At 66.0% G+C, this 49807-nt stretch carries 41 protein-coding genes; 19 read left to right on the plus strand and 22 right to left on the minus strand.

Translation table 11 applies throughout. The annotated features are described in order from the left end of the window. The first annotated feature begins 159 nt into the window (after nt 1–159). On the plus strand, nt 160–2772 hold the full coding sequence (locus tag DVDV_RS06540; protein ID WP_075353899.1) for a hypothetical protein: 2613 nt from the start codon (nt 160–162) through the stop codon (nt 2770–2772). Nucleotides 2773–2869: 97 nt separating this feature from the next. Next, nucleotides 2870–3943, plus strand: coding sequence for a nicotinate-nucleotide--dimethylbenzimidazole phosphoribosyltransferase (gene cobT, locus DVDV_RS06545; protein WP_075353900.1), 1074 nt, complete (start codon nt 2870–2872; stop codon nt 3941–3943). A 243-nt stretch (nt 3944–4186) separates the two neighbouring features. Here the strand turns inward: cobT and DVDV_RS06550 are convergent, their stop codons facing one another. The 5 genes from DVDV_RS06550 to DVDV_RS06570 all read right to left on the minus strand — a co-directional run bounded on the left by DVDV_RS06550 (nt 4187) and on the right by DVDV_RS06570 (nt 10609). Beyond that, entirely contained in the window at nt 4187–5329 is a 1143-nt protein-coding gene (locus DVDV_RS06550) for an acylneuraminate cytidylyltransferase (RefSeq protein ID WP_075353901.1), read from the minus strand. A 5-nt stretch (nt 5330–5334) separates the two neighbouring features. Beyond that, on the minus strand, nt 5335–7977 hold the full coding sequence (locus DVDV_RS06555) for a glycosyltransferase (protein ID WP_075353902.1): 2643 nt from the start codon (nt 7975–7977) through the stop codon (nt 5335–5337). Beyond that, the gene (locus DVDV_RS06560) at nt 7974–9134 is read right to left on the minus strand and encodes a glycosyltransferase (RefSeq protein ID WP_254845285.1); all 1161 of its coding nucleotides are present in this window, start codon (nt 9132–9134) and stop codon (nt 7974–7976) included. Before DVDV_RS06560 ends, DVDV_RS06555 begins: the two co-directional genes overlap by 4 nt. 629 nt (nt 9135–9763) lie before the next feature. Further along, complete coding sequence (locus DVDV_RS06565) at nt 9764–10072, minus strand: isoamylase early set domain-containing protein (protein ID WP_075353903.1); 309 nt, start codon at nt 10070–10072, stop codon at nt 9764–9766. A 141-nt stretch (nt 10073–10213) separates the two neighbouring features. Beyond that, nucleotides 10214–10609 (minus strand): response regulator, encoded by a 396-nt coding sequence (locus tag DVDV_RS06570; RefSeq protein WP_075353904.1) that lies wholly within the window; start codon nt 10607–10609, stop codon nt 10214–10216. 270 nt (nt 10610–10879) lie between these two features. Here DVDV_RS06570 and DVDV_RS06575 point away from each other — a divergent pair, with 270 nt between their 5' ends. The 8 genes from DVDV_RS06575 (at nt 10880) to uppS (ending at nt 17857) form a co-directional block, all read left to right on the plus strand. Continuing rightward, nucleotides 10880–11536, plus strand: a complete 657-nt coding sequence (locus DVDV_RS06575; protein ID WP_075353905.1) for a lysophospholipid acyltransferase family protein — start codon at nt 10880–10882, stop codon at nt 11534–11536. Next, nucleotides 11533–13188: a ribonuclease J gene (locus tag DVDV_RS06580; protein WP_075353906.1), complete on the plus strand. Its 1656-nt coding sequence runs from the start codon at nt 11533–11535 to the stop codon at nt 13186–13188. The genes DVDV_RS06575 and DVDV_RS06580 overlap by 4 nt, the downstream gene beginning before the upstream one ends. 13 nt (nt 13189–13201) lie before the next feature. After that, nucleotides 13202–13975 (plus strand): fumarylacetoacetate hydrolase family protein, encoded by a 774-nt coding sequence (locus tag DVDV_RS06585; protein ID WP_075353907.1) that lies wholly within the window; start codon nt 13202–13204, stop codon nt 13973–13975. A 141-nt stretch (nt 13976–14116) separates the two neighbouring features. Then, a complete protein-coding gene (gene rpsB, locus DVDV_RS06590) occupies nt 14117–14917 on the plus strand; it encodes a 30S ribosomal protein S2 (protein WP_075353908.1) in 801 nt (266 codons plus the stop codon). Nucleotides 14918–14929: 12 nt separating this feature from the next. After that, nucleotides 14930–15532 (plus strand): translation elongation factor Ts, encoded by a 603-nt coding sequence (tsf, locus tag DVDV_RS06595; RefSeq protein ID WP_075353909.1) that lies wholly within the window; start codon nt 14930–14932, stop codon nt 15530–15532. A gap of 324 nt (nt 15533–15856) precedes the next feature. Next, nucleotides 15857–16579, plus strand: coding sequence for a UMP kinase (gene pyrH, locus DVDV_RS06600; RefSeq protein WP_043632052.1), 723 nt, complete (start codon nt 15857–15859; stop codon nt 16577–16579). A 1-nt stretch (nt 16580) separates the two neighbouring features. Beyond that, a complete protein-coding gene (gene frr, locus DVDV_RS06605; RefSeq protein WP_075353910.1) occupies nt 16581–17135 on the plus strand; it encodes a ribosome recycling factor in 555 nt (184 codons plus the stop codon). Between the two features lie 23 nt (nt 17136–17158). After that, complete coding sequence (uppS, locus tag DVDV_RS06610; RefSeq protein WP_083634678.1) at nt 17159–17857, plus strand: polyprenyl diphosphate synthase; 699 nt, start codon at nt 17159–17161, stop codon at nt 17855–17857. A 52-nt stretch (nt 17858–17909) separates the two neighbouring features. On the opposite strand, the gene DVDV_RS06615 is transcribed toward uppS, so the two are convergent. The 3 genes from DVDV_RS06615 to DVDV_RS06625 all read right to left on the minus strand — a co-directional run bounded on the left by DVDV_RS06615 (nt 17910) and on the right by DVDV_RS06625 (nt 19443). Next, on the minus strand, nt 17910–18221 hold the full coding sequence (locus DVDV_RS06615) for a DUF1330 domain-containing protein (protein WP_075353912.1): 312 nt from the start codon (nt 18219–18221) through the stop codon (nt 17910–17912). 116 nt (nt 18222–18337) lie between these two features. Next, complete coding sequence (locus DVDV_RS06620; protein WP_075353913.1) at nt 18338–19117, minus strand: SDR family oxidoreductase; 780 nt, start codon at nt 19115–19117, stop codon at nt 18338–18340. Then, nucleotides 19108–19443 (minus strand): nuclear transport factor 2 family protein, encoded by a 336-nt coding sequence (locus DVDV_RS06625; RefSeq protein ID WP_075353914.1) that lies wholly within the window; start codon nt 19441–19443, stop codon nt 19108–19110. The genes DVDV_RS06620 and DVDV_RS06625 overlap by 10 nt, the downstream gene beginning before the upstream one ends. A 93-nt stretch (nt 19444–19536) precedes the next feature. On the opposite strand from DVDV_RS06625, the gene DVDV_RS06630 reads away from it, so the two are divergent. After that, nucleotides 19537–19881 carry a helix-turn-helix domain-containing protein gene (locus tag DVDV_RS06630; protein ID WP_075353915.1) on the plus strand — a complete coding sequence of 115 codons (345 nt, stop codon included), beginning with the start codon at nt 19537–19539 and terminating at the stop codon, nt 19879–19881. A gap of 141 nt (nt 19882–20022) precedes the next feature. On the opposite strand, the gene DVDV_RS06635 is transcribed toward DVDV_RS06630, so the two are convergent. The 4 genes from DVDV_RS06635 to DVDV_RS06650 all read right to left on the minus strand — a co-directional run bounded on the left by DVDV_RS06635 (nt 20023) and on the right by DVDV_RS06650 (nt 27389). Continuing rightward, the gene (locus DVDV_RS06635; protein ID WP_075353916.1) at nt 20023–21900 is read right to left on the minus strand and encodes a methyl-accepting chemotaxis protein; all 1878 of its coding nucleotides are present in this window, start codon (nt 21898–21900) and stop codon (nt 20023–20025) included. A 915-nt stretch (nt 21901–22815) separates the two neighbouring features. Beyond that, nucleotides 22816–24195 carry a HAMP domain-containing sensor histidine kinase gene (locus DVDV_RS06640; protein ID WP_075353917.1) on the minus strand — a complete coding sequence of 460 codons (1380 nt, stop codon included), beginning with the start codon at nt 24193–24195 and terminating at the stop codon, nt 22816–22818. After that, nucleotides 24182–24859 (minus strand): response regulator transcription factor, encoded by a 678-nt coding sequence (locus tag DVDV_RS06645; RefSeq protein ID WP_075353918.1) that lies wholly within the window; start codon nt 24857–24859, stop codon nt 24182–24184. The genes DVDV_RS06640 and DVDV_RS06645 overlap by 14 nt, the downstream gene beginning before the upstream one ends. A 49-nt stretch (nt 24860–24908) precedes the next feature. After that, nucleotides 24909–27389, minus strand: a complete 2481-nt coding sequence (locus tag DVDV_RS06650) for a response regulator (RefSeq protein WP_175577074.1) — start codon at nt 27387–27389, stop codon at nt 24909–24911. A gap of 268 nt (nt 27390–27657) precedes the next feature. Between DVDV_RS06650 and DVDV_RS06655 the strand changes: the two genes are divergently transcribed. Beyond that, on the plus strand, nt 27658–28947 hold the full coding sequence (locus DVDV_RS06655; RefSeq protein ID WP_075353933.1) for an ABC transporter substrate-binding protein: 1290 nt from the start codon (nt 27658–27660) through the stop codon (nt 28945–28947). A gap of 65 nt (nt 28948–29012) precedes the next feature. Here the strand turns inward: DVDV_RS06655 and DVDV_RS06660 are convergent, their stop codons facing one another. Genes DVDV_RS06660 through rnr form a run of 4 tightly spaced genes read right to left on the minus strand, consistent with a single transcriptional unit; the run spans nt 29013 to nt 34686 of the window. After that, nucleotides 29013–31199, minus strand: coding sequence for an ATP-binding protein (locus DVDV_RS06660; protein ID WP_075353919.1), 2187 nt, complete (start codon nt 31197–31199; stop codon nt 29013–29015). Then, nucleotides 31199–32041, minus strand: a complete 843-nt coding sequence (locus tag DVDV_RS06665) for a substrate-binding domain-containing protein (protein WP_075353920.1) — start codon at nt 32039–32041, stop codon at nt 31199–31201. The genes DVDV_RS06660 and DVDV_RS06665 overlap by 1 nt, the downstream gene beginning before the upstream one ends. A 12-nt stretch (nt 32042–32053) precedes the next feature. Next, nucleotides 32054–32467 (minus strand): hypothetical protein, encoded by a 414-nt coding sequence (locus DVDV_RS06670; RefSeq protein ID WP_075353921.1) that lies wholly within the window; start codon nt 32465–32467, stop codon nt 32054–32056. Further along, a complete protein-coding gene (rnr, locus tag DVDV_RS06675) occupies nt 32464–34686 on the minus strand; it encodes a ribonuclease R (RefSeq protein ID WP_075353922.1) in 2223 nt (740 codons plus the stop codon). Before rnr ends, DVDV_RS06670 begins: the two co-directional genes overlap by 4 nt. Before the next feature lie 125 nt (nt 34687–34811). Between rnr and DVDV_RS06680 the strand changes: the two genes are divergently transcribed. Further along, nucleotides 34812–35180: a hypothetical protein gene (locus DVDV_RS06680; protein WP_075353923.1), complete on the plus strand. Its 369-nt coding sequence runs from the start codon at nt 34812–34814 to the stop codon at nt 35178–35180. Here DVDV_RS06680 and DVDV_RS06685 read toward each other — a convergent pair. Further along, a complete protein-coding gene (locus DVDV_RS06685) occupies nt 35173–36024 on the minus strand; it encodes a M48 family metallopeptidase (protein WP_075353924.1) in 852 nt (283 codons plus the stop codon). The two genes, DVDV_RS06680 and DVDV_RS06685, sit on opposite strands and share 8 nt — an antisense overlap. 74 nt (nt 36025–36098) lie before the next feature. On the opposite strand from DVDV_RS06685, the gene DVDV_RS06690 reads away from it, so the two are divergent. From DVDV_RS06690 to DVDV_RS06700, 3 genes are all read left to right on the plus strand, one after another. Next, nucleotides 36099–37472, plus strand: a complete 1374-nt coding sequence (locus tag DVDV_RS06690) for an SH3 domain-containing protein (protein WP_075353925.1) — start codon at nt 36099–36101, stop codon at nt 37470–37472. A gap of 39 nt (nt 37473–37511) precedes the next feature. Next, the gene (locus tag DVDV_RS06695; protein ID WP_075353926.1) at nt 37512–37949 is read left to right on the plus strand and encodes a hypothetical protein; all 438 of its coding nucleotides are present in this window, start codon (nt 37512–37514) and stop codon (nt 37947–37949) included. Between the two features lie 142 nt (nt 37950–38091). Continuing rightward, nucleotides 38092–39333 carry a GGDEF domain-containing protein gene (locus DVDV_RS06700; RefSeq protein ID WP_075353927.1) on the plus strand — a complete coding sequence of 414 codons (1242 nt, stop codon included), beginning with the start codon at nt 38092–38094 and terminating at the stop codon, nt 39331–39333. A gap of 52 nt (nt 39334–39385) precedes the next feature. On the opposite strand, the gene DVDV_RS06705 is transcribed toward DVDV_RS06700, so the two are convergent. Both DVDV_RS06705 and DVDV_RS06710 read right to left on the minus strand, forming a co-directional pair. After that, nucleotides 39386–40807 (minus strand): NAD(P)/FAD-dependent oxidoreductase, encoded by a 1422-nt coding sequence (locus DVDV_RS06705; protein ID WP_075353928.1) that lies wholly within the window; start codon nt 40805–40807, stop codon nt 39386–39388. Between the two features lie 98 nt (nt 40808–40905). Further along, nucleotides 40906–41997, minus strand: a complete 1092-nt coding sequence (locus DVDV_RS06710) for a C1 family peptidase (protein WP_075353929.1) — start codon at nt 41995–41997, stop codon at nt 40906–40908. 208 nt (nt 41998–42205) lie between these two features. Here DVDV_RS06710 and DVDV_RS06715 point away from each other — a divergent pair, with 208 nt between their 5' ends. Both DVDV_RS06715 and DVDV_RS06720 read left to right on the plus strand, forming a co-directional pair. Then, the gene (locus DVDV_RS06715) at nt 42206–43429 is read left to right on the plus strand and encodes a response regulator (protein WP_075353934.1); all 1224 of its coding nucleotides are present in this window, start codon (nt 42206–42208) and stop codon (nt 43427–43429) included. Further along, the gene (locus DVDV_RS06720; RefSeq protein WP_075353930.1) at nt 43422–44576 is read left to right on the plus strand and encodes an HD domain-containing phosphohydrolase; all 1155 of its coding nucleotides are present in this window, start codon (nt 43422–43424) and stop codon (nt 44574–44576) included. The genes DVDV_RS06715 and DVDV_RS06720 overlap by 8 nt, the downstream gene beginning before the upstream one ends. 12 nt (nt 44577–44588) lie before the next feature. Here the strand turns inward: DVDV_RS06720 and DVDV_RS06725 are convergent, their stop codons facing one another. Then, a complete protein-coding gene (locus DVDV_RS06725; protein WP_075353931.1) occupies nt 44589–45029 on the minus strand; it encodes a hypothetical protein in 441 nt (146 codons plus the stop codon). Between the two features lie 71 nt (nt 45030–45100). Further along, nucleotides 45101–48019: a PAS domain S-box protein gene (locus DVDV_RS06730; protein WP_254845286.1), complete on the minus strand. Its 2919-nt coding sequence runs from the start codon at nt 48017–48019 to the stop codon at nt 45101–45103. Between the two features lie 407 nt (nt 48020–48426). On the opposite strand from DVDV_RS06730, the gene DVDV_RS06735 reads away from it, so the two are divergent. Beyond that, nucleotides 48427–49227 carry a DUF169 domain-containing protein gene (locus DVDV_RS06735; protein WP_075353932.1) on the plus strand — a complete coding sequence of 267 codons (801 nt, stop codon included), beginning with the start codon at nt 48427–48429 and terminating at the stop codon, nt 49225–49227. A gap of 211 nt (nt 49228–49438) precedes the next feature. Here DVDV_RS06735 and DVDV_RS06740 read toward each other — a convergent pair whose 3' ends face one another. After that, on the minus strand, nt 49439–49603 hold the full coding sequence (locus DVDV_RS06740) for a hypothetical protein (RefSeq protein WP_254845287.1): 165 nt from the start codon (nt 49601–49603) through the stop codon (nt 49439–49441). Between the last annotated feature and the right edge of the window lie 204 nt (nt 49604–49807).

Here is a 49807-nt window from a genome sequence, read left to right on the forward strand (position 1 = left end):
GGCAGAAGAGGCCTCCGGCGGCCGGGGGGGATAATCCCCCCGGACCCCCTTGATGGGGGAAGTGTTTTAAGGGGTTCCTGGCCCGGGGAGAGGGGGAACACGCAGTGCAGTGCAGGCAGCCGACCATACCGGCCAACCCATAGCCCAAGGGGAGACCAGATGTTTAAATACCTCAAGACTGCCGCCGGATTATTGGGCTGTCTAAGCGTCTCCATGCTCCTCGTGTGGGGATGCAGCCAGAGCGAACCGCCGGCCCAGCCTGCCAAACCGGTCGGGGAGGCGGGCGCGCCGACGCCGGCCTTCAAGCCGGGGGTGCCGGAAGGGAAAAAGCTGGCCGCCCTTGATCCCGAGGCCGAAGCGGCCCGAATGAAAAAGATCATGGAGCGCAAACGGGCCAAGCCCAAAAAGAGTTTTGACAAGCCCAGGGAAGCCCAGATCTTTTTTGCCCAGAAACGCGCTCCGGTCGGCGAAACGGCCATCCCGGTCCAGCGCTACATCACGGCCATGGAGGCCATGCGGGACATGCCGCTTTTTTCCACCCGCGACAATGTAATGATTCCGGCTGCGGATCGCCGGGCCTATGACACCCGCGGCGGGGCAGCCCTCGGCAATTGGACCGGCGTCGGTCCCGGCAATGTGGGCGGGCGCATCCGGTCCATGGTGATCGACCCGGCCACACCGGCCACCATGTATATCGGCGGCGTGGCCGGCGGCGTGTGGAAAACCACCAACGCCGGCACTACCTGGACGCCGCTGACCGATCTGCTGGCCAATCTGGCCGTGTGTTCCATGGCCATGGACCCCAAAAACGCCTCGGTCATCTATGCCGGCACCGGCGAAGGCTATTACAACGTCGACGCCGTGCGCGGGGCCGGCATCTTCAAGACCACCAACGCCGGGACAAACTGGACCCAGCTGGCCTCCACCGCCAATGCGGATTTCTATTACGTCAACAAGATCGTGGTCAGCCCCAACGTCTCCAGCCGTCTCTACGCCGCCACCCGCAAAGGCGTTGCCGTCTCCACCGACACCGGCGCAAGCTGGACGCTCAAGCTGGATGCCGAGAACGTCAACGGCTGCACCGATCTGGTCGTTCGCACCGACATCACCAGCGCCGATACGCTCATCGCGTCCTGCGGCACCTACCTGACCGCGCCAACCCAGGCCGCCATCCACCGCTCCGAGGACAACGGCCAGACCTGGACCTCGGTGCATACCCAGACGAACATGGACCGCACCTCCCTGGCCATTGCCAAAAGCGACCAGACCATCCTGTACGCCCTGGTCTCGTCCAACGCGTCCGGCAACTGGAGCAACGGGTTGCTCACCGTGCTCAAGTCCGTCAACGGCGGAGCGAGTTGGGTGGCCGTATACACCAACACCCTCTCCAAAACCCTCGACAACATGCTGCTGACCAACGTCTGCTCGGCCTTCTGCGCCCAGTGTGAAGCCTCGGACACCTACGCCAACCAGGGCTGGTACGACAACGTCATTGCCGTGGACCCGATCAATCCCAACATTGTCTGGACCGGCGGCATCGACCTCTTCCGCTCCAACAACGGCGGCGTCTCCTGGGGACTGGCTTCGGTCTGGTGGGCCAATACCAGCAAGGCCGCCTACAACCATGCCGACCACCATGTGCTGGTCTTTCACCCGAACTATAATGGCGACAGCAACAAGACGCTCTACAGCGGCAACGACGGCGGCCTGTACCGCACCGACGACGCCCGGGCCGACACCACAACCGAAACCTGTTCGGACGCGGCATCCAAGGTCACCTGGGTGAGCCTTAATAATGGCCTGGGCATCACCCAGTACTATTACGGCGCGGTCTACCCCGGCGGCACGTCCTTTTTTGGCGGGGCCCAGGACAACGGCACCACGCGGGGGACCATAGCGGCCGGCACCAACGCCTGGACCACGCTGCTTGGCGGCGACGGCGGCGGGGTGGCCGTCAATCCGCAAAACACCAACACCCTTTACGGCGAATATACCAATCTAAGCCTCCAGCGTTCCATCAACGGTGGCACGGCCTTCACCCAGGCAACCACCGGCATCACCGAAGCCTCGGCCAATTTCGCCTTTATTGCGCCGTTTACCATGGACCCCAACAACCCGGCCAACCTGTGGACCGGCGGCAAGACGCTCTGGCGCACCATAAATGGTGCGGACGCCTGGACCCAGGCCAGCTCCGCTCTTGCCGGCGACGGCACGGTCAGCGCCATCGCCGTGGCTCCGGGCAATTCCAACATCGTCGCCGTGGGCACGAACAAAGGCTCCGTCTTCGTGTCCACCACGGCCCTGTCCACCACCGGCGCAACCGCCTGGACTTCCACCAAGCCCGTTGACGGCAACATCGCCGCCCTGGCCTTTGATCCCGGCAATTCCAACATCCTCTACGCCACCTGCTCCAACTTCGGGCAGCCCCACGTGCTCAAATCCAGCAACCGGGGCGCGACCTGGACCACTATCACCGGCACGGGAGCAACCGCCCTGCCCGACATCCCGACCTTTGGCATCGTCATCGACCCCAATTTCCGAAACCGCCTCTACGTCGGCACCGACCTCGGCATTTTCGCCAGTCTCGACGGCGGCACCACCTGGGCTGTGGAAAATTCCGGCTTTGCCAATGTCATCACCGAATCCCTGGTGGTTGAATCCGTGTCCAAACGGCTGTACGCCTTCACCCACGGCCGGGGCGTCTGGTACGTCCCCCTGCCGGCCAAGGCCGTCTCCGGGCCGGCAACCGATCTGCTGCTGCTTAATCAGTGACGCCGGCCAGCCCCGAATCGGTGCTGCCAAGACGAAAAGGCGGCCGGAAGGATCACCTTCCGGCCGCCCGATGTTTGAAACGTGCAAAGGAGTATCCATGTCCCGCACCCTGTCCGATGTCCTGGCCGCCATCCGGCCCGTCGACCCGGCCCTCGTTCCCGTGGCCAAGGCCCATCTCGACAACCTGACCAAGCCGCGCGGCAGCCTTGGGCGTCTGGAAGAAATGGCCGAGCGCCTGTTTGCCATCCGCGGCGGCCAGACCCCGGTGGCCGATCCGGCCCGCATCTATGTCTGCGCCGGCGACCACGGCGTGGCCGAAGAGGGCGTCAGCCTGTTTCCCCAGGAAGTCACCCGGCAGATGGTGGCCAATTTCCTGACCGGCGGGGCCGGCATCAATGTCCTGGCCGCCACTGCCGGCGTGGACATCCGGGTGGTGGACGCCGGCTGCCTGGGCGACCCCTTTGCCGCCCACCCCCGTTTTGCCGGAGCGCGCGTGGCCTCGGGCACGGCCAATTTCGTCACCGGCCCGGCCATGAGCCGCGCCGTGTGCACCGAGGCCCTGCTCCTTGGCGTGTCCCTGGCCGACGAGGCCGCCGCCGAAGGCTTCATGGCCCTGGGCACCGGCGATATGGGCATTGCCAACACCACACCCTCCACCGCCCTTTTCTGCGCCTACCTGGGCCTGGCCCCGCAGGCCATCACCGGTCCCGGCACCGGCCTTGATCCCCATGGCGTGCGCCGCAAGGCCGAGGTCATCAGCCAGGGTCTGGCCCGCCACAGCGACGTCGTGGCCGCCGGCGATCCGGTAGGCATCCTGGCCGCCCTGGGTGGTCTGGAAATCGCCTGTCTGGCCGGGCTGGTCCTGGGCGCTGCCGCCAACCGCCTGCCCATTGCCGTGGACGGATTCATTTCCACCGCCGCCTACACCGCCGCCCGGGCCATCTGCCCGAGCGTTGCCGACTACGCCTTTTTAAGCCACGCCTCGGCCGAACCCGGCTACGCCGCCATCATGGCCGCCATGGGCCAAAAGCCGCTGCTCGACCTCGGCCTTCGCCTGGGCGAGGGAACCGGCTCGGCCCTGGCCCTGTTCCTGCTCCGGGCCAGCGCCAACATCTACAACGACATGGCCACCTTCGCCGCCGCCGGCGTCAGCAGCGGCCAGGGGGCGTAGCCTGGGGGTAAGAGAGGAGAGGGGAGCGCCTCCGGCGGCCAAAGGGCAGTGCCTTGGATCCCACGTGGGGGTGTTTGATCTGACGGTGCGCGTTGCCAAGTCGGTGCGCGGAAGTAAAGCAGGAAAAGACGGGAAGAGATCGGCAGCCAAAGGGCCGTGGCCTTTGGAAAACCGCGCTTATAAGCGGCCCGGGACCTTGTTGCGGCAAGATTCCGGGCCGCTTTTTTTTGAGGTCGCGCGGCCTTATTCTGTAAGGACGTAGGCCCCTTGGTAAAAGGGCTCTTGCGCCATGTCGGCGGCAAAGCGGACCCGGGAAGCGGCAATCAGGCAGTCAGCGGCGGCCATGGGCCGGCCAAGGCCGCTTCGGTCAACTAGCCGGGGCGCGGCGTGGTCCGGCGCGGTCCGGGCGATGACCCGCCAGCACGGGCTGTGCTGGTAGACAGGCAGGCAGTGGGCGGTATTGGTCGTGGCGACATAGCGCGGCGACCAGGTGTGGGCCTTGGCGTCGGGGTTTAAAAAATGCAGTTCCGGCAGGTCGCTGACCAGACGGGCGGTGAAAAGGGGCGGGGCCGGCTTTTGGAGAACAAGGGGCGGGGCCGCCGGATCGGCCAGGGCCTCGGGGCCGAGCCAGGCCAGGAAGGCCTCTGGATCGGCCCCGGCCGGGGTCTGGACGAACCAGGGGCCAACCACGTGGGTGGTGACGGTGGTCTGGCGGTAGTGCGCGCCGGCCAGGATTTTTTCGGCCAGGGCGAGATCGTCGGCCGTGTCGATGTCCACGGTCTCGGGCAGGGTCACATCCAGCCGGTATTCCCGCTCGCCCAGGCGGTAGCCCAGGTGCATGGCCTGGATGTGCGGGGTTTCGCGCCGCCACAGCATGTAGCTGGTGGAGGAAAAACGCAGCAGGTTGGGAAAACCGGCAAAGACCGGGGCCACGCCGCCAGGGACCGGAAAGAAATAGTCGCGGTCCCAGTGCTGTTCCGGACGCACGGCCTGGACACGCAGGGCATAGCCGGTGTGGATGGCGGCGGCGGCTTCATGGAGGCGCTCGGTGCGGCGAAAGGGGAAGGTCGGCATGAACAGTCCGGCCCAGTCAAGCTCGGGCCGGTTTTCCACATAATGATCGGCCACCTGGGCCAGGGGTGCGTCGTCGCCGGCCAGGGCCTCGGGCCGCATGAGGACCCGGACGTCGCCCCCCGGATAGCGTTGGCCAACCAGGGCGGCCACGGCCCTGCTTTCGGTGGATACGGTCACGTCGCAAAAGACGCCGCTGGCCAGGAGCACGTCCAGGGTGCGGCACACCAGCGGCACACCGCCAAGGTCGATGATGTTCTTGCCGGGCAGACGCCTGGACCCCATTCGGGCCGGCACCAGGGCTCCGATACGCATACGGCTTAGACCTCCTTGGCCGGGAAGAAATGGGGACGATGGCGGCACAGGCTGTGCGTAACCTCGGCCATGTACTGCTCGTGGAGGACCACGGCCCGGTTGCTGCCGTGGCGGCGGTAGCCGCCGATCAGGCGGTCCACGGTCGTGAGCCGGGTGAGCTTGAAAAAACGCAGCCACAGATCGAAGTCGCCGGCCAGGGGAAAGTCAGGGTCAAAGCCGGCCCCGGCGGCCTGCCACAGTTCCCGGCTAAAAAAGGTGCTCTCCTGCTGGATAAAGGCCCGGAAGTCGCCGTCGTAAAAGACCTCCGGGCTCCAGGCCGGCAGGTCCGGGCGCACCCAGGTGACGCACCCGGCAGCGTCAAAGGCCGTGGGCCGGCCGGTGATCCAGCGGACCGCAGGAGCGGACAAAAAGGCGTCGGCCACCTTCAAAAGGGCCTGGGGGTGGAGCAGGTCGTCGGCGTTGAGCCAGCCGCATATGGCCGCGTCGCTGCCGGCCAGCCCCTCGGCCACGGCCGGGTAGTGGCCGGCGTCGGGCCGGCTGCGCCAGGCGGCCAGATGGGGGGCTGCCCGGCGGATGATGGCGGCCGAACCGTCGGTGCTGCCGCCGTCCAGGACCACATAGGACAGGGCCGGATAGTTCTGGGAGAGCACGCTGTCCAGGGCGGCGGCCAGAAAGGGGGCCTGGTTGAGCGAGGGCGTGGCCAGCCGGATGGCCGGCAGGGGCGTGCGCCTGAGGATTTCCGGCAAGGCCAGGGCGGCGACGGCGTCGCGGGCCATGGCCGCTGCCGGGGCGTGGCCCGGGACGGCGTCCGGCTCCGGGGTGAGTTCTTCGGCCGTAAAAGAGAGATTCCAGGAAAAGGCCCGGCCAAAGGCGGCAAAGGGGATGCCGGTGACCGGCAGCCAGTTGCGCTCGTAGGCGGCCCGGGACAGGTGGTGCCAGTCCGGGTCGGCGGCGATGGCGGCAAAGGGGGTCAGTTCGTCCTGCCGGCCGAGCCGGGCCAGCAGGTAGGGCAGGAAACCGCACGTCCAGGGGCCGTCCGGTTTGGCCACCACGTCCAAGAGGTGCAGATGGAGCCCCCCCGGCCGGGCCAGCCGGGCCAGATCGGCAGCCAGGGCGCGCCAGACCTCCGGGTCTTCGGGCACATGCTCCAGGGCCGAGACCGAGACCACGGCGTCAAAGCCGGCGTCCGGCAACTGGCTGGAAAAATCCCCCAGGGCGGCGCGCACCAGCCGGCCGGGATGGTTGGCCGGCAGGCCGGTCGGGCCGTTGCCGGTTCCGGCCAGGGGGTCAAGATTGGTGTAGGCAAAGCGCCCGGCCAAGGCCCGTCCCAGAGGGGAGACGCCGCCGCCGATTTCCAGCACCCTGGCCCCGGCCGGTAACGAGGACGACAGCACATGCCAGGCCAGCAGATGCTGGTAGTGCTTGAGATCGGCCAGCCCGGCGTCGCGAAAGGCCAGCTCCGGGGGCGGGTCCATGGCCGCGAAATGGCTTTTCTGGGAGTAGCGCCAGGGCCGAAAGTCGCGGCCCGTGGCAAAGGGCGGGGACGGGTGGCCGGTTGCCGCCAGATGCGTTTCCCGCCGGGCGGCGTGTATGGCCTCGGGCAGGGCCACGGCGAAAAACCGGGCCGCAGCCCGGTCCAGGGCCAGGGCCGGCTGGCGGCGAAGGCTCGCCGGATCGCGCAGCAGCCGCTCGTAGGCTTCCAGATAATAGGCCACCCGGGTCTTGGCGGAAAAATGGCTGGTCAGCCAGTCGCGTCCGGCCAGTCCCACGGCGTCGGCCGCCTCGGGATCGTCCAGGAGCGCCCGAAGGACCGGGCCGGCGTCTTCCAGCCGGACATTGACAAAGGGGCAGCGCGGCGTGCCGGCAAAGGCGGCCAACAGTTCCAGGCAGCGGCCGTCGAGAAAGGCCAGCACCGGCTTGGCCAGGGCCAGCCCTTCCAGACCGGTTAAGTGGTAGCTGCCGCTGGCCAGATCGTCGATGACGATTCTGGCCCGGCTTTTTCGGGCCAGGGCCTCGGCCAGGGGCAGGCCGGTGACGATGTCGCAGGTAACGCCCCGGGCGCGGCCAAGCTGCCCGAGCAGGGCGGCCGTTTCCGGCGCGGCCTTGGTGTTCCAGCGGTCCTCGAAGGCCCCGACCGTCTTGGTGTGGCTGAAAAAGACGTCCACAGCCGGCGGGCCGTCGGCCGGCAGGTAGCCGGGTTCGTCCTCGGGCACGAAATTGGGCACCACCCAGGCCCGGGGATAGAGGCGCTCGGGATACTGGGCAATGACCAGGGCCGGCAGGGGATCGGCCAGCAATTCGGAGACGGGGATGCCCATGGTCCCGGCCACCAGGGCCGGGGTGCTGTGGAACTGGCGCACCACGGCCGCGCCGCGCCGGGCCAGGGCGGCGAAATCGAGAGGGGCAAAGGCTTTCGAGTCCAGCGCCAGGTAGTTGTGCAGATGGATGACGTCGGCGGTCTCGGCCAGGGCCAGGGCCAGCTTTGGCGTCTCGTCAAAGACCACGTCCTGGCCGAACAGCCCGAACCGGGTGGTGTCCACCAGGCGGGCGTCAAGGCCGGCGTGGCGGGCCAGGGCGGCAACCAGACGCAGCGGCATCCCGGCCAGCGGGGTGGTGGAAAAATGGACCACGCGAAGGGGCCGGCTCACGGGGCGGCCTCCAGGGGCGGCAGGGGCAGGCCCCGGGCGGCCAGTTCGGCCCGCAGCCGTCCGGCCGGATCGCCCAGGGCCAGCCGCCGGGAGAAGCGGGCCAGCTGGCCCTGGCCGGCGGCAGCCAGGGCCGCGGCCATGGCCTCCTCAAGGCCGGGTTCGCGGCGATAGGCGGCCAGATTGGCCTGGGCCAGCTCCAGGCCAAGGGGCCAGTCGTTTCGGCGGTGGAGGGACAGGTTGGACAAAAGCCCCACCTGCTCGGCCTGGGTTCCGGGCAGGCGGCGCAGTATCCCGGCCAGCCGGCGGTCGACCTCCAGGGCGTCCGGGCGCAGCACCTTGGCCGCAAGCAGGCACTCGGCGGCGTTTTCGGGCAGATGGCGGTCCGGGTCGAAGACCATGCCCGGCGCGGCGTCGTATCCTCCGGCTTCGAGGGCGGCGGCGAAAAAGAGCAGATAGTCAAAGGCGTCGTGGAGGCGGACCGCCCGGACCCGGCCGGTTGCGCCCACATAGGCGGCGTAGGCCCGTCTGGCCCCTTCCGGGTCGCCCATCCGCCAGCAGGCGGCGCAGGCCAGGGCCGCCGCCTGGACATTGGCGGCCAGATCGGGCCGGGCCAGGCACACGCCGGCCAGTTGGGGGAGAAGGGTCCGGTCGTCCGTGTCTGCGGCCATGTGGAGCATGGCCATGACCACGGCCGGGCTGGGCGGGGCCGCGGCCAGGCGGTCCCAGACCGCTTGCCGGGGCAGGGAGGTCTGGCCGCTGCGCAAGAGGCGGAAAAAGGTCAGGGCCGTGGCTTCGGCTGCGGCCGGACCGGTGACCGGGCTGCCCGGGGCGTTGCCGGCCTCGGCGGCCAGGGCGAGCAAGGCCGCGGCCCGGTGCTCGGGCAGATGGCGGGCTTCCACGGCGGCGTGGGCGGCCCGGCCCATTTTTTCGGCCAGTCCGGGATGGGCGGCGGCAAAACGGAGATGCTCGTCGAGTTCCAGCACGTCGTCGTAGTACAGGGCCTCGCGGCCCGGCGCGAACAGTTCGGCCACGGCCTCGGGCCTGCGTTCGGAAATGGGCAGGCAGCCGCAGGAGGCGGCTTCGAACAGGCGCTGGTTGACCTCGCCGGCAATGCACTCGTTGGGGGCGACCCGGGCATCGGCGTAGACCGCGGCCATGGGCCACGCCGTAGGCGTCCTGGCAGGGCGTGAGCCCGGCGGCGGCCAGATGGTCGGCAAACCACTGGCGGCGGCGGCGAAGGGCGGTGACGCGTCCGACAAAGGCCATGTCCCGGCTGCGCCCGGCAAAGGGGGCAAAGGGCCGCCTGACCCCGTTCCAGGTGATCCAGGCGGTCCGGGCGGCTCCGGCCGCGGCAAAGGCGTCGAGCAGATGGGGCTGGGTGCTGGCTGTGGCGGAAAACTGCCGGGCGTAGTGGCCCTGCCAGAAAAAATTGAGATGGGGGTCGCGGGCCCAGAAAATGGTGGGGCAGGGGGCGGCCTCGATGTCGGTCAGCACGAACCGTTTGCCGAGATGTTCCTGGTGGATGACGCAGTCGGGCGGCTCGGGCAGATCGGCCAGGAGGCGCGGCAGGCTGGCCGTGCCCGCGGGCGGATCAAGGGCCACGGCAGCCACCCCGAGGCGGGAAAAAGCCCCGGCCAGGGAGGAGTGGATGAGGCAGACGGTTCGTATCCGGGCGGCCATGGGCAGGCTGGGGAAGGGTTATCCCGCGCCCGGGCGGGGAAAGCCGGCGCGAAACGGCCGGGGGCTCCCCGGGGTTGCGCAGGGCCGGTCCGGCCGGCTGCCGACGCTAGACCAGGACCACGGAGTTTTCGCAGTCGCCAAACGGGCTGAAGGCGTATTTGTCCGCCTCGGGGTCGCTGATCCAGATTTCCCCGTCGATCAGGTAGCGGAATTGGTATTCGCGCCCGGTGTCCAGGTCAAGGGTGGCGGTGAAGGAACCGTCTTTTTGCCGGCGCATGGGGGCGGCATGGATGTCCCAGTCGTTGAATTCTCCGACCAGATGCACGGTGCCGGCACCCTTGGCTTGTTCCTTGGACAGGGTGAAGGTGACCTTGCAGACGGGTTTGCTTTTGAGCGGCTTTTTTTTCAGCGACATATTCTCTCCTTGCGGCACTGGCCGGTCGTCGTGGGGGAAACCGGCAGATACGCGGCATATTCCGGAGTCATCTTCAGGAGGTATCCCCTCTCTGTGACGTTGTAAAATCTTTTTTGGGAAATTTGCGGTCTGCCCCGAGCCCTACAACACCGCCTCTTTTTTGAGTGTTGCCACCATGGTCGCCAGGTTGAAGGGCTTGGTGAAGTAGCAGGTGACATTGCCCTTGAAAAAAGAGGTTGCGACATTTTTGACGTCGTCGTGGCAGGTGATCATCACCGCCTTGGCCTCGCTGCCCGGCGCCAGGCCCCGTTCTCGCTCCAGGCTGCGGATGGCGGTCAGGGCGGTGTGCCCGTCCATGATCGGCATCTGGATGTCCATGAACACCACGGAAAACGGCTCGCCGGCGTCCAGGGCCCGGGTATAGAGGTCGAGGCCCTCGCTGCCGTTTTCCGCACACGTGCAGGGAGCGAACTTGGACAGGGTGGCTTCCAGGGTCAGGCGGGAGAGGTGGTCGTCGTCCACGATGAGAATTTTCATGCTGGTCCCCTTTGGGCGTGCCCGGCAAACAGGGCATGTCGGTTTCCGTGTTGCCAAAAAAGGATAATCGATGCAAGGCCGCAGCCGGGGGAATCGACCACCGGGCCGGCCGCGAGACTGGATTTTTTTGGCGGGCGAAACTAGTATGGAAAACGGCCCGGCCATCCCCATCCCCGGGCAGGCCCCGAGCAACGTGCAAACGGACGTGGTGTATGCGAGCTTTGCTGTTCAAATTGGCGGTCGCTCCGCTGACATTTTTTTTTCAGCAGTATGTGCTGGTTGTTCGCCCGCGTGGGCCGGGACGGCCTGCTCTCCCACTGGTTTGAATGCCAATGGGCCAAATGCCTGTTGTGGACGGCGGGCGTGCGCATCGAGGCCGACCTGTCGGCGCTGGACCCCAAGGCCACGTATATTTTCATGGCCAACCACCAGAGCCACATGGACATCCCGATCCTTTTCGCGGCGCTGCCGGGATACAATTTCCGTTTCCTGGCCAAGGAAAGCCTGTTTGCCATCCCGGTGTTCGGCCCGGCCATGCGCCGCATGGGCCATGTGTCCATCGACCGGGGCAACCGGCGAAAGGCCATGGAGTCCATCCAGGAAGCGGTCAATCTGGTCGACAGCGGCGTTGGGCTGCTGGTTTTTCCGGAAGGCACGCGGTCCATGGATTATTCCCGGCTTCAGGATTTTAAAACCGGCGGCATGATCGTGGCGCTCAAGTGCCGGGCCCAGGTGGCCCCGATCATCGTGTCCGGCTCCGGGAACATCCTGGCCAAGCACGGCCGCAAACTCACCCCCGGTGTGGTGCGGATCCGGGCCTTGCCGCCTTTTGACGCCGCTGCCGCCTATTCGCTCAAACAGCGCGAGACTTTTAAAAACGACCTTTGGGACCGCATGGACGCGGCCTACCAGGAGATGCGCTCATGAATTCGTCCCCCGCCGTGACCCTCTATCCCTTGGGCGGCCTCGGCGAAATCGGGCTGAACTGCATGGCCCTTGTTTCCGGCGATTCGATGATCGTTGTGGACTGCGGCCTGATGTTTCCCGACGACTCCCTGTTCGGTATCGACGTGGTCATTCCACGTTTTGATTTCATTTTGCAAAACCGCGACAAGTTGAAGGGCATTGTCCTCACCCATGGCCATGAGGACCATATCGGCGCCCTGCCCTGGCTCATGCGTTCCTGCGACGCGCCCCTTTATGGCTCGAAATTCACCCTGGCCCTGGCCGGCAAGAAGCTCGAAGAGCACAGCCTGCGGGAATTCACCCGGTTTGAACCGGTGGCTGCCGGCGATGTGGTGACCCTGGGCGATTTTCGCGTCACCTTTTTCCCGGTCTGCCATTCCATTGTCCACGGCTTTGGCCTGGGCATCGAGACCCCGGCCGGGCGCATCGTCCACACCGGCGATTTCAAGATCGACCGCAATCCCCTTGACGGCCACGCCACCGACCTTGAGGCCATAAAGCGCTTTGCCAAGCCGGGCGTCACCCTGCTTTTGTCCGACTCCACCAATGCCGAGCGCGAGGGCTTTGCGCTGACCGAGCGCGAAATCAAGGCCGCCCTGGGCGACATCTTCACCGATGCTGCCGGGCGCATCGTGGTGACGCTTTTTTCCAGCCATATCCAGCGGATGCAGGAAGTCTTCGACCTGGCCCACGCCACCGGGCGCAAGGTGGCGGTCTCGGGCAAGAGCCTTTTCACCAACATCGAGATCGCCCGGGAACTGGGCCATCTGCGCATCCCGCCCGGCACCGAGGCCAGCCTGGACGAGCTGCCGGGCCTGCCCGACCATCAGGTGGTGCTGTTGGTCACCGGCTCCCAGGGCGAGCCGCTCTCGGCCCTGTCGCGTCTGGCCTACGGCGAACACCGGCAGGTGAAAATCCAGAAGGGCGACACCGTCCTTTTGTCCTCGCGCTTCATTCCCGGCAACATCCGGGCCATAACCCGGCTCATAAACCGCCTCTACAAGCTCGGGGCCGAGGTCCTCTACGAGCGCGTCCAGGCCATCCACGCCTCGGGACACGCCCATGCCGAGGAACTGCGGCTCATGCTGCACACGGTTTCGCCCAAGTTTTTCATCCCCATCCACGGCGAGTACCGCCATCTGGTCAAGCACGCCCGCATCGCGGTGTCCTGCGGCGTGGCCCCGGAACGGGCCCTGGTGATCGAGGACGGCCAGCCCGTGACCTTCGGCGGCGGGCTTATCCGCATGGAAGACGCCATCCCGGTCGAGCACATCTACGTTGACGGCAAGGGCGTCGGCGACGTGGGGGCCACCGTGCTCAAGGAACGCCAGCTTTTGGCCGGCGAGGGCCTGGTCATCGTGGTCCTGGTGGTGGACGAGAAATCCGGCGAACTGACCTTTGGCCCCAACATTCTCTCCAAGGGTTTTGTTTTCGAGCAGCACTACAGCCACGTGCTGGAAGACGCCAAATGCATCGTGCTCGACATCTATGAAAACGTGCCCCCGGGCCAGTCCGATCTGCTCAAGGAGCGCATCCGCTCTGCCTTGCGGCGGTTTTTCCGCAAGATTCTCGAACGCGACCCGGTGGTGGTGCCGCTGGTCATCACCCTGTGAGGGAGAACGCCGCATGAAGGTGCTTCGGGTGCGTCATGGCGACGCCGCTTTTTACGCCCAGCTTGTAGTCGAGGACAGCGCCGTGGTCTGCCTCGACCGCAGCCTGGGCCTGACCGATCCCATCCCGCTGGCCGAGGTGGCCGTGCTGCCGCCGGTGACGCCCTCGAAGGTGGTCTGCGCCGCCGGCAATTTTCGCAGCCGCCTGCGCGAGATGGGCCGGGACGCCGTCGACGCCCCCATGCTTTTTTTAAAGCCGCCTTCAGGCGTTGTCGGCTCCGGCCAGCCCATTGTGCTGCCCCGGACTTCGAGCCGGGTGGAGGCCGAGGGCGAGTTGGCCCTGGTCATCGGCCGCATCTGCCGCAACGTGGCCCTGGCCGATGTGCCCAAATGCCTGTTCGGCTATGCCTGCGCCAATGACGTCACCGCCGTGGACCTGCGCGCCCACGACGAGACGCTTGGCCGGGCCAAGGGCTATGACACCTTTGCCCCCATCGGCCCATGGATCGAAACCGACGTGGAAGACCCCTCGGCCCTGGGCCTGCGGATGCTCGTAAACGGCCGGCTCGTCCAGGAAGGGACCACCCGCGACATGGTGGTTTCGCCCTTTGCCCTGGTGCAGTTCGTCTCCTCGGTCATGACCTTGCTGCCGGGCGACGTGATCCTGACCGGTTCGCCGGCCGGGCCAAGCCCCATTGCCCCGGGCGACGAGGTGCGGGTGGAGATCGACGGCGTGGGCGTGCTCATCAATCCTGTCCGGGCCGAGCCCGAAGCCACCCCCCTGCAATAAGCGGCCGTTTGCCGCTTGCCATTTTCCAAAAAGCGGACTACAAGCCGCTGTTCACCAAACACGCACGCCCTGCCTGTTGATCCTGGGTGCCGGACGGTCCGGTTGCTCGGGCGGGGCGGAGGGAAAACCCAAGGAGTTTTCATGCCTTACGTTTCCATGAAACAGCTGCTGGAGACCGGTGTCCACTTCGGACACCAGACGCGCCGTTGGAACCCCAAGATGCGCCCGTTCATTTTCGGGGCCAGAAACGGCATCCATATCATCGATCTGCAGCAGACCGTGAAACTGTACCAGAAAGCCCACGACTTCATTTCCGACGTGGTGGCCGGCGGCGGCCGCGTGATTTTCGTCGGCACCAAGCGCCAGGCCCAGGAGTCTGTGCGCAAGGAAGCCGACCGCGTCGGCCAGTACGCCGTGACCAACCGCTGGATGGGCGGCATGCTGACCAATTTCCAGACCATCAAGAAAAGCATCGACCGCATGAAGCTCCTGGAGCGCATGTTCGAAGACGGCACCATCAAGCGTTTCCCCAAAAAGGAAATCGTCATGATGGGCCGCGAAGTGGCCAAGCTCAATGCCAACCTCGGCGGCATCAAGCACATGGACCGCCTGCCCCAGGCTGCCTTTATCATCGACCCCAAGCGCGAGGAAATCGCAGTCCAGGAATGCCGCAAGCTCGGTATCCCCATCGTGGCCGTGGTTGACACCAACTGCGATCCCGACGTCATCGACTACGTGATCCCCGGCAACGACGACGCCATCCGGGCCATCAAGCTGTTTGCCACCAGCATTGCCGAGGCCTGCCTCGAGGGTGCGGCCCAGAACAAGGACGTCGACATTGAAGCGGCCATGGACAAGGACGAAAAGCCCGAGTCTGTCGAGCCGGTCGCTGCGGCTACTGAAGCTGCTCCCGAAATCGCTCCCGAAACCACCGACGAGTAGGAGGATTCCCCCATGTCGGCCATTTCCGCTGCTAGCGTGAAGGCCCTGCGCGACAAGACCGGCGCGGGCATGATGGATTGCAAAAAGGCCCTTGGCGAGTGCAACTGCGACGAAGAAAAAGCCATCGCCTGGTTGCGCGAGAAGGGACTGTCCAAGGCCCAGAAGCGGGCCGGCCGTGACACCTCCGAAGGCGTCATCGGCTCCTATATCCACTCCACAGGCAAGCTTGGCGTCATCGTCGAGATCAAGTGCGAGACGGACTTCGTGGCCCGTTCCGAGCGCTTTGTCGAGTTCGCCAAGAACGTGGCCATGCAGATTGCCGCGGCCAACCCGGTCTGTCTGGCTCCTGAAGACGTTCCGGCTGATTTGCTGGCCAAGGAAAAAGAGATCTTCAAGCATCAGGCCATGGAAGAGGGCAAGCCCGAAGCCATTGCCGAGAAGATCGTCGAAGGCCGCGTGAAGAAGTTCTACAAGGAAATCTGCCTGCTCGACCAGCCGTTTATCAAGGACGACAAGGTCACCATCCGTGACCTGTTAAACGACCTGATCGGCGTCCTGGGCGAAAACGTCCAGATCGGGCGGTATACCCGCATGGCCCTGGGCGAGAGCGCCTAGGAGACCACGCACCGATTCGTAAACGGGCCGCAAGGCCCGTTTTTTTTGGAGTCGCCTTGTTTGGCGGTTCTCCTTGCATTCTCGCCCGAGCCGGGCATGATGGCCGGGATCGTCTGCCTGGGCGCAGGCGGTCCCGCCTTCCGGCCGGTCGGGCGCTGGCGTCGCCGGTCTGTTCCGGGAGGGGGCGGACACGGGTTTGTTGTCGGCTGCCCCCGGGCTGCCCCGCCTCCCCGGAGCGTCAAAAAAACAGTCCGGGAGTGGGCGGTGCGGCGGGCAAGGCCTGGCAACGGACGGATTTCTCCTCCCATCATCACGAGGTGCCCCATGTCGAATTTGCGATTTTCCCAGGTTTTGCTTAAGATCAGCGGCGAAGCGTTGGCCGGTGGTCGGCCCTTTGGCATCGACAACCAGACCATCACCAATTTCTGCCGGGAGATCGTGGACGCCACGGCCCTTGGGGCCAGGATTTCCCTGGTCATCGGCGGCGGCAATATTTTTCGCGGCGTCTCCGAGCAGGCCGCCGGCATGGACCGGTCTTCGGCCGACTACATGGGGATGCTGGCCACGGTGTTAAACGCCCTGGCCGTCCAGGAGGGCCTGGAGAAGCAGGGACTGTCCACCCGCGTCATGTCGGCCATCACCATGCGCGAGGTGTGCGAACCCTATATCCGCCGCCGCGCCCTGCACCATCTGGACAAGGGACGGGTGGTCATCTGCGCGGCCGGGACCGGCAATCCGTACTTCACCACGGACACGGCCGCAGCGCTTCGGGCCATGGAGCTCAAAAGCGAGGCCATTCTCAAGGGAACCAAGGTCGACGGCGTGTACGACAAGGACCCGGCCAAGCACGCCGATGCCGTCAAGTTCGACGAACTGACCTATATGGACGTGCTGGAAAAACGGCTGCGGGTCATGGACACCACCGCCATCAGCCTGGCCATGGACAACCATATGCCCATCGTGGTCTTTAACATGTTTACCGCAGGAAACCTGAGCCGGGTGCTCACGGGCGAGCCCGTCGGCACCGTTGTCAGAGGAGGCGAATAACATGCAGGCAGTGCTCAAGGACGCCGAAGAGCGGATGAAAAAGGTGCTGGCCACCCTGGAGAAGGAATTCTCCCGGCTGCGCACCGGCCGGGCCTCAAGCTCCCTGCTTGATGGCGTGCGGGTGGACTATTACGGCACCATGACCCAGCTCGACCAGCTGGCCTCGGTGGCCACGCCCGACAGCCGCACCATCACCATCCAGCCCTGGGACAGAAAGGCCTTTGCCGACATCGAAAAGGCCATCATGAAGTCCGACCTGGGCCTCACCCCGGTCAACGACGGCAAGGTCATCCGCATTTCCATTCCGCCCCTGACCGAAGAGCGCCGCAAGGATCTGGTCAAGGTGGGCAAGAAGCACACCGAGGAAGCCAAGGTGGCCGTGCGCAACATCCGCCGCGACGCCAACGAGGCCCTCAAGAAAAAGAAGAACGACAAGAAGATCAACGAAGACGACCAGCACAAGGGCCAGGAAGACGTGCAAAAGCTCACCGACAGCTATATTGTCAAAACCGATGAGGCCTTTTCCAAGAAGGAAAAGGAAATCATGGAGATCTAGCCCTGGACAGCCATAAGCTTCCGCTGCCGCGCCACGTGGCCGTCATCATGGACGGCAACGGGCGCTGGGCCACCATGCGCGGGCTGCCCCGCAGCGAGGGACACCGGGCCGGCACCGAGTCGGCCCGGGCCATTGTCACCCGTTGCCGGGAACTCGGCATCGGCCATCTGACCCTGTACACCTTTTCCAAGGAAAACTGGGGCCGGCCGGCCGACGAGGTGAAGTTCCTGTTTGATCTGCTCGTGCGCTTTCTGACCCGCGAGCTCGATACCCTGCTCACCCAGTCCATCCGCTTCACGGTGCTCGGCGAGATCGACGACCTGCCCCTGGCCACCCGCAAGGTGCTTGGCCATGTCATCGCCAAGACCGCCCATTGCACCGCGATGACGCTCAATCTGGCCCTCAATTATTCCGGACGCGAGGAAATCCTTCGGGCCTGCCGCCGGCTTGCCGCCAAAGGCACGCCGCCGGACGGCATCACCGAAGAGGCGCTTGCCGCCGAACTCTACACCGCCGGCCAGCCCGATCCCGATCTCATCATCCGCACCAGCGGCGAGATGCGCCTGTCGGGCTACCTCCTGTGGCAGTCGGCCTACAGCGAGTTCGCCTTCCCGGACACCCTCTGGCCGGATTTTTCCCCGGCCCACCTCGACGCCGTCCTTGGCGACTACCAAAACCGCACCCGCCGCTTCGGCCTGACCGGCGACCAGCTCCAGACCTAGGGACGTGCCCCCGGCCACCCCCGGCCGGGGCCGGCTTCGGCGGCAGGCCTGGCTAGGGCGCAACCGGCCGGTTTGTTTCCATTCCTTCCGTGAGAAGCACCCGATAGTCACTGCCCAGATGCCGGTGTTTGCAGGCCTCCTGGTAGGCCGGGCTGTGGTAAAAGGCTTTTGCCTCTTCGGCGCAGGCGAATTCCAGCACGACAACGCCTTGGGCCTCGGCTCCCTCCAGCGTCTGGCAGGGGCCGTAAATGACGTGCGGCGTGATGTTGTGGCCCTGCATGGCTTCGGGAGCCTGCTGGGTATAGAGGGCGTATTCGGCTTCGTCGCGCATTTTCTCGCGAATGAAAATCAGATAGGCAGCCATGTGGGTGCTCCTTGTCGGCTGGGTCGTTGGAGGGGCGGGGTGTGCGCCCGTGCCTGAGGGCACCCGGCAGAACCCCGGGCCATAGGGGCTTGACGGTTCCCGGCGGGCCTTCCCGGCTAGGCCACCGGGATCGTGCCGCCGTCGATGACGTACTCCGTGCCGGTGATGGCCGCTGCCCGGGGCGAGGCCAAAAACGCGATGAGATTGGCCACCTCAAGCGGTTTTGCCGGGCGGCCCAGGGGAATGCCGCCCAGGGCGTCCATGATGATCCGCTGGCCGCCTGCATAGTCGGTGCCGGCCTCCGTGGCGAGCCTTTCGGCCAGGGCCACGGCCGCTTCCGTTTCGACCCAGCCGGGCGAGACGCGCACGACCCGGATGCCTTTGGGGGAGACCTCCTTGGACAGGCTCTTGCTGTACGTTGACAGCGCCGCCTTGGCCGCTGCATAGGCCGTCGTGGACTCCGGGAGCGGGAGGCGATCCTGAATCGAGGTGACGTGGATGATGACGCCGGACCCCTGGGCCAGCATCCCGGGCAGCAGGGCGCGATCCAGGCGCACGGCGGGAAACAGGTTGAGGGACAGTTCCCTGTGCCAGGCCGCTTCGTCCAGGGCGGCAAAACCGCCTGCCGGGGTGCTGGACCCGCCCAGCACGTGAATGATGCTGTCCACGCCGCCGAGCCGGTCGCAAACCGTCCGGGCGACCGCGGTACAGCCGTCAAGGGTCGTCAGGTCCGCGGCCGTAAAGGCGTCATCCGGCAGATCATCCGGTTTTGTGCGGGCCACAGCCAGCACGCGGGCGCCGTATTGGCGAAAGAGCCCGGCCACAGCGCCGCCAATGCCCTTGGTCCCGGCCGTCACCAGGACGCGCTGGCCCGCAAGTTCGAGATTCATGGACATGGCGTGATCTCCAAAGAGGCGATGCGCTCGCCCGACAGGGTAAACACCTGGTCGAGATTGACCGGGCTGCCGGGAAAATTGCCGGAAACCCTTGTGTGCACCCGGATAGCGTCCAAAAGGATTTCGCTGTCGCCTGTCTCGGTTGTAAATTGGTATTGCTGTCTGGCGGCGGCCATCCAGTCCTGGATGGCCGCGTGTCCCTGGTATTCCCGGCCTTCGTCCCGCACGATGGCCGTGTCGGTAAAACAGTGTTTGAGCCTGGTGAAATCTGCGGCGTTGCTCAGTTGGAAATACGCTGCAACGGCTTTTGGGAGCGGGGTGCTCATTTTGGGTGCCTTCCTTGTTGCAATGGGCTTTCGGCCAAACTATGCCCTGGCTCGCAAACCTTCAAGAACGCACCGAAAAGTGAGGGACTTCCCATGAGGAAAGCCTATACGCCCGAAACGGCGGCGGCGGATGTGGAAAAAACCCTGCAGGTGCTTGAGGGACGCTGGAAGCTGCTCATCGTGTTCCACCTGTTTGGTGGAAAAATCCAGCGTTACAGCGAGCTTGAGCGGCTCATCCCAGGCATTTCCCCCAAGATGCTCGCCCAGCAGTTGCGGCAGTTGGAGGCCGACGGTCTGGTCTTGCGAACGCTGTATCCGCAAGTGCCTCCCAAGGTGGAGTACCGTCTGACGGATTGGGGGCAGGCCCTGTGCCCGGCCCTGGATGCCCTGTTGCAATGGGCGGAAAAACGGCCTGAGGCCGGCGACCCCCGGGAATAAACGAGGTTTCCGGGCGGCTGTCGCCGGCCGCCCTGGCCGGCGACCCCCGGAAACCCAAGGCCTGTGGCTCTGCGATCCCGGCTACCTCCCCGTCACCACGCCCCCCTGCGGCCGGCCCTGTGCAGGGCAACCCCGCGGTTCCTAGGCCAGGGCCTTTGGCCTGCTGCCGCCCCGGCCTTCGGCTTCCAGCTCTTCCATGAGCGCCGCCAGTTCCTGGGACTGCCGGGCCAGTTCGGCCACGGTCCGGGCCGCTTCGGCCATGGCCCGGGAATTGGATTCGGAAATGGCGCTGACTGCGTCCACGGCCCGGTTGATCTCGTCGCTGGTGGCGGATTGCTCTTCGGCGGCCGTGGCAATGGAGCGCACCTGGTCCGAGGCGTTTTCCACCAATCCGACGATCTGGGCCAGGGCCTCGCCGGCCTGGGCCGCCAGGCTGGTGGCCTTGGCCACGGCCCCGGCCGCCGCGTCCACGTTGCCCACGTTCCGGCTGGCCCCGGCCTGGATGCCCCGGATGGCGTCGCCCACTTCCTTGGTGGCGGTCATGGTCTTTTCGGCCAGCTTGCGCACCTCGTCGGCCACCACGGCAAAGCCCCGGCCGGCGTCCCCGGCTCGGGCCGCCTCGATGGCGGCGTTCAGGGCCAGCAGGTTGGTCTGGTCGGCGATGTCGGAAATGACGTTCATGATGGCCCCGATGTCCTGGGCCTGCCGGCCCAGGCTGTCCATATCGGCCTTGAGGCCTTGGGCCTGCTCCTGGACCAGCTCAATGGCCGCCACCACCTGCGTCACCACGCCGGCCCCTTCCACGGCCTTGGCTTTGGCCGCGTCGGTGGTGCCGGCGGCGTTGGAGGCATTTTTGGCCACCTCAAGGACCGTGGCGTTCATTTCCTCCATGGCCGTGGCCGTCTCGGTCATGCGCCGGGACTGGTCCTCGGCTCCCTGGCTCGACTGGCTGATGCGGTCCGACAGTTCGGCCGAGGCCGTCCCCACCACCGACACCACGCCGCCCAGGCGGTCGGCCGCCTGGGTCAGGCCTTCGGCTTTGGCCCGTTCGGCCTTCTGGGTGGCTTCCTCGGCCAGACGGGTGGCTTCGAACGCAGCCTGGGCCTTGTCCTCGGCCTCGGCCGTCTTGGCCGTGATGTCGTCCATGTTGGTGCGCAGGGTGGCCACCATGGTGTTGAGGGCCACCTGCATCCGGGCGGCTTCGTCGTTGCCGCGGGCGTCCAGGCGCACGGACAGGTCGCCGGCGGCGCAGAGCATGGCCGCCTCGGTGGTCTGGCGGATGGGGCTGGTGATCGAGACCATGATGACGGCGCTGACCCCGATCAGGATGACCAGCCCCACGGCCACGCTGCCGGCGATGGTCAAAAGGGCCGAGCGGATGCGGGCCGCGTTGTCGGCCCGGATGGCGGTCTTGGCCCGGTCGATGTTGTCGATGTAAATGCCGGTGCCGATCCACAGCGTCGTGCCCGGGATCATGGTGGCGTAGGCCAGCTTGGGCTGGTCGCCCTGGCCGGGCTTGGGAAAGATGTACTCGATAAACCCGCCGCCGGCCTTGGCTTTCTGGTTGAGTTCGCGCACGAAGTAGACGTTGTTCTTGTCCTTGAGATCCCCCAGGTCCTTGCCCTGGTTGGCCTTGTTGGGCGGCAGGGCGACGTTGACCGTGTCCTGGTAGACGAAGAAGTAGCCGGATTTGTCTTCTTCAAAGCGAAAGGTGTCCACCATGGACCGAATGGTCTCCAGGCGTTTTTCCGGGGTATTCTCGGTTTTGATGGCCGCACTGATGGCCTCGGCCATGGCATTGGAGGCCACGGCGAGTTTGAGGCGTTCCCCGTCAAGCATGAGTGTCTGGGCCGATTGCACCGTATGCTCTTCCAGCCGATGCAATTCCGTGGAAAAGGCCAGGACCATGCCGACGGTAAACAGTGTGAACAGGGCCAACAGGAGGACGAAGCGCCAGGACAGGGAAAAGCGCCGCAGAACAGCAAGGACGCCGCCGGAACCGGATGCAGTCGCAGTCACGGGAACCTCCGCCAACAGGTTGCAGGCCAGGGGCTTTTGCGGGATTTCACCAGACTTTAGGATATTATCCAAATGCAATCAACAGGGTCGGTGAAAAATGCCTGCAGGTTCATGCGGCTGGCGTTGGATTCGGGTTTGGCTTTGTTGCAGGCCAAAAAAGCAGCCCCCGCCGGGGGGGCGGGGGCCTGTCAAGGAGGGAGGAGAGAATCTGTGAGCACGTCTGCTCCGGGGGGTTGGCCCGGAAGCGGGATCGTCGACGGTATGGCTTGAGGGGGAGCCTTTCCCGTCAATGTACAGATAAGACCCGATCATGAAGCAGGCATGGATGGCGGATGAACTCTGCGATGGATTTGGCAAAACAAAACCCCTGCCGGGGAGCAGGGGTTTTGTTTTCGAGGAGGAGGAGGAGCAATCGTCTCGGCCTTTGGCGGGAGGGGGACCGCTGCGGGCTTTGGGTTGTTTGTTGGCAAGGGCGGGGCGGCCGAGGGGGTGGCCGCTTCCCGTTGCCGACAATCTAAAGCCGGTCCATGAAGCTGCGATGGCGGCTGCATGAATTCTGGTTAGGAATTGCCTTCCCCGCCACCGCAGCGCGGGTTTTCCGACCCGGCCCGGGCGCGCAAGGCCGGTGGTACGGCCAAGGCCCTTGCACGTCCCGGACCGGCCCCAACCGCACCCGGATCCGCGCCCCGCCGCTTTACAAAAAGGAAGCCCCCGCCGGGGAGCGGGGGCTTCGTCAAGGAGGGGGAGAGCGTCCTTGGGACCGCCTGGGGATGGGAGGGGCCATCCGATCCGGCGAAACAAGGCAGAGGGTTCGTTTTGAGTGTCTTTTGGGTCGAACGGGCCATTCGCCTCGTTCGATGGCTACCGTATAGAACCCGGATATGAAGCGGGGATGGCCACAAAATGAACGAAAATTTAACTTTTCGTCCGGCCGGCCGGAAAGGCCAGGGTGACCACCAGGCCCGGAGCATTGTCGGCCAGGGTCAGCTCGGCATGATGGAGCCCGGCCGCCGCCGCCACCAGCGACAGGCCAAGCCCGCTGCCCGGGGTGTTGCGGCTGGATTCCAGGCGGGTGAAGCGTTCAAGGACCAGGTCGCGGTGCTCGGCCGGGATGCCGGGACCGGTGTCGGCCACGCTTAGCTCCGCCCCGGTGGGGGTGGCCCGCAGGGTCAGGTTCACCGTCCCGCCGACCGGGGTGTATTTGACGGCGTTGTCGAGCAGGTTGGCCAGGGCCTGGGAGAGCAGATGGCGGTTGCCGGGCACGGTGACGTCCGGGTCGAGGTCCAGGGTGAAGGCCAGTCCGGCTTCTTCGGCCACGGGTTCGTAGAGTTCGCCGGCGTCGGCGGCCAGGCTGGTCAGGTCGATGTCGGTGAAATCCTGGCGGCGCGCCCCGGATTCGGCCTGGGCAATGGTCAACAGGGCGTTGAAGGTCTGGAGCAGTCCGTCGATCTCGCGGATGGTGTGCTCCAGGACCTCGCGGTAGGCCTCGGGGCTCTGGATGTCGGCCAGAGACATTTCCAGGCCCGAGCGGATGCGGTTTAAGGGGCCGCGCAGGTCGTGGGCGATGTTGTTGGAAACCTGTTTGACGCCTTCCATGAGCCGGCTGATCTGGTCGAGCATGGCGTTTAAGTTCTCGGCCAGCCGGTCGAATTCGTCGCCGGCCCCCCGGGTGGGGATGCGCCGGCTCAAGTCGCCGTTCATGATTTCGCGGCTGGCTTTGGTGATGACGTCGATGCGCTTGAGCATCCAGCGGCTGGTCAGCACCCCGCCGGCCCCGCCCAGGACAACGGTCAGGAGCAGGCCCCAGAACAGGGAATCGATGATGAGCCGCTCCACCTTGACCCGTTCGGACACGTCGCGCCCGACCACCAGATGGAAATTGCCGGGCAGCAGGAAATAGCGCATCCGCACCCGGCGCGGCTCGAAATTCTCCGTATCCTCCAGGGTGGCGTCAAACCAGCCCGAGCCGGTGTCCTTGAACTTGGGCCACTCGGGCAGGTTGCCGGCCAGGGGATTGAATTTCCAGTCGGTGAGCAGGTAGACGCTCGATCCGGCCTTGTCCTTGGCCACGCGCGACTTGATGACCCGTATAAGGCCTGTGAGGCCAAGCTGGCTGTACTGTTCGGCCAGCCCCTGGATCTCGGCGTTTATGGTCTCATCGGTCTGGCGTTCCATGAAGCCGGCCGTCGAGGTGTAGATAAACCACAGGAGCACCAGCACCGACAGGCCGAAGGCGGCCATGTGCAGGATGGACAGGCGAAGGGTGGAGGAACGCAGGAGTTTAGTTGGGATCACGCAGACTGTACCCGGCGCCGCGAATGGTGGAGAGCAGGGGCTTGTCGTGGCCCTTGTCGATCTTGTGCCGCAGGCGGCTTATGTGGACGTCGATGACATTGGTCTGGGGGTCGAAGGAATAGTCCCAGACGTTTTCCAGCAGCATGGTGCGGGTGACCACATGGCCGGCATGGCGCATGAGGTATTCGAGCAGGGAAAATTCCTTGGGCTTGAGCTCGATGGCCTGGCCGGCCCGGCGCACCGAACGGCCCACCAGATCCATCTCCAGGTCGGCCACCTTGAGAATGGTGTCCGGGGCGTCGGAGCGGCCCCGGCGCAGGAGCGCCTCCAGCCGGGCCAGCAGCTCGGCAAAGGCATAGGGTTTGACCAGATAGTCGTCGCCCCCGGCCTTGAGGCCCTTGACCCGGTCGTCCACGTCGCCCAGGGCCGACAGGATGAGCACCGGGGTCTGGTTGCCGGCCGAGCGCATGGTCTTGACGATGGTCAGGCCGTCAACCCCGGGCAGCATCCGGTCCACCACCACGGCGTCGTAGGTTTCGGCCGCCACCCGGTACAGGGCCTCGCGTCCGTCGGCCACGTGGTCCACCACATAGCCGGATTCCTTGAGGCCCTTGACCATGTAGGCGGCGGCATCCTGATCGTCTTCCACGATGAGCACTCGCATGGCGGACTCCTTGGCGGGTCGGCGGACAGCGCCGGTCCGCCGGGGCTGGTCATCTGGCGGCAATACGCTCGAGGGCCGCATCGAGTTCGTTCATATCGATGGGCTTTGGCACATAGTCGTCAAAGCCGGCTTCGAGCATACGCTCGCGGTAGCCCTTGATGGCATGGGCGGTCAGGGCCACCACGGGCGTTGCGGCAGTGTCGCCGAAGGTTTCGACGTCGCGCAGGCGCCTGAGCGTTTCCAGGCCGCTTAAGCCCGGCATCTCGACATCCATAAGGACACAGTGAAAGGGTGTGGTGGCCAACAGATCCAGGGCGGCCTGGCCGGAGTCGACAGCGGTGACCGCATGGCCGCGCCGTTCCAGCAACCGCTTGGCCACGAGCTGGTTGATGAGATTGTCCTCCACCAGCAAAATGGACAGCGGGGACAACGCCTGCGGGTGCTTTGCCCGGGCCGGCGCGGTCTGGGCCGGCTCGGGCTGGGCCGGCGGCATTTCGAACACCGCGGTAAAAAAGAAGGTGCTGCCCAGGTCCGGTTCGGATTCGACCCAGATCCGCCCGCCCATGAGCTTGACGAGATTGCTGCTGATCGACAACCCCAGGCCCGTGCCGCCGGCCCCGCGATTGAGGCTGGCGTCGAGCTGGGTGAAATATTCGAAGATGCGCCCGTGTTTGTCGCGGGGGATGCCCATGCCGTCGTCGGCCACGGAGAAAAGCAGGGTCATCGACGGCGTTCCGGGTTCGGGCACGGCGCAGTGGATGGCCGGGGCGGGCTGGACGAGCACCCGCACCGTGCCGTTCTTGGTGAATTTAAGCCCGTTGGAGACGAGGTTGGCCACGATCTGGGCCAGCCGGCCGGGGTCGCCGATGAGGGTCTCTGGCACGTCCGGGGCCACGGTCATGGTCAGACTGTTGCCATGGCGGGCGGCCAGCCCGCTGTAGAGGCGCTGGCACACGCCCATGGTGTCGCGCAGGGCAAATGGGGTGTGGCCAAGCTCCATCCTTCCTGCTTCTATACGGGAAAAGTCAAGAATATCGTTGATAATTTCCAGCAGATTGACGGCGGACTGGCGGGCCAGATCGAGGTAGTCGCGCTGCTCCGGGGTCAGTTCCGTGGACATGGCCAGTTCGACCATGCCCATGATGCCGTTCATGGGGGTGCGGATTTCATGGCTCATGGTGGCCAGGAACTGGGACTTGGTGCGGTTGGCGGCTTCGGCCGCCTCCATGGCCCGGGTGAGCCGCTCGCGGGTGCGCATCAGCTCGGTGACGTCAACCATGGCTTCGATGATGCTGGACGTGCCGGGCAGACGGCTGGCGGTCTTGTACATGATCCGATCGCCGTTTAAGGTCTTTATGGCGCATTCCCGTTCGCGCACCACGCCCGAGGCGGCGTTTAACACCGGACAGATGTCCTTGTTGCACAGGTAGTCCTTGCAGGACAGTCCCCGGGCACTGGGACCGAACAGGCGCTCGGCCGCCGGATTCTGGTATTCAAGGATGCGGTCCCCGCTGTCGGTCAGGCGCACCTTGACGATGGGGATGGGGGCGCTATTAAGGACCAGTTCCAGGTCGCGCCGGCTCTGGACGCTTTCGGTGACGTCAAGGACCAGTCCCTGGACGGCACTGACCTGTCCGGAGGCGTCGCGGCTAAACTGGATGCGGTCGGTCACATGGCGGATCTGGCCGTTTTGCGTCACGATGCGGTAGTCCAGGGCAAAGGCGTCGCGGCCGGAGGCGGCGTAGTCGCGCATGGCGGCCTCGACCCGCTGCCGGTCTTCGGGGTGGATCAGGCTTTTGGGCGAGCGGGCTCCGGAGAGCAGGGCGTCGCGGGAAAATCCGAACCGGGCGATGTTCGAGGAGACGTAGGACACCGGCCCGGGTTCGCCGTCTGCGACCGGATAGCGGATGAGATAGGCCGGGCTGGCCTCCAGGATAAGGCTGGCCTGGCGCATGGCGTCGTCGGCCTCGCAGCGGACGCTGACATCGGCGACCATCATGCGCAGGGTTCGTCCGGGTTGGTCCGGGTTGGAGCCGGTCCACGGTTCCGTGGTCAGTTCGGCGGTGAAGCGGCTGCCGTCGCGCCGGGTCAGGCGCACTTCCAGGGTCTGGGGGCAATTGGCCTCCAGGGTCCGGCTGAGGCTTGTGTGAAAGGCGCTCTGGTCCGAGCGGGCCACGCGCACGACAAAGGGCTTGCCGACGAGCTCGCTGCGGGCGATGCCGAGCATGGCCGACCCCTTGAGGTTGGCTTCGAGGATGACGCCCCGGGGGTCAAGGGTGAAGTAGCCGGCCGGAGCAAAGTCGTAGAGATTGGCGTAGCGGTCGCGGGTCTCGGCCAGTTCGGCCTGGGTGCGGCGCAATTCATCGTTTTGCAGTTCCAGCTCGATCTGGTTGACCCGGAGTTCATGGATAAGCCGGGCCATGTCCGCCACGGACAACTGGCCCAGCTCCGAGGCTGGCGACTGGGCAATGAGGGACTCGGCCTTGCGGCGCAGGTCGGCGGTCATCACATCGGCGGCGGGGTCTTTCATAATCGGACTTCCAGGGGGGCTGGGGCCGGGAATCCCCCGGCGAGCTGCACTCGCCTAGGCTATATGTCAACAGGCGCAGCTTGGAAAGGGGGCGGGCCGCCCCGTGTTTTGCGGGGGAGGCCGGGCCGGGAAAACGGCGTTTGGGGCTGCTGTGGCGGCGGCTGTCGCCGCGCGGGCGGTTTCTTTTTGGGCGCATTGCGGGTATGGCCGGAAAGCGCGTATGCTGCACACCATGCCCGGCCCGTTTGGCCGGGAGCAAGGAGCCGATATGGATGGTCATGGGAAGGGTGTTTTCTGTCGTTTTGGCCTGTCATGGTCGGGTGTTGTCGTTGTGGCCGGCTGCCTGCTGGTGCTGGGCCTGGCGGCGGGGACGGCGCTGGCCCAGAAGGCCGGGCCCCTGACCTTTGGCGTTTTGTTGCCGGCAACCGGGCCTCTGGCCGAGTCGGGCAAGACCTCCCGGGTCGCCCTGGATATGGCCCAGGCCGACATCAACGCCTACATGGCCGCCTCAAACCAGGGCGGACAAGCCACATTTCTTTTTGAGAACACGGGCAGCAGCCCTGAACAGGCCCTGGAAAAACTCAAATCCCTGGCCGGCCGGGGCGTTCGGGTGGTCATCGGTCCCTTCTCCGATGACGAAGCCGAGGCCTGTCTGGAATTTGCCGACAAAAACAATATCCTGCTCATCAGCCAGGGCAGTTCCGGGCCGTTTTTATCCAAAAAAGGCGACAACCTTTTCCGCCTCTCGCCGTCGGACACCTATCAGGCCGAGGCGGTCACCGGGCTCATGCGCCAGGAAGGGGCCACGGCCATTGTGCCCTTGTGGCGCGGCGACCGGTTTGGCGACGATATGACGGTGCACGTCAAGGCGCGGTTCAAGCAGCTTGGCGGCGAGGCCCTGCCGGGCAGCCGCTATGCCCCGGACCGCAAGGATTTCACGCCCATCCTGGATGATCTGGCCAAGCAGGTCGGACAGGCCCAGCGCAGCGGCAAGGCCCCCAAGGTGGCCATCTACTACGTCGGCGGCGAGGAGGTCGTGCCCATTTTGAAGGCCGCGGCCAAGCGGCCCGAACTGGCCGGGCTTGGCTGGTACGGTTCCAGCGCCACGGCCATGCTCGACGCCATTGCCAAGGACCCGGAGAGCGCGGCCGCGGCCATGAAGGTCCGGCTGACCAGCCCGCGCTACGGCGAGGGCGGGGCCAATGTCTACGGGCAGGTGGAGCGGCGCATCCAGGAGAAGACCGACACCTTCCCCGACACCCAGAGCGTGGTGGCCTACGATGCGGCCTGGGCGGCCTTTTTCACGGCCCAGTCGGTGGGCGGGGCCACGGATTTCGCCCGGTTCAAGCAGGGGTTCGTGACGACCTGCGAGCGCATGTACGGGGCAACGGGCTGGCTGGCCTTAAACGAGCACGGCGATCGCCGCGAGGACTGGGATTTCGATTTCTGGGTGCTTAAAAACGACGGCGGCAAGTATTTCTGGGAGAAATCCGCCCGCTACCAGTTCGAGCCGGGCACGGCCAAGGAACTCTTCATCAGTTCCGGCCAGACGAAGTAGCCGGGACACGCCATTGGCCAAAAAAACGGCCCGCGTAAGGAGACTTATGCGGGCCGTTTGACGTGTCAGCCTGCGACGTCCATATCCAGGCGCAAAGTCACGTACACGGCCGTGCCCTGGCCCGGACGGCTGTCCATGCAGATGGAGCCGCCCATGAGCGCCACCAGCCGGCGGGTGATGGCCAGACCCAGGCCCAGGCCGCCGAAGCGGCGGGTGGATGAGCCGTCCTCCTGGGTGAACGGTTCGAAAATGTACTCGAGCTTGGCATCCGTCACACCCATGCCGGTATCGGAAATAACCAGCAGCAGTTGCCAGGTCTTGCCCACGGCCTGGCCGCCCAGGTACAGGGCTGCCTCGCCGCCCATGGTGAAGCGCACGGCATTGCCGAGCAGGTTGGCCAGCACCTGGGCCAGACGCGTCTGGTCGCCGACCAGGGCGGTCGGCACCTGCGGCGACACATCCACGAGCAGGGCCACGCCCTTGGTCCGGGCCGTATCGGCAAAACGGGCGGCCACGTCCATGGCCAGCAGCCCCGGACTAAAGGGCTGGCGGCGCAGGATGACCCGGTCGGCCTCCAGGCTGGCGTAATCGAGCATGGCCGCAATGACCTCAAGCATGGTCTGGCCCGATTTGAGGGCCTGTCCCACGCCGGCCAGGGATTGGGGCGGCAGGGGCAGGGCCTGGACGTGTTCGAGCATGCCCAGCATGATGTTGAGCGGTGTGCGCAGTTCATGGGACAGCACGGCCAGAAATTCGGTCTTGGCCCGGCTGACGGCCTCGGCCGCCTTGCGCGCCCGGGTGAGGTCCTCGGCCCGCTTGCGTTCGGTGACGTCCATGGCCAGACAGACCACACCCTCGTCGTCCTCGCCCGGACCGCGCAAGAGGGCCAGGGACACCAGCACCGGCACCGTGCGCCCGCCTTTGCCGTAAAGCGTCTTTTCCAGGCCCGTCAGGCCGCCGGCGGCCAGCAGGTCCTGGATCGGGGCCGATTCCAGGAACGCGCCCAGGGGATCGTCCGGGGCAAACAGACGCGCGGCCTGCATTCCCAGGATTTCGTCCTCGTCGTAGCCCAGGATGAGGCAGCCGGCCCGGTTGCACAGCGTCACCCGGCCCTGCCGGTCCACCACCCACAAGGCTTCGTTGACGTTGGATAAAATCCGTTCCAGGGATTCCTTGGCCTGGGTGAGCCCCTGGCGCGAGGCCGCCAGGCCCTGGATCATGGTGTTAAAGGCGGCCCCAAGCTCCCGGGTTTCGGAAGGGCCGGTGGTCGGGGCGCGTACGGTCAGGTCGCCGGCCGAGACGGCCCGGGCCGTCTCGGCCAGTCGGGCCAGGGGGCGCGAGAGCCCGCGCGTCCACAACAAGGCCCCCAGAAACGCGACAAAGGCCGCAGCCGCGGCCACAACCATGGCCAGCAGCCGCAACCGGGCCATCTCCGCGTCGATGACCAGCTGGCGCGGCAGCACCACCAGGATCGACAGGCCGTGCAAGCCCACCGGGGCCGCACCGATTAGGCTTGGCAGGCCGTCAAACAGGTCGTCGACGACCTGCTCGCCGCCCGCGGCCAAAGCACCGGCCACGGGCGTGGTCTCGGCCACCTGGACCTGGCTGCCGTCCGGGGAATCCACCGACAGCAACATGCCGTTGCCGTCGACCAGCACGGCATAGCCGCCATGCTCCAGGTGCAGCTCGGTGACCGACCGGGCAATTGCCGCCACGGGCAGGGCGGCCAAAAACACCCCCAGAGGCTGACCAAAGGGGGTCCGGTGGGCCAGGGCCAGCACCAGCCAGGCCGGCGTGCCGTCACCGCTTGGGCGCAGGGCGGAAACAACCGTATCCGGCTTGGCCAGGGCGTCTTTGACGAGCGGGTCCTGGGTCAAGGCCTTGGTCCTGTCGGTATACCCCGAGCCGGCGGCCGCATATTCCTGGACCCCTTGTTCATTGACATAGGCCAGGGAGGTAAAGAGCCCCCGGTAGCGGTCGAACAGGGCCTGCAGGATATGGTAGTCGTGGCTGATGGCAAAGCGTTCCAGGCTTTGGCTGCTGACCAGGAGCTTCAAGTGCGTTTCGCCCTGGTTGGCGGCCAGGGCGGTTTCCCGGGCCAGCCCGGAGGCCAGCAGGCGGACCTTCTCCTGTTCCTTGCGCTCCAGGATGTTGGCGGCCAGATGAAACATCCCGCCGCCAAGGGCCAGGGTCAAGAGGGCCACCAACGTCATCTGGCCCATGAGGACTTGGGTTTTGATGGAGCGCAGCATCAGGGCGCAGCAGGTTTGCCGAGCATGGGCAGACAACCCAGGCGGGTCATGAGGGACAAGGAATCGGGGCTGGCCAGGGCCTTGAGGAACCGGGCGGCGGCCGGCGACAGGGGCGGTTTGTAGGCCAGGGCCAGGGCGATGGTCAGGGGGTAGCTTCCCCGAGCGAGATTTTCCAGGCTGGGAGCCACGCCGTCAAGGGCCAGGGGAACGAGGGGCGTGGCGGTTGTGGCTGACAGGGAAAAGTAGCCGATGGCCCCGGGCTGGCCGGTGACCAGACTGACGGCTTCGGGCGTGGTGTAGGCGATGGCCTGGTCCTGGCAGCCTGTGGCTTCAAAACCGGGGATGGCGGCGTTTATAAGTATCCGGGCCGCTTCCGGCGTTTCCCGGCAGACCCGGCCGATGGGCAGGGGAGGGCCGCCGAGTTGGGACCAGTCCCGGACGTCCCCGGAAAAAATGGCCAGGGCCTGGGCTGCGGTCAGGCCCGAAATCCCGGTCACCGAGGGATGGACGGCAAAGGCCACCGGAACCTTGGCAAAGACGATCTCGGTCAGTCCCCCGGCGATTTCATCCTCGCGCAGGGGCCGGGCCGTGCGGGCCAGTTCGGCCTTGCCGGCCAGGACGGAGCGGATGCCGCCGGTGGTGCCCACGGATTCCGGCACTTCGACCCGGATGTCGGGATTGTCCTGCATGAAGCGTTTGGCCAGGATGCGCAGCAGGTCCTGGCTGTCGCCGGTGCCGGCGATGGTGAGCGTGGCCGGATCGGCGGCGGCCAGGGTCGGCAGGCCGAGCAGGGCGGCCAGGAGCAGGCCGAGGCCCAGACGGGTGAAAAAACCAGCGTGCATGGAGACTCCGGTTCAGGGCTGTCCGGGGGGGCGTTCCAGGACGGCGCGTATGGTCGTAAGCAGCCACCAGATGGCTGCTGTGGCGGCCAGGGTAAACAAGGCGATGCGCAGGCGTTCGGCGGTCAGGCCGGCCAGGGCTGCATTGTGGCGGGCTTCGATGGCCGTAACATTGAAACGCGGGCCGAACCGGGCCGTGAAATCAGCCACCAGCCGTTGGTACGGGCCGTCGAGGTCGTCGCCCTCGACGGCAAAGGTGGGCAGAAACGTCTTGTCCACGGCATTGGCCGTCAAAAGGGCCATCCGATAGCGCTGCTCGGCCAGTCTGGCCGGGGTGGGCCAGTCGTGGGCGGCGGCTGCCGCAGCCACGACCAGCCACAGCAAGGCGCAGGCCGGATACAGCCGGCGGGTTGGACGGCTTTTGGTCATCGTCTCCGTCTTCTGCTTTTACGCTTGGCCGGGGCCGCTTCGGTTGGCGAGGCCTGGCCGCCTTCGATCAGGGACAGGTCCACGGACAGACGGCCGAGGTCCACGCCGGCAAGCTCCACCTCAACCGGCTGGCCGAGGCGGAAACGCCGCCCGGTGCGCTCACCCAGCAGCTCGTGGCGTTCCGGGATGAACTTGTAGTAGTCGTCGGACAGGCTCGACAGGCGCACCATGCCCTCGGCCATGACCTCTTTGAGTTCCACCCAGAAGCCGAAGTCGGCAATGGAGCCGATGACGCCGGTAAAGGACCGGCCGACCTTGTCGGACAAAAAGAGCACGGTGACGCGCTTTAGGATCTCGCGTTCGGCTTCCATGGCCACCCGCTCGCGGCGGCTGATGTGCTCGGCCACCTTGGGCAGCTTGGCCACGAGCTTTTGCGAGGCCGGTTTGCCGGCAATGGCCGTCTTCATCGACCGGTGGACCACCAGATCGGCGTAGCGGCGAATGGGCGAGGTGAAGTGGCAGTAGCAGGTGGAGGCCAGACCGAAGTGCCCGTCGTTTTTGGGCGAATAGGAGGCCTGCATCATGGTGCGCAGGGCCATCCGGCTGACCAGGAAGTCGATGTCCGAGCCTGCCGCCTCGCGAAGGACGGTGGCCAGATCACCGGGGCCGGGGGTGGCCGGCAGTTTCGTGGCCATGTCGGTGGTGCCGAGCAGCTTGAAAAAGCCTTCGAGCTTGGCCGGGTCCGGCTCGGGGTGGACGCGGTAGAGCACCGGGGCCTCGCGTTCGGTCAGGAAGCGGGCCACGGCCTCGTTGGCCGCGATCATGAATTCCTCGACGATCTGGTGGCCGAAGTGGCGGGATTTGGGCCGGATGTCCTCGGCTTCGCCCTGGAGATTGAAGAGAATCTCCGGCTCGGGCAGATCGAAGTCAAGGTTGCCCCGGGCGGCGCGCACGGCATTGATGGCCCGGGCCAGACTCTCGGCCGTCTCCATCATGGGCAGCACCTTGCCGATGGCGGCGCGCTCGGCCTCGTCCCCGAGCATCAGCGCCCGGTTGACCTGGGAATAGGTCAGCCGGGCCTTGCTCTCGATGACGGCGGTGTAAAAATCCGTGCGTCCGGGAATGCCCTTGGCCGTAAAGTCGATCTCGGCCACCATGGCCAGACGCGGCACATGGGGGTTTAGGCTGCATAGCCCGTTGGAGATGCGCTCGGGCAGCATGGGCTCGACGGACTGTGGGAAATAATACGAGTTACCGCGCTCCAGGGCTTCCTTGTCCAGGGCGCTGCCCTCGGGCACGTAATGGGACACGTCGGCGATGGCCACCCACAGGGTGAAGGCCGGGCCGCGTTTCTTGACGTAGATGGCGTCGTCGAAGTCCCGGGCCTTGACCCCGTCGATGGTGACGAAGTCGAGGTGGCGCAGATCCTTGCGGTTGGCGAAATCGGCCTCGCCGGGCTGGTCCGGCAGGGCCTCGGCTTCAAGCAGGACCTTGGGCGGAAAGGGGCCGGGAATGGAGTGGTTGAGTTTGACCAGACGTTCCTGGACGGCAATGTCGCCCTGGGCACCGAGCAGTTGCAGGCCCCGGCCGGAATAAAGCTTGTATTCGAGCTTCTCGTCCACCGCGACGTTGATGATGTCCTCGGCCTGGGGGGTCGGGTCTTCCGGGGTGGGGGGCAGGTAGTCCACCATGAAGCTCATGGTGTGGCGGGGGTCGGTCGGGAGGCACAGGAACAGGTCCGGGGCCATGCGTTTGATCACCCGGCAGGGCAGGGTGGTGACGCCGCGTTCGATGACGCGGGCCACGCGGCCTTCGTGGTTTTTGTCCTTGCGTTCCCGGGTGACGGCGGCCACGACCCGGTCGCCGTGCCAGGCATCGCCGATGTCTTTGGGATGAATGAAAATATCTTTGCGGCGTTTGTCTTCGGGCAACACATAGCCCACGCCGGAACGGCTTATTTCCAAAACGCCCGTGACCAGGCGCATACTTTCGACCAGTCCGAATCCCCGCTGGACCCGGATGATTTTACCGGCTTCCTGAAGTGCCTCAAGAACGGTGAACAGTTCGTGCATCTGGGCGCGCGGTGCGCCAAGCTGGCGCAATACATCCTTTTCAGCCAGGGGCTTGCCGCTTTCGCGGAATACCCGAACCACGGCAGCGGCATCGATGCCGGTACCCGGGGCCTTTTTGGAGTTTCCTTTTCTTCTTCTCGGTGTCATGCGTCCTCCCGCGTTGCGCGCTTCCAGTCATGTATCCCCCTGGCGTCCGTCGCACAAGCCCGATGGCCCGTTGCAGCCGTTTTTGGGGCATGATACCCGGGCATCGAAAAGCCGAAGGAGGGGCCATGGACGCGTTTGCCTGTCGCCTGCTGGGTGAAATCCGCTATCCCGAAGACTATTCGTTTGAGCGTGTGGCTGCGATAGAGTCTGAGGCCGCAGCGGTGCTGGAAGAGGCCCTGTCCGGGCTTGGGGTGACACGGGTGGAAGTGGTGCCCGGTCCGGAGGCGCTGCATTTCGAGGTTTTTTGCGACGCCTGCTCGCCCGAAGAGGGGGCGGTGGTGTGCGAGGCGCTCATGCCGCTTGCCGACGACGGCCCGCTTGGCCGGATCGTGGTGCTGCGTCTGGCCGACGAACCGATGACCGTTTTTTATTTTTGCGGTGAAAATCTCGACGAAGTGACGGTGGAGCGGCCAAGCTGCGGCATGGTCAACTGACGCCAGAGCCCCCGGCCGCGCCAAGCCAGCCCGGCAGGTGATGGCGCGCCGACGATAGCTGCGCGTCAAGCGCCCGGCAGCCCGGCACGTGGCGCTCCAGGAGATCCCAGAACCGTTTGGAGTGGTTGAGTTCCACGGTGTGGCACAGCTCGTGGTAGAGCACCAGCCGGCACAGTTCCCAGGGCAGAAAGGCCAGGGTGAAATTGAGGCTGATGCGCCCTTTTAGCGTGCAACTGCCCCAGCGGGTGCGTTGGGCCCGGACGGTCAGGCCGGTATAGGCCAGCCCCGACTCCCGGCTGACCTCGGCCAGGGCCGGGCCGAGCAGGGCGGCGGCCCGGTCGCGGCAAAACGCGGCCAGCGCCCCGGCCACGGCCGCCGGATCGTCCACTGCGCCGGTAACGGCCACCTGCCCCGGTCCCCGCAGTACCAGGGTGCAGCCGCCGGCCCGGTCGCGGGCCGCGTAGGACACGCCCCATTCCCGGCCAAAAGCCGTCAGCACCAGCCGGGCCGGGCGCTGGAAATCTGCGGCCGGGCCGATGGTGACGCCCTCGGCGGCCAGCCGGTCAAAGGTGGCGGCGATCCATTCGCGGCGGGCGTCGATGGCCTGGGCGAGCAGGTGGCCCCCGACCCCGGCCGGAGCCACCACTTCCAGGCCCCGGCCCGGAAGGAGGCGCAACACCACATTTTTGGCCCGCCCGCTGACCCGGACGGCCACCGGCATGGGCCGGGGCAGCCGTTCGGCCAGGCTTTTGGCCACGGCGGCAGCGTCGAGCCCCGGTTTTTGCCGGGCTGCCGCAATCTTGCCATGCCCTCGGGCACGGCTGGGGCTTGTTTTCGGCTGCATCAACGTCTACCCTCCGCAGGGCCGGTTACTCAGCCGACGCACCGGCCGTCAAGTCGGTCAAGGGAGCCTTTGCCATGCGTGTTTTGTTTAAGCGCCTGCCTGCCTATGCCTTGCTGCTGGTCGTGGCCCTGTCTTTGGGCTGCGCCAGACCGTCCACGGTTGCGCCGCCGGTAGCGCCCTCGGTAGCCAAAGGCCCGGGCGAGGTCGAGGACATCCGGGTCCTGCCCCAGGATTTAAACGCCTATCTGGACCCGGCAACCGCCGACCGGCCGCTTTTTTCCAAGGAGCAGACGGCCCTTCGCATGGAAGGTTTTCTCCAGGAGTGGCTCAAACCCTGGTACCAGACCAAGCCCGGCCCCCAGCGTCGGGATGTGGAAAAAATTTTCCAGGCCTATGAGAAACGTCCCGGCTTCGGGCCGCGTGGGGTGCGCCACGATCCCGGTTCGGCTTCCGCCTTGCTGGCCGGGGCCGACCTGCGCGGCTTCCCCAACAACGTGCGCAAGGCCATAACGGTTAAAAACACCAGCCAGCGCGGGATGCCCACCAACGAGCCGCGTTTTCTCGATCCGAGCCAGCCCGGCGAAGGCTATCCCTTCGACTATCTCCAGCACACCTCCCTGCCGCCGGCCACGCCCATCCTCGTCATCCATGCCAGCCGCGACGGCTCGTGGCTCTATACCGAATCCGCCCTGACCCACGGCTGGATGCCGGCGGCCGACGTGGCCTACGTCGATGAAAACCTCATGCGCGAGTTTTCCTCGCCGCGGCTGGCCGCGGTTGTCCGCGACAATGTCCAGGTGGCGGAAATCGGCCAGGGTGTGGATATCGGCGCGATCTTTCCCCTGGCCGGGCCGGTGGATTCCGGCGGGGTGACGGTGTCGGTGCCGGTGCGCGGGGCCTCGGGTCTGGCCGAGCTTCGCCGGGTGCGGCTGCCGGCCGGCACGGCGGTGGCCATGCCCATGGCCATGACCCCGCGAAACGTGGCCGCCGTCGGCAATCAAATGATGCGCCAGCCCTACGGCTGGGGCGGCCTGGACGACCGGCGCGACTGTTCGGCCCTCACCCACGACCTCTACGTGCCCTTTGGCGTCTATCTGCCCCGCAACTCGGCCAGCCAGGCGGCCTACGGCGGGTCCGTGCCCCTTGGCGACATGCCCGGCGAGCAGAAAGAGGCCACCATCATCAGCCAGGGCATACCCTTTGCCACCCTGGTCTGGATGCAGGGCCACATCATGGTCTACGTCGGCCAGTACAAGGGCCGGCCGGTGATCTTCCACAACATGTGGGGATTTCATACCTTTAGCGAAAGCGGGCGTGATGGCCGGCTGGTCATCGGCCGGGCCGTGGTGACGACGCTTCGGGCCGGAGAGGAAGTGCCGGCGGTGGGACCGAGTCATATCTTGCTTAACCGGGTGCGCTCCATTTCCATCCTGAGCCGACCCTACTGACCCTGACGCGGCCGTACGCGGCCTTATGCGGAGGACGAGATGCGAAACATTTTCGCCTGGGCCAGCATTTGCGTAACCGGCGGCCTGTTTGGCGCCCTGGCCAACAGCGTGTTTGTGTGGATGGCCGGGGCGTATGGCTGGACAGCGGCCATCGGCGTGGCCCTGGCCCCGGAATGGACCCGGCCCTGGCTGTACCAGCGTCTGGTCTGGGGGGCCATCTGGGGACTGGTCTTTGTGCCCCGGTTCCTGGCCAATTCGGTTTTCTGGCGCGGGCTGCTGGTCAGCCTGGGGCCGACCCTGGTGCAACTGCTCATCGTCTTCCCCAACCAGCTGGACAAGGGCTATCTGGGGCTTGACCTTGGCAATCTGACGCCGCTTGTGGTGGTGCTGGCCAATGCCGTCTGGGGCTGGGCCGCCGCAGTCTGGCTGCTGGTGTCCGACGACGACCGCCACGCGTACAGCCGCCGGCTGCGTTAGGGAGGCCGGCTGGCCTGTGCGGGAGAGCTGTTGGGGGCGGAAGCCACGTCGGCCGGGACGTGCAGGAAGCAGGAGGGCTGCGTTGCCCCTATGGACAGAGGGCCAGAAACGGTGAGCCGTCTTTTTTGCCCGGCTTGGAGCGATGACCACAATCCGTCATGACGTACTCGATGGACACCAGAACGATCATCTTGCTGTTGGCGATTGGCTCGTTTCTCTTTTTTTGTTGCTGCTGCTTGACCAGTTCCGCAAAGAACCCTCGCAACGCATTCCCTACTGGGCCGGCGCGAAATTTCTTCAGGCCGTCGGCTCCCTCATCCTCTTTGTGCGCGGACCGACGCCCGAGTTTGCAACCATTGCCAGCGCCAACACCCTGCTGCTGCTCGGCTGCGCCTACGAGGCCTGGGCTGTGTGCTATCTGGTCGGCCACCGGGTTGGGCGGCTGGTCCATGTGCCCGTGGCCCTGGCCATCGTCGCCGTGTGTCTGGCGACCTTCTGCCTGCCGCCGTCGGACCGGGCCGCAGTGGTGTTTGCCGTCCATACGGTTTTTTACGCCCTGCCGGCCGTGGTCCTGCTGCGGCGAAACCGGGCCGGCTCCCTGCTGCGGTGGGTGTTGGGGGCGAGCTATCTGCTGGTGTCCCTGCTGTTTCTGGCCCACGTCCTGTGGCTGGCCGTTGACGTGGCGCCGAGCTGGCAACCCTTCGGAGCGATCATCTATGCCGTCATGGTGCCCTCGATATACGGCATCATGATCGTAAGCGGCTTTAGCATGCTGCTTCTGGCCAAGGACAAAAGCGACCGCGAACTGGAGGCGGCCCAGGCGTCGTTGCGCAGCAAGGACGAGCAGTACCGCCGCAAGCTGGAACGGCTCAACAAGACCGATGATCTGACCGGCATTGCCAACAGAAGGCATTTCGACGCAGTGCTGGCCCGGGAATATGCCCGCCATACGCGGTCGGGCGATCATCTGTCGTTGATTCTCGCCGATGTCGACCATTTCAAGGCTTATAATGACTGCTACGGCCACGTGGCCGGGGACGACTGCCTGCGCCGCATCGGCGGCATCCTGGCCGCCAACGCCAGCCGGGCCACGGATCTGGCGGCCCGCTACGGCGGCGAGGAATTCGCCTGCATCCTGCCCATGACCGACCTGGACGGGGCCTGCGCCATAGCGGAACAGATGCGCCGGGCCATCGAGGACCAGGCTATTGCCCATCAGGGATCGAGCACGGCCGGCGTCGTCACCGCGAGCTTTGGCGTCGCCACGATGCGTTGCACCAAGGACCTGACCTTTTCTGAAGTGGTGGCTGCGGCGGACAAGCTCTTGTATGCAGCCAAATCCTCCGGCCGCAATTGCGTGCAGTGTCTGGCGGTCAAGGACTGACGCCAGGGCAGGGAAGCCTGATCGGGGCGGCGTGGCGTGTCCGGCCCATAACTCAGAGTGGTTGAGGTTTTTCCCCTGACTCCTGGCCTTTTATAATCGCCTTGGCCGGAATGAGCCCTGTGGCTGCTGCCGACACGATGTTGCCGGCCACGCCCGGACCGTCGCCGGCCACGTACATGCCGCCAATGGCCGTCTCCAGCTCGGAGGTGGTGTCGATCTGGGTGGCGAAGAACTTGATCTCCGGCGCATAGAGCAGCGTTTCGTCGTTGGCCACACCCGGCACAACGGCATTTAACTGTTCCAGCCCGTCCACCAGATTGGCCACGATGCGCTCGGGCAGGGCCATGGCGATGTCGCCGCAGGTGACCGACGTCAGGGTTGGTTCGACGCTGCCCCGGCGGATGCGGCTCCAGGTGCTCCGCCGGCCGCGCTTGAGATCGCCAAACCGCTGCAGGATGGGGCTGCCGCCGCCGATCATGGTGGCCAGCCGGCCGATGGCCTCGCCGTAGGCCTGGTTGTCGGACACCGGGTCGTTTAGGACCACTTTGGACAGAAAGGCGAAATTGGAGCTGTCGGATTTGCGGTCCATGTAGGCGTGGCCGTTGACGCACACGAAATCCTGGTAGTTCTCCAGGGCCACGTACCCGCCCTGGTTGGTGCAAAACGTCCGGGTCTGGTCGTCGTATTTGCGGGTGCGCACGAAAAAGGTCGGGTCGTAGATGATGTCGGTCAGGTCGGAGAGGATTTCGTTGTGGACCTCCACCCGCACGCCCACCTCGATGCCGCGCTGGTAAAACGGCAGTTCGTGGCGGCGGGCCAGTTGGCCCATCCATTCCGCGCCGACGCGCCCCGGAGCCAGGATCACGGCCGGGGCCTCGTAGCTGCCCTGGCTGGTGACAACCCCGGCCACGCGCCCGCTTGCCACGATGACGTCGCGCACGGTTTCGCCGGTGTGGATGGTGACCCCGCGCCCGGCAAGGCCCTTGGCCATGGCCGCGATGTGGTCGGGCAGATGGTCGCTGCCCAGATGCTTCTGGCGGATGAGAAGCAGTTCGATGCCGAGCTTTCGGGCCTCTTTGCGGATGGCCCGGGCCTTGTCCATGTCGGTCGGGTAGACCGGGCCGTCCATGCCAAGGCCGGTGAAGATGGCTTCGGTCTCGTCGATCAGGGCCGTGGCCTGGGACAGGGGCATGAACTGGGTCAGGTCGGTCTTGCCGAGCTTGGGGATGAAATTGAGTTTGCCGTCGGAAAAAAGCCCGGCCCCGCCGATGCCCGAGAGGATGTTGCAGGGCGAACACTTGATGCAGTCGGTGTGGCCCTTGATCGGGCAGCGGCGTTTGCCCGGAGCCTTGCCCTTTTCAAGCAGCAATACGGACAGCGTTGAGTGCAGGCTCAGGTAGTGGGCGGCAAAAAGACCGGCCGGACCGCCGCCGACCACGATGACGTCGAAACTGGTACGCGCGAGCTGGGGCACAGGGAAACCTCCGCAGAAAACCCCGCTCGCGGCGGGGGATGGTCAGACATTACACGGTGCGTCTGGCTTCTGGCAAGCGTAGCCGGGCGCAGCCGGGGCTACTGCAGCAACAGCGGCCCCACAGCCGGGAGGGCGGGCGGCCGGGCCGAAGAGGTGAGATAGGCCACGGAGCAGGACACCTTGGCGGCGTCGTAGGCGATGCGCATATAGCCGGCCTCGCCCCAGTCCGGCCCCCAGGAGTTGCGCAGGATCCAGTGCCCGGCGGTCGACTGGTCGCCGTCATTCCAGCCGACCAGGGCGATGGCGTGGTCGGTGGTGGTATTGTAGCACGCGCCGTCGGAAGAGGAACAGGTGTCCTCGCCGTCATCAAATACGCCGCCGGCGTAACGGTCAAAGGCGGCAGTGGTCAGGACGGCAGCATCCACCGGGCCGTAGGCCAGAATGGCGTTTTTGATGGCCGCAATGTCCAGGCAGCCCGCCCGGCCCCAGGAGGAAAAGAGGGTCATGGGCAGGCCGGATTGGCTGCAATTTTGGGAGTCGAGGCCGGCATAGGGCATGGCGGCCTCGGTGGTGATGCCTTCCACGGTCAGGGCGAGGAGCTCCGTATAGGAATAGTCCGCGCCAGAGCAGCCGCTGAAAGAGTCGGAGTAGGGTCCGTGCGTGCCCAGGCAAAAGGCCAGATACTGCTCGGAGAAATCGGCCACATTGGAATTTGTGCGCCGGGTGGCCACATTGTAGGCTCCCTCGGCCGTTGCTGCGGCGGCAAAGGCGTAGCAGGAGCCGCAGGTGCCCTGGTCGCGGACGGGACCGATATAACTTTTGCCGTCGACGTTTCGCCAGTCAAAGGCGGCGGGCAGGTCGGCCCGCCGGGGCAGGTCGGGCGCAACGGCGAGGCTTTGCAGGGCAGAGGCTTTGCCCGGAATGCGCCCGCGCGCCCGCATGGCCTCGCGGGTGTCTTTGGGCAGGGCCGAGACCCAGGTTTCGGCCACGGTGAACTGGTAGCCGTGCTGCGTGATTTTTTCCCGGATGGTTTCCAGACTGTCGTTTGGACCGAAGACCGCCCCGGCCGCAGCCGGCGCTGCAGCCCACAGCAGCGCAAGGAGCGGCAGGAATGCCAGCGCCAGCGTCCAAAAAGCCTTGCCTGGCGGATGTGCCCGTGCCTGGGCGGGAAGCGGACCGGACTGCAGCATGGAAACTCCCCGGTGGCGCAGGGGCCGCCTGTTGCCGCACAAATAGGATATGGCGCCATTCCCGGCAAGTGCGGTTGCCGGCGTTTGGCTGGCGTCTTTTTCCGGGCGGGTTCTTTTTCTTTGCAAAGGGCTGGTGTAGTCTGGGAGCAAGCCGTTCGTGGGCAGCACCACCCTGGTTCCCGGGGGGGCGCGGCGGCGGGGAGGTTTTGTGGCGCAGCAGCGTATTTTGTTCGTAGACGACGAACCGCAATTGCTTGGCGGCCTGCGCCGCATGTTGTGGGATAGGCGCGGGGACTGGGAGATGCACTTTGCCGAGGGCGGCGTTGCGGCCCTGGCCCTTTTGGAACACACGCCCGTGGACCTGGTGGTCTCTGATGTGCGGATGCCGGGCATGGACGGGCCGGAATTCCTGGAAGCGGTGCGTCGGCGTTGGCCCGGCACGGTGCGCATGATCCTTTCGGGCCATTCCGACCGCGAATTCGTCTACCGTTCCATCAAGCCGGCCCACCAGTACCTGTCCAAACCCTGCACCCCCCAGGAGCTCAAGGCCACCATCGACCGGGTGCTTGGGTTGCGGGCGATATTTACCGACGAACGGCTGCGCGAGACCGTGGCCCGCATCGACTCCCTGCCGGTGCTGCCGGCGGTGTTTGCCGAACTGACCGAGGAGTTGCGCTCGCCAAACGCCTCGTTTAAGACCCTGGGCGCGATCCTGGACAAGGACATCGGCCTGGCGGCAGGGCTGCTCAAGCTCGTCAACTCCTCGTTTTTCGGAATGCCCCGGCGCATAGCCTCCACCGAGCAGGCCGTGACCCTGCTCGGCCTTGAAACCGTGCGGGCGCTGGTCCTTTCCCACAGCCTGTTTTCCCGGTTCGACAGCCGGCGCTATCCCGGTTTCGGCCTGTCAGGGCTTTGGGACCACAGCCTGGGCGTGGCCCGGCTGGCCAGGAATCTGGCCGGGCTGGAAGGAGCCGGCAAGCCCGTGGAGGACGTCTGCTTCATGGCCGGGCTGGTGCATGACGCGGGCAAGCTCGTCCTGGCCGACCTGTTTGAAGAGGAGTATTCCCGGGTGCTGGACATCGCCCGGTCCCGCAACATAACGACCTGGCAGGCCGAGATGGAGATTCTCGGCGTGTCCCATGCCGAGATCGGGGCCTACCTGCTCGGGTTGTGGGGCTTTGAGGAGTCGGTGGTTCTGGGGGTTGCCCGCCACCATCAGCCCGGCCTGGCCGGGCCGGACGCGCCGCTCGCCGTGCCGGTCGTCCACGCCGCCAACGCCCTGGAGCACGCCCTGGTGGTCATCAATCACCAGTACGCCGAACATCCCCTGGATACCGTGGCCCTAACGGCCCTGGGGCTTGGGCCGCGTCTTGCGGCCTGGCGCGAGGCCGGGCGCAGCCTGCTTGCCCACGGAGACAGTCCTGATGAATAAACGGATCCTTTTTATTGACGACGACGAGCGGATCCTGGCCGGGTTCCGGCGCAATCTCCACGGGCATTTCGAGGTGGATACGGCGGTTGGGCCCCAGGCCGGCCTGGACAAGGTCCGGGACAACCCGCCCTATGCCGTGGTGGTTTCGGATCTGCGGATGCCGGGTATGGACGGCATTGCCGTGCTGGCCAAGGTGCGGGAGCTGCGCCCGGATACGGTGCGCGTCATGCTCACCGGCTTTGCCGAGTTGGAGGCTGCCATTGCCGCCGTCAACGAGGGCAACATCTTCCGGTTTTTGACCAAGCCCTGCGAGACCGGCTATCTGGTCGGGGCGCTCACTGCCGCCGTGGAGCAGTTCCGGCTGGTCATGGCCGAGCGGGAGCTTTTGGAAGGCACCTTGCGCGGCAGCCTCAAGATGCTCTCGGAAGTGCTTTCGTTGCTGCGTCCGGAAGTCTACGGCCGGGTGTCCCGCATCGCTCCCTATGTCCGGCCGCTGTCGCGCCTTTGCGGCGATCCCTCGCCCTGGCAGACGGAAGTGGCGGCCATGCTGTGCCTTATGGGCTATATCATCCTGCCCGAGGGCATCATTTCCCGGGTGGAGCGCGGCCGGGTCCTTTCCGCCGAGGACGCCGTCGTGTACCGCCAGCACGCCGAGGTGGCGGCCCGGCTGGTGGCCAACATCCCCCGCATGGCCATCGTGGCCAAGTCCATTGCCTTCCAGGAGAAGAATTTCGACGGCAGCGGCTTTCCCGAAAATGCCCCGAGGGGCAAGGAGTTGCCGCTTGGGGCGCGCATCCTGCGGGTGCTGCTCGATTTCGACCGTCTGGTCACGGCCGGCCAGGCCAAGGCCGAGGCTTACAAGGCGCTCAAACAGACGGTCGGGGCCTATGATCCCGACGTGTTGACCGCTTTCGGCGAGGTGCTCGGCGAGGAAGGCAAGTACGTCATTGTCACGGTGGCCGTAAAAAACCTGCGCGAAAAAATGATCCTGGCCGAGGACATCTTTGTGGTGCGCGGCGGCCAGAACGCCAAGGTGCTGCCCAAGGGCTACGAACTCTCCTCGGTCTCGCTTGAGCACATTGCCAAGCTGGCCCGCTACGACAGCATCACCGATCCCATCCGGGTCATCATTCCATCCGATATCTAGGCCCAGCCGGGCCTAGATTCCATTTTTCGTGGAGGACAGGCCCACGCCCGGCCGCCGGGGCCGGGCCGGCAGGCCGGTCCCCTGGGGCTGGCCCGGGGAAAAGGGCTTGGCCGTGCTGCGCAGCGCCGGCAGGAGGCCGCCGTGGTCGGCCCGCAAGAGCAGCAGGCATGGCAGCAGCAAAAGCGGCGGCAGCAGCAGCAGCCAGGTGAGCACGTCGCGGCCAAGCAGGAAGGCCCAGGCCCTGGCCAGCGTGTCGCCCTGGGCCAGGGCCGCCGCGTCCGGCAGCCAGTCTTCGGGCACGACGCCGTAGAGCAGGGTATTTGGCCACACGCCGAGCAGGAGGCGGTAGATGAGTTTGTAGACGGCTGTCAGGCCCGAGCCGCAGGTCCACACGACGAGCAGGCCGGCCGCTGCGGAGGCGACGTATTTGCGCAAGGAGTCAGATCGTATCATGGCGCATCCCTGGCCACGCAGGCGCGCGGTCGGGGATTTCCATGCAAGGACAATGCCTGGGGCCGGCCGGTTTAGTCGGCGTCTGGCCGGCGGGCGGCGGCATCGGCCAGGATGCGGTCGAGTCCCTGGCGGGGCAAGGGTTTGGCCAGATAGTCGTCCAGGCCGGCGGCCAGGATGCGTTCGCGGTCTCCGGGCATGGCATGGGCGGTGAGGGCGACGATGAAGACGCCGGCCCGGCCGGGATCGGGCAGGCGGCGGATGGCCCTGGTGGCGTTTAAGCCGTCCAGTCCGGGCATCTGCACGTCCATGAGGATCAGGTCGAAATCCTGGGCAGCCGCAGCCTCCACCGCTTCGTGGCCGTCGGCCACGGCCGTGACCGCGTGGCCGCGCCGGGTGAGCAGGGTGGCCAGGATGTCGCGGTTGACCCGGTTGTCGTCAGCCAGAAGCAGGCGCAGCGGCACGTCCTGGCGGCCACCGGCCGGGTCCGGCCGGGCCGTGGCCGGGTCTTCGTCGGACACCGCCGCCGGTTCGTCCGGCTGTGGCTGGTCCTGGCCGAAGACGGCGGTGAAGGTGAAGACCGATCCCAGGCCGGGTTCGCTGTCCAGGCCGATGCTGCCACCCATGAGGCCGATGAGCCGGCGGCTGATGGCCAGGCCCAGGCCGGTGCCGCCGAACCGGCGGGTGTAGGAGCCGTCCACCTGGGTGAAGGCCTCAAAGATGCGCCGGGCGTCCTCGGGCCGGATGCCGATGCCGGTGTCGCTGACCGTAAAGACCAGTTCCAGGTCCGGCCCGGCGTTCCCATCCTCGGCCGGGACGGGATTGCCGGGGCGCAGGCCGATGACCACGCCGCCTTTGGTGGTGAACTTGATGGCGTTGCCGACGAGATTGACCAGCACCTGGCGCAGCCGGTCGGCGTCGCCGAGGACGACCTCGGGCACGCCCGGATCCACGTCCACGGACAGGCCCAGGCCCTTGTCCCGGGCCAGGACGCCGAGGCCGTTTTCAACCAGCCCGAGCAGGTCGCGAAGGGCAAAGGGCTCCCGGGCCAATTCCAGCCGGTCGGCCTCGATCTTGGAGAAATCCAGGATGTCGTTGATCAGGGTCAAAAGCGAGGCGGCAGATTGTTCGATGTCGCTCAGATACCCTTGCTGCAACTCGTCAAGCGGGGTGTCGCCAAGGACCTGGGCCATGCCCAGGATGCCGTTCATGGGCGTGCGGATTTCATGGCTCATGTTGGCCAGAAATTCCGATTTGGCCTGGCTGGCCGCCTCGGCCGCTTCCTTGGCCACAGCCATGGCTGCCTCGGCCTCCCGGCGTTCGGCCACCTCGCGGATAAGCTCCTGGTTCATGCGGTTAAGCGTCCTGGTGCGTTCGCGCACCATGTCTTCCAGGCGCTCGTTGACCCGCTCCCGCTCCATTCTGGTCCGCACCTGTTCGGTGATGTCCTCGGCGATGCCGGCCACCCGGTAGACGATGCCGTTTTCGTCAACCACGGGAAAGATGCGGGCCTGGATCCAGCGCATCTCGCCGTCGGGACGCAGCAGGCGGTATTCCGGGAAGACGCCGGGGGTGAGCGGTTTGCCGGCCAGACCGGCGATAAAGGCCAGCACGGCCTCGCGGTCTTCGGTGTGCACCGCGTCGAGCCAGGACATGGGGGCCTCGTACAGGCTTTTGGTCGTGCGCCCCCACAGGCGCTCATAGGCCGGGCTGATGTAAAAGATGCGTTTCCAGTCCGCAGAACCAAGCCAGAACACTTCGCCGATGGCCTCGGCTAATTGGCGGAATTTCTTTTCGCTCTCGCGCAAGGCCCGTTCGGCCATCTTGCGTTCGGAGATGTCGCGCACCACGGCGATGACCCGGCCTTGGCGGCCGGCGTCCATGGACCGCAGGCTGACCTCCACCCAGAACAACCGGCCGCCCTTGTCGCGGGCCAGCCATTCAAAGAGCTGGGGCTGGCCGTTTCCCGCCAGTTGAAGCTTGGCCAGGGCCTCGGCCGCGGTATAGGGCGGGTAGTCGGGGCCAAGCCGGGCCGGGGTGAACTGGCGCAGTTCGTCGCGGGGGTAGCCGTAAAGGGCGGTGGCCCGGTCGTTGGAGTCCAGGATGATCCCGGTGGCGGCATCCTGGATGAAGATGGCGTCGCTGGCGGCGTTGAAAATGGAGCGGTAGTCGGCCTCGGTTTCGCGCAAATGGCCCCGGGCGGCCTCGACATCGGAGATGTCGTGGAGGATGCCGGCCAGCCGCGGGCCGCCATCCGGGTCGTCCAGGCGGTGAAACGAGGCGGCCAGCCAGTGGGTGAGGCCGTCGCCGCCGCGCAACCGGAAATGAATGTCGAACCGCTCGCCGGGACACAGCCGGCCCAGGCCCTGGCACAGGCGCACCCAGTCATCGCCGGGCATGTTGCGCCGCAGCAGGCCGGCATCCTCCAAAAAGGCCTCGGCCGGGTGGCCGGTGACCGTATGGGCGCTGGAACTGATGGTCAGGACGCCGTGGGGCGGCGCGGCAGCCAGGGTCAGGGGCACCACGGGCGAGTGGTCGATGAGGGCATTGAATTCCGCGTAGGCCCGGTCGAGGCCGGCGGTATCCTGGCGGGCCCGGGAGAGGTCCCGGCCGCAGCCGAGGACCAGGGCCACGGCTGCGGTCGGTCCGGGCAGGGGGGTGACGTTCCAACCCACCCGCCGCAGCCCGACAGCGGCGACGAGGTCATGGTCGGCCAGGGTGCGGTGGGGGGCGTCCCGGCCGGAAAAGATATCTGCCAGGATGGCCCGGGCATGGGGCCGGTCGGCCGGGAGCAGGGCCAGTTCGAAAAAATCGTGGTTGAGCACTGCCTGTCGCGGCTGGCCCAGAAAGGCCAGTCCTTTCTCGCTTATGGCCGCAACCCGGCCGGCCGCGTCAAGGACCACCGCGATGTCCCCGGCGGCTTCCAGCAGGGCGGCGGATAGGCCGTCTGCCACGGTCGGGGGGGCTTCGTCTGGCAGGCTCGTCTGGCTCATGGCGCTCTGGGTGTTGCGGTGGGTGGGGGGGAAGTCTCTTTGTGTATGGCCTGTTTCCATGTCCGGGGCAAGAGGGGAGGGAATCGGGCCGGGCCGGAGTGCTTGTGTTCTCCTGGCGCAACAGACGGCGGATTGGGCCGGATTGGTTTCTATCAGGGCTTTTTAGACGCGCTGCTGGCGTGTTACAGTCTCAATGTCACGGATAGAAGACGTAATCGTGATTGCAGTGAGGGGAAATCACTTTTCAAGTATACGCGATCAGTCTCTTGACAGCCGGTCAATCCTTCTTCACCCTCCGGCCACAACAGCTGTCGTAGAGCGGGCAGGGATCGGCAGACCACGTGTTGCGCCGGTCCGGCCCGATGGTCCGGCCCAGCCGGGCAGCCGACAGGAACAAAGGAGCCGCCATGGAAGCGATGACCTACCAGGAGATGCAGCACGTGCTGATGGACGAGCTGCGTCTTATGCATTATCCTATTGCAATCAAGTACTTTTTTGACCAGTCTGAGCTGGATGCCTTCAAGGCCAAGGCTGAATATTACCTGCCGGCCAAGGCCCTGACCTTTTGCCAGGCCGAACTCGGTGCGCGCATGGAAGGGCTGACCGTGCTCATGGGCCGGGAGCAGCTTGGCTGTTCCAACGCCAAGTGCGTGTTTGGCTGGAAGGAGATCGACGCGGCCGAGATCAAGGGCCACCTCAAATACGTGCGCGACCTGGAGCAGGCCGAACGGTTCGTGCGCAGCAAGCCGCGTCTGGCCGGCGAACTGTTGGCCGTGGCCGTCTCGCCCCTGGCCGATACGATGTTTGCCCCTGACGTCGTGCATTTCTACTGCGACAACATGCAGGCCTACCATCTGGTCGTCGACTGGATGTCGGCCCGGGACATCCATCCCCTGAGGCCCAACATGACCATCAATTCGGCCGCCTGCGGCGGCAATGTCCAGTGCTTCAACACCGGCGAGGCCAACGTGTTTCTGGCCTGCAGCGGCAGCTACAACGCCGGGAAGACCGAGCGCGGCGAAATCAACGTGGCCATCCCCGGGGCCGACATCGGCAAGGTGGTGGAGCGTCTGGGCGCGCGCAAGACGGCCACCGGCGGCGCGTCGCTGACCCGGTCGGGCCATCCCTTCCCGGGGGCCGACATCTGCAAGAACTGTCCGCTGATCGTCTTTAAAAAGGGCAATGCCCCGGCCGATGCCGAGGGCTGATCCGGCCTGATCTGGCGTCTGCGAGGCGGTCCCCCCGGGGGCCGCCTTTTTTTGCGCCGACGGCGAGGGGTTGGGCTCGGCCGCTTTGCGCCGGCCGTGGGGCTGGTGTCCCAGGTGGGCGAGAACGCGGGCCGGAGCCGGGGGCCGGGCGGATGCAGCACGGACCAACCCGGTTGCGGCCCTGCGGGGGAGTTTCGGTCCGGGCAGGCCCTTAGACGGCGGTGCGGATGATGGCCCCAAGGCCGGTGTCGAGGAAGTGGCTGGAGATGGCTTTGGGCGTCGTGTCCGGGACGTTGGACCCCATGCTCGGGCCCAGGCGTTTAGCGGCGAAGTGGCTGGAAGCCAGGGCGACAACCATATCGGCGGTTGAGGTCATGTCGAAGGGGGTCAGCGCCAGGGCGCTCCCACATGCGATCGGATATGGCCATGGCCGCCCTCCAGTCCCGTGCTGCCGGGATGGCCGTCAGGCTAGCGCGTCGCCGGACGGCCGGCAAGGGATATGCGGATATTTCGGCGAAATGGGCAGCCGCCGGCGGGCGGCCGGAGGCCGGGGCGCAGCCCGATGGGCCGGCGCAGCGCC

The sequence above is a fragment of the Desulfovibrio sp. DV genome, assembly GCF_001936595.1.
Lineage (GTDB): Bacteria > Desulfobacterota > Desulfovibrionia > Desulfovibrionales > Desulfovibrionaceae > Solidesulfovibrio.

Excerpts from the sequence above, each read along its gene's own strand:
- cobT (WP_075353900.1), top strand. The coding sequence starts at position 2,870 with ATGTCCCGCACCCTGTCCGATGTCCTGGCCGCCATCCGGCCCGTCGAC.
- DVDV_RS06540 (WP_075353899.1), top strand. The coding sequence starts at position 160 with ATGTTTAAATACCTCAAGACTGCCGCCGGATTATTGGGCTGTCTAAGC.
- DVDV_RS06735 (WP_075353932.1), top strand. The coding sequence starts at position 48,427 with ATGGAAGCGATGACCTACCAGGAGATGCAGCACGTGCTGATGGACGAG.
- DVDV_RS06685 (WP_075353924.1), bottom strand. The coding sequence starts at position 36,024 with ATGCAGCCGAAAACAAGCCCCAGCCGTGCCCGAGGGCATGGCAAGATT.
- DVDV_RS06625 (WP_075353914.1), bottom strand. The coding sequence starts at position 19,443 with ATGAGCACCCCGCTCCCAAAAGCCGTTGCAGCGTATTTCCAACTGAGC.
- frr (WP_075353910.1), top strand. The coding sequence starts at position 16,581 with ATGCAGGCAGTGCTCAAGGACGCCGAAGAGCGGATGAAAAAGGTGCTG.
- DVDV_RS06740 (WP_254845287.1), bottom strand. The coding sequence starts at position 49,603 with ATGACCTCAACCGCCGATATGGTTGTCGCCCTGGCTTCCAGCCACTTC.
- DVDV_RS06695 (WP_075353926.1), top strand. The coding sequence starts at position 37,512 with ATGCGAAACATTTTCGCCTGGGCCAGCATTTGCGTAACCGGCGGCCTG.
- DVDV_RS06730 (WP_254845286.1), bottom strand. The coding sequence starts at position 48,019 with ATGAGCCAGACGAGCCTGCCAGACGAAGCCCCCCCGACCGTGGCAGAC.
- DVDV_RS06585 (WP_075353907.1), top strand. The coding sequence starts at position 13,202 with ATGAAGGTGCTTCGGGTGCGTCATGGCGACGCCGCTTTTTACGCCCAG.
- DVDV_RS06650 (WP_175577074.1), bottom strand. The coding sequence starts at position 27,389 with ATGAAAGACCCCGCCGCCGATGTGATGACCGCCGACCTGCGCCGCAAG.
- DVDV_RS06700 (WP_075353927.1), top strand. The coding sequence starts at position 38,092 with ATGACCACAATCCGTCATGACGTACTCGATGGACACCAGAACGATCAT.
- DVDV_RS06550 (WP_075353901.1), bottom strand. The coding sequence starts at position 5,329 with ATGCGTATCGGAGCCCTGGTGCCGGCCCGAATGGGGTCCAGGCGTCTG.
- DVDV_RS06670 (WP_075353921.1), bottom strand. The coding sequence starts at position 32,467 with ATGACCAAAAGCCGTCCAACCCGCCGGCTGTATCCGGCCTGCGCCTTG.
- DVDV_RS06720 (WP_075353930.1), top strand. The coding sequence starts at position 43,422 with ATGAATAAACGGATCCTTTTTATTGACGACGACGAGCGGATCCTGGCC.
- DVDV_RS06630 (WP_075353915.1), top strand. The coding sequence starts at position 19,537 with ATGAGGAAAGCCTATACGCCCGAAACGGCGGCGGCGGATGTGGAAAAA.
- DVDV_RS06560 (WP_254845285.1), bottom strand. The coding sequence starts at position 9,134 with ATGGCCGCGGTCTACGCCGATGCCCGGGTCGCCCCCAACGAGTGCATT.
- DVDV_RS06615 (WP_075353912.1), bottom strand. The coding sequence starts at position 18,221 with ATGGCTGCCTATCTGATTTTCATTCGCGAGAAAATGCGCGACGAAGCC.
- pyrH (WP_043632052.1), top strand. The coding sequence starts at position 15,857 with ATGTCGAATTTGCGATTTTCCCAGGTTTTGCTTAAGATCAGCGGCGAA.
- DVDV_RS06580 (WP_075353906.1), top strand. The coding sequence starts at position 11,533 with ATGAATTCGTCCCCCGCCGTGACCCTCTATCCCTTGGGCGGCCTCGGC.
- DVDV_RS06665 (WP_075353920.1), bottom strand. The coding sequence starts at position 32,041 with ATGCACGCTGGTTTTTTCACCCGTCTGGGCCTCGGCCTGCTCCTGGCC.
- DVDV_RS06570 (WP_075353904.1), bottom strand. The coding sequence starts at position 10,609 with ATGAAAATTCTCATCGTGGACGACGACCACCTCTCCCGCCTGACCCTG.
- DVDV_RS06620 (WP_075353913.1), bottom strand. The coding sequence starts at position 19,117 with ATGTCCATGAATCTCGAACTTGCGGGCCAGCGCGTCCTGGTGACGGCC.
- DVDV_RS06660 (WP_075353919.1), bottom strand. The coding sequence starts at position 31,199 with ATGCTGCGCTCCATCAAAACCCAAGTCCTCATGGGCCAGATGACGTTG.
- DVDV_RS06645 (WP_075353918.1), bottom strand. The coding sequence starts at position 24,859 with ATGCGAGTGCTCATCGTGGAAGACGATCAGGATGCCGCCGCCTACATG.
- DVDV_RS06655 (WP_075353933.1), top strand. The coding sequence starts at position 27,658 with ATGGATGGTCATGGGAAGGGTGTTTTCTGTCGTTTTGGCCTGTCATGG.
- DVDV_RS06690 (WP_075353925.1), top strand. The coding sequence starts at position 36,099 with ATGCGTGTTTTGTTTAAGCGCCTGCCTGCCTATGCCTTGCTGCTGGTC.
- rpsB (WP_075353908.1), top strand. The coding sequence starts at position 14,117 with ATGCCTTACGTTTCCATGAAACAGCTGCTGGAGACCGGTGTCCACTTC.
- DVDV_RS06725 (WP_075353931.1), bottom strand. The coding sequence starts at position 45,029 with ATGATACGATCTGACTCCTTGCGCAAATACGTCGCCTCCGCAGCGGCC.
- tsf (WP_075353909.1), top strand. The coding sequence starts at position 14,930 with ATGTCGGCCATTTCCGCTGCTAGCGTGAAGGCCCTGCGCGACAAGACC.
- DVDV_RS06575 (WP_075353905.1), top strand. The coding sequence starts at position 10,880 with ATGTGCTGGTTGTTCGCCCGCGTGGGCCGGGACGGCCTGCTCTCCCAC.
- DVDV_RS06710 (WP_075353929.1), bottom strand. The coding sequence starts at position 41,997 with ATGCTGCAGTCCGGTCCGCTTCCCGCCCAGGCACGGGCACATCCGCCA.
- DVDV_RS06680 (WP_075353923.1), top strand. The coding sequence starts at position 34,812 with ATGGACGCGTTTGCCTGTCGCCTGCTGGGTGAAATCCGCTATCCCGAA.
- DVDV_RS06565 (WP_075353903.1), bottom strand. The coding sequence starts at position 10,072 with ATGTCGCTGAAAAAAAAGCCGCTCAAAAGCAAACCCGTCTGCAAGGTC.
- rnr (WP_075353922.1), bottom strand. The coding sequence starts at position 34,686 with ATGACACCGAGAAGAAGAAAAGGAAACTCCAAAAAGGCCCCGGGTACC.